This window comes from Bradyrhizobium sp. JYMT SZCCT0428 (assembly GCF_018131075.1).
Classification (GTDB): domain Bacteria; phylum Pseudomonadota; class Alphaproteobacteria; order Rhizobiales; family Xanthobacteraceae; genus Bradyrhizobium.
On the sequence record NZ_JAFCLS010000020.1, the window covers coordinates 1 to 56,497 of the forward strand.

General features: G+C 60.0%; 49 protein-coding genes and 5 pseudogenes (1 of these 54 cut by a window edge). 24 read left to right on the forward strand and 30 right to left on the reverse strand.

The features are described from left to right. The first annotated feature begins 499 nt into the window (after positions 1-499). The 4 genes from JQ575_RS21150 to JQ575_RS21165 all read left to right on the forward strand — a co-directional run bounded on the left by JQ575_RS21150 (position 500) and on the right by JQ575_RS21165 (position 2,987). Positions 500-652 (forward strand): hypothetical protein, encoded by a 153-nt coding sequence (locus JQ575_RS21150; RefSeq protein ID WP_212035127.1) that lies wholly within the window; start codon positions 500-502, stop codon positions 650-652. 790 nt (positions 653-1,442) lie between these two features. Further along, positions 1,443-1,667, forward strand: a complete 225-nt coding sequence (locus JQ575_RS21155) for a hypothetical protein (RefSeq protein WP_212035128.1) — start codon at positions 1,443-1,445, stop codon at positions 1,665-1,667. Between the two features lie 305 nt (positions 1,668-1,972). Further along, a complete protein-coding gene (locus JQ575_RS21160; protein WP_212035226.1) occupies positions 1,973-2,446 on the forward strand; it encodes a low affinity iron permease family protein in 474 nt (157 codons plus the stop codon). Position 2,447: 1 nt separating this feature from the next. After that, positions 2,448-2,987 carry a DUF1003 domain-containing protein gene (locus tag JQ575_RS21165; RefSeq protein WP_212035129.1) on the forward strand — a complete coding sequence of 180 codons (540 nt, stop codon included), beginning with the start codon at positions 2,448-2,450 and terminating at the stop codon, positions 2,985-2,987. A gap of 421 nt (positions 2,988-3,408) precedes the next feature. On the opposite strand, the pseudogene JQ575_RS21170 reads toward JQ575_RS21165, so the two are convergent. Beyond that, positions 3,409-4,182, reverse strand: a pseudogene (locus tag JQ575_RS21170) (transglutaminase-like domain-containing protein). A gap of 207 nt (positions 4,183-4,389) precedes the next feature. On the opposite strand from JQ575_RS21170, the pseudogene JQ575_RS46490 reads away from it, so the two are divergent. Further along, a pseudogene (locus JQ575_RS46490) lies at positions 4,390-5,770 on the forward strand (carbohydrate porin). Positions 5,771-6,374: 604 nt separating this feature from the next. Here JQ575_RS46490 and JQ575_RS21180 read toward each other — a convergent pair. Next, positions 6,375-6,881 (reverse strand): ferritin-like domain-containing protein, encoded by a 507-nt coding sequence (locus JQ575_RS21180; protein ID WP_212035130.1) that lies wholly within the window; start codon positions 6,879-6,881, stop codon positions 6,375-6,377. A gap of 860 nt (positions 6,882-7,741) precedes the next feature. Between JQ575_RS21180 and JQ575_RS21185 the strand changes: the two genes are divergently transcribed. Next, positions 7,742-8,755 carry a YihY/virulence factor BrkB family protein gene (locus JQ575_RS21185; protein WP_212035131.1) on the forward strand — a complete coding sequence of 338 codons (1,014 nt, stop codon included), beginning with the start codon at positions 7,742-7,744 and terminating at the stop codon, positions 8,753-8,755. A 435-nt stretch (positions 8,756-9,190) separates the two neighbouring features. Here JQ575_RS21185 and trhA read toward each other — a convergent pair whose 3' ends face one another. Both trhA and JQ575_RS21195 read right to left on the reverse strand, forming a co-directional pair. Further along, on the reverse strand, positions 9,191-9,913 hold the full coding sequence (gene trhA, locus JQ575_RS21190) for a PAQR family membrane homeostasis protein TrhA (protein WP_212035132.1): 723 nt from the start codon (positions 9,911-9,913) through the stop codon (positions 9,191-9,193). 443 nt (positions 9,914-10,356) lie between these two features. Beyond that, complete coding sequence (locus JQ575_RS21195) at positions 10,357-11,529, reverse strand: sensor histidine kinase (RefSeq protein WP_212035133.1); 1,173 nt, start codon at positions 11,527-11,529, stop codon at positions 10,357-10,359. A 1,498-nt stretch (positions 11,530-13,027) separates the two neighbouring features. On the opposite strand from JQ575_RS21195, the gene JQ575_RS21200 reads away from it, so the two are divergent. Then, a complete protein-coding gene (locus JQ575_RS21200; RefSeq protein WP_212035134.1) occupies positions 13,028-13,273 on the forward strand; it encodes a DUF6894 family protein in 246 nt (81 codons plus the stop codon). 1,571 nt (positions 13,274-14,844) lie between these two features. On the opposite strand, the gene JQ575_RS21205 is transcribed toward JQ575_RS21200, so the two are convergent. After that, on the reverse strand, positions 14,845-15,702 hold the full coding sequence (locus JQ575_RS21205) for an SDR family oxidoreductase (RefSeq protein ID WP_212035135.1): 858 nt from the start codon (positions 15,700-15,702) through the stop codon (positions 14,845-14,847). 387 nt (positions 15,703-16,089) lie between these two features. Here JQ575_RS21205 and JQ575_RS21210 point away from each other — a divergent pair, with 387 nt between their 5' ends. The 4 genes from JQ575_RS21210 to JQ575_RS21225 are packed head-to-tail and all read left to right on the forward strand — an operon-like array spanning position 16,090 to position 18,877. Further along, the gene (locus JQ575_RS21210) at positions 16,090-17,226 is read left to right on the forward strand and encodes a hypothetical protein (RefSeq protein WP_212035136.1); all 1,137 of its coding nucleotides are present in this window, start codon (positions 16,090-16,092) and stop codon (positions 17,224-17,226) included. Then, positions 17,219-17,839 (forward strand): YtxH domain-containing protein, encoded by a 621-nt coding sequence (locus JQ575_RS21215; protein WP_212035137.1) that lies wholly within the window; start codon positions 17,219-17,221, stop codon positions 17,837-17,839. Before JQ575_RS21210 ends, JQ575_RS21215 begins: the two co-directional genes overlap by 8 nt. After that, positions 17,823-18,215, forward strand: a complete 393-nt coding sequence (locus JQ575_RS21220; protein ID WP_212035138.1) for a phage holin family protein — start codon at positions 17,823-17,825, stop codon at positions 18,213-18,215. Before JQ575_RS21215 ends, JQ575_RS21220 begins: the two co-directional genes overlap by 17 nt. After that, positions 18,212-18,877, forward strand: coding sequence for a hypothetical protein (locus JQ575_RS21225; protein WP_212035139.1), 666 nt, complete (start codon positions 18,212-18,214; stop codon positions 18,875-18,877). The genes JQ575_RS21220 and JQ575_RS21225 overlap by 4 nt, the downstream gene beginning before the upstream one ends. 132 nt (positions 18,878-19,009) lie before the next feature. On the opposite strand, the gene JQ575_RS21230 is transcribed toward JQ575_RS21225, so the two are convergent. Continuing rightward, complete coding sequence (locus JQ575_RS21230) at positions 19,010-19,396, reverse strand: hypothetical protein (RefSeq protein ID WP_249166797.1); 387 nt, start codon at positions 19,394-19,396, stop codon at positions 19,010-19,012. A 255-nt stretch (positions 19,397-19,651) separates the two neighbouring features. Between JQ575_RS21230 and JQ575_RS21235 the strand changes: the two genes are divergently transcribed. Then, complete coding sequence (locus JQ575_RS21235; protein WP_212035140.1) at positions 19,652-19,804, forward strand: hypothetical protein; 153 nt, start codon at positions 19,652-19,654, stop codon at positions 19,802-19,804. A gap of 748 nt (positions 19,805-20,552) precedes the next feature. Here JQ575_RS21235 and JQ575_RS21240 read toward each other — a convergent pair. Further along, positions 20,553-20,777, reverse strand: a complete 225-nt coding sequence (locus tag JQ575_RS21240) for a hypothetical protein (RefSeq protein WP_212035141.1) — start codon at positions 20,775-20,777, stop codon at positions 20,553-20,555. A gap of 1,888 nt (positions 20,778-22,665) precedes the next feature. Here JQ575_RS21240 and JQ575_RS44765 point away from each other — a divergent pair. From JQ575_RS44765 to JQ575_RS46500, 4 genes and pseudogenes are all read left to right on the forward strand, one after another. Then, complete coding sequence (locus JQ575_RS44765) at positions 22,666-22,809, forward strand: hypothetical protein (protein ID WP_249166798.1); 144 nt, start codon at positions 22,666-22,668, stop codon at positions 22,807-22,809. A gap of 191 nt (positions 22,810-23,000) precedes the next feature. Then, positions 23,001-23,580: pseudogene (locus tag JQ575_RS46495) on the forward strand (DNA ligase); the annotation flags it as partial. A 1,140-nt stretch (positions 23,581-24,720) separates the two neighbouring features. Continuing rightward, the gene (locus JQ575_RS21255) at positions 24,721-24,987 is read left to right on the forward strand and encodes a hypothetical protein (RefSeq protein ID WP_212035142.1); all 267 of its coding nucleotides are present in this window, start codon (positions 24,721-24,723) and stop codon (positions 24,985-24,987) included. 1,420 nt (positions 24,988-26,407) lie between these two features. Further along, positions 26,408-26,551, forward strand: a pseudogene (locus tag JQ575_RS46500) (ribonuclease BN); the annotation flags it as partial. Positions 26,552-27,022: 471 nt separating this feature from the next. Here JQ575_RS46500 and JQ575_RS21260 read toward each other — a convergent pair. From JQ575_RS21260 to JQ575_RS21275, 4 genes are all read right to left on the reverse strand, one after another. Next, entirely contained in the window at positions 27,023-27,469 is a 447-nt protein-coding gene (locus JQ575_RS21260) for a hypothetical protein (protein ID WP_212035143.1), read from the reverse strand. A 434-nt stretch (positions 27,470-27,903) separates the two neighbouring features. Next, positions 27,904-29,163: an AAA family ATPase gene (locus JQ575_RS21265; protein ID WP_212035144.1), complete on the reverse strand. Its 1,260-nt coding sequence runs from the start codon at positions 29,161-29,163 to the stop codon at positions 27,904-27,906. Then, positions 29,160-29,381 (reverse strand): hypothetical protein, encoded by a 222-nt coding sequence (locus tag JQ575_RS21270; RefSeq protein WP_212035145.1) that lies wholly within the window; start codon positions 29,379-29,381, stop codon positions 29,160-29,162. The genes JQ575_RS21265 and JQ575_RS21270 overlap by 4 nt, the downstream gene beginning before the upstream one ends. A 23-nt stretch (positions 29,382-29,404) precedes the next feature. After that, a complete protein-coding gene (locus tag JQ575_RS21275; RefSeq protein WP_212035146.1) occupies positions 29,405-30,322 on the reverse strand; it encodes a hypothetical protein in 918 nt (305 codons plus the stop codon). Positions 30,323-30,881: 559 nt separating this feature from the next. Here JQ575_RS21275 and JQ575_RS21280 point away from each other — a divergent pair. The 3 genes from JQ575_RS21280 to JQ575_RS21290 all read left to right on the forward strand — a co-directional run bounded on the left by JQ575_RS21280 (position 30,882) and on the right by JQ575_RS21290 (position 33,019). Beyond that, positions 30,882-31,352 (forward strand): hypothetical protein, encoded by a 471-nt coding sequence (locus JQ575_RS21280; protein WP_212035147.1) that lies wholly within the window; start codon positions 30,882-30,884, stop codon positions 31,350-31,352. After that, positions 31,345-32,463, forward strand: coding sequence for a site-specific integrase (locus JQ575_RS21285; RefSeq protein WP_212035148.1), 1,119 nt, complete (start codon positions 31,345-31,347; stop codon positions 32,461-32,463). The genes JQ575_RS21280 and JQ575_RS21285 overlap by 8 nt, the downstream gene beginning before the upstream one ends. Positions 32,464-32,629: 166 nt before the next feature. Then, complete coding sequence (locus JQ575_RS21290) at positions 32,630-33,019, forward strand: hypothetical protein (protein ID WP_409364808.1); 390 nt, start codon at positions 32,630-32,632, stop codon at positions 33,017-33,019. A 55-nt stretch (positions 33,020-33,074) separates the two neighbouring features. Here the strand turns inward: JQ575_RS21290 and JQ575_RS21295 are convergent, their stop codons facing one another. Both JQ575_RS21295 and JQ575_RS21300 read right to left on the reverse strand, forming a co-directional pair. Then, entirely contained in the window at positions 33,075-33,512 is a 438-nt protein-coding gene (locus JQ575_RS21295) for a hypothetical protein (protein WP_212035150.1), read from the reverse strand. A gap of 129 nt (positions 33,513-33,641) precedes the next feature. Continuing rightward, positions 33,642-34,043, reverse strand: a complete 402-nt coding sequence (locus JQ575_RS21300) for a hypothetical protein (RefSeq protein WP_212035151.1) — start codon at positions 34,041-34,043, stop codon at positions 33,642-33,644. A gap of 437 nt (positions 34,044-34,480) precedes the next feature. On the opposite strand from JQ575_RS21300, the gene JQ575_RS21305 reads away from it, so the two are divergent. Then, a complete protein-coding gene (locus JQ575_RS21305) occupies positions 34,481-34,864 on the forward strand; it encodes a VOC family protein (RefSeq protein WP_212035152.1) in 384 nt (127 codons plus the stop codon). A 9-nt stretch (positions 34,865-34,873) separates the two neighbouring features. On the opposite strand, the gene JQ575_RS46125 is transcribed toward JQ575_RS21305, so the two are convergent. Further along, on the reverse strand, positions 34,874-35,317 hold the full coding sequence (locus tag JQ575_RS46125; RefSeq protein WP_212035153.1) for a hypothetical protein: 444 nt from the start codon (positions 35,315-35,317) through the stop codon (positions 34,874-34,876). 215 nt (positions 35,318-35,532) lie between these two features. Here JQ575_RS46125 and JQ575_RS21315 point away from each other — a divergent pair, with 215 nt between their 5' ends. Further along, entirely contained in the window at positions 35,533-35,880 is a 348-nt protein-coding gene (locus JQ575_RS21315) for a GrlR family regulatory protein (RefSeq protein ID WP_192733799.1), read from the forward strand. A 26-nt stretch (positions 35,881-35,906) separates the two neighbouring features. On the opposite strand, the pseudogene JQ575_RS21320 reads toward JQ575_RS21315, so the two are convergent. The 3 genes and pseudogenes from JQ575_RS21320 to JQ575_RS21330 form a co-directional block, all read right to left on the reverse strand. Then, positions 35,907-36,258 (reverse strand): annotated as a pseudogene (locus JQ575_RS21320) (cupin domain-containing protein). A 16-nt stretch (positions 36,259-36,274) separates the two neighbouring features. Further along, the gene (locus JQ575_RS21325) at positions 36,275-38,956 is read right to left on the reverse strand and encodes a PAS domain S-box protein (protein ID WP_212035154.1); all 2,682 of its coding nucleotides are present in this window, start codon (positions 38,954-38,956) and stop codon (positions 36,275-36,277) included. 291 nt (positions 38,957-39,247) lie between these two features. Further along, positions 39,248-40,018: an AraC family transcriptional regulator gene (locus tag JQ575_RS21330; RefSeq protein ID WP_212035155.1), complete on the reverse strand. Its 771-nt coding sequence runs from the start codon at positions 40,016-40,018 to the stop codon at positions 39,248-39,250. A 69-nt stretch (positions 40,019-40,087) separates the two neighbouring features. Here JQ575_RS21330 and JQ575_RS21335 point away from each other — a divergent pair, with 69 nt between their 5' ends. Beyond that, positions 40,088-40,510, forward strand: coding sequence for a nuclear transport factor 2 family protein (locus tag JQ575_RS21335; RefSeq protein WP_212035156.1), 423 nt, complete (start codon positions 40,088-40,090; stop codon positions 40,508-40,510). A 1-nt stretch (position 40,511) separates the two neighbouring features. Here the strand turns inward: JQ575_RS21335 and JQ575_RS21340 are convergent, their stop codons facing one another. The 11 genes from JQ575_RS21340 to JQ575_RS21390 form a co-directional block, all read right to left on the reverse strand. Then, a complete protein-coding gene (locus JQ575_RS21340; protein WP_212035157.1) occupies positions 40,512-41,429 on the reverse strand; it encodes a DMT family transporter in 918 nt (305 codons plus the stop codon). Positions 41,430-41,524: 95 nt separating this feature from the next. After that, positions 41,525-42,328, reverse strand: coding sequence for an NUDIX hydrolase (locus tag JQ575_RS21345; RefSeq protein WP_212035158.1), 804 nt, complete (start codon positions 42,326-42,328; stop codon positions 41,525-41,527). 4 nt (positions 42,329-42,332) lie between these two features. Further along, positions 42,333-43,286: a dihydrodipicolinate synthase family protein gene (locus tag JQ575_RS21350; RefSeq protein WP_212035159.1), complete on the reverse strand. Its 954-nt coding sequence runs from the start codon at positions 43,284-43,286 to the stop codon at positions 42,333-42,335. A 71-nt stretch (positions 43,287-43,357) separates the two neighbouring features. Next, a complete protein-coding gene (locus JQ575_RS21355) occupies positions 43,358-43,810 on the reverse strand; it encodes a GNAT family N-acetyltransferase (RefSeq protein WP_212035160.1) in 453 nt (150 codons plus the stop codon). A gap of 28 nt (positions 43,811-43,838) precedes the next feature. Next, positions 43,839-44,717 (reverse strand): SDR family oxidoreductase, encoded by an 879-nt coding sequence (locus JQ575_RS21360; RefSeq protein WP_212035161.1) that lies wholly within the window; start codon positions 44,715-44,717, stop codon positions 43,839-43,841. Between the two features lie 187 nt (positions 44,718-44,904). Beyond that, positions 44,905-45,765: a MaoC/PaaZ C-terminal domain-containing protein gene (locus JQ575_RS21365; protein WP_212035162.1), complete on the reverse strand. Its 861-nt coding sequence runs from the start codon at positions 45,763-45,765 to the stop codon at positions 44,905-44,907. A 209-nt stretch (positions 45,766-45,974) separates the two neighbouring features. Then, complete coding sequence (locus JQ575_RS21370; protein WP_212035163.1) at positions 45,975-46,364, reverse strand: Zn-ribbon domain-containing OB-fold protein; 390 nt, start codon at positions 46,362-46,364, stop codon at positions 45,975-45,977. Next, on the reverse strand, positions 46,364-47,512 hold the full coding sequence (locus tag JQ575_RS21375) for a thiolase domain-containing protein (protein ID WP_192733811.1): 1,149 nt from the start codon (positions 47,510-47,512) through the stop codon (positions 46,364-46,366). Before JQ575_RS21375 ends, JQ575_RS21370 begins: the two co-directional genes overlap by 1 nt. A gap of 851 nt (positions 47,513-48,363) precedes the next feature. Next, the gene (locus tag JQ575_RS21380) at positions 48,364-48,879 is read right to left on the reverse strand and encodes a DUF4262 domain-containing protein (protein WP_249166799.1); all 516 of its coding nucleotides are present in this window, start codon (positions 48,877-48,879) and stop codon (positions 48,364-48,366) included. Between the two features lie 471 nt (positions 48,880-49,350). Beyond that, entirely contained in the window at positions 49,351-52,842 is a 3,492-nt protein-coding gene (locus tag JQ575_RS21385; RefSeq protein ID WP_212035164.1) for an indolepyruvate ferredoxin oxidoreductase family protein, read from the reverse strand. 326 nt (positions 52,843-53,168) lie between these two features. Continuing rightward, a complete protein-coding gene (locus tag JQ575_RS21390; RefSeq protein ID WP_212035165.1) occupies positions 53,169-53,810 on the reverse strand; it encodes a trimeric intracellular cation channel family protein in 642 nt (213 codons plus the stop codon). 161 nt (positions 53,811-53,971) lie between these two features. On the opposite strand from JQ575_RS21390, the gene JQ575_RS21395 reads away from it, so the two are divergent. Then, positions 53,972-54,379 carry a hypothetical protein gene (locus JQ575_RS21395; protein ID WP_212035166.1) on the forward strand — a complete coding sequence of 136 codons (408 nt, stop codon included), beginning with the start codon at positions 53,972-53,974 and terminating at the stop codon, positions 54,377-54,379. An 86-nt stretch (positions 54,380-54,465) separates the two neighbouring features. Here JQ575_RS21395 and JQ575_RS21400 read toward each other — a convergent pair whose 3' ends face one another. Both JQ575_RS21400 and JQ575_RS21405 read right to left on the reverse strand, forming a co-directional pair. Further along, positions 54,466-55,278, reverse strand: a complete 813-nt coding sequence (locus tag JQ575_RS21400) for an oxaloacetate decarboxylase (protein ID WP_212035167.1) — start codon at positions 55,276-55,278, stop codon at positions 54,466-54,468. A 66-nt stretch (positions 55,279-55,344) separates the two neighbouring features. Next, the gene (locus JQ575_RS21405) at positions 55,345-55,653 is read right to left on the reverse strand and encodes an NIPSNAP family protein (protein WP_212035168.1); all 309 of its coding nucleotides are present in this window, start codon (positions 55,651-55,653) and stop codon (positions 55,345-55,347) included. A gap of 149 nt (positions 55,654-55,802) precedes the next feature. On the opposite strand from JQ575_RS21405, the gene JQ575_RS21410 reads away from it, so the two are divergent. Next, positions 55,803-56,497: the 5' portion of a helix-turn-helix transcriptional regulator gene (locus JQ575_RS21410; protein WP_212035169.1), read on the forward strand. 4 nt of this gene lie beyond the right edge of the window; the window shows 695 of its 699 coding nt (coding positions 1-695); the start codon lies at positions 55,803-55,805; the stop codon falls past the right edge of the window.

The window sequence follows — 56,497 nt, forward strand, 5'->3', positions numbered from 1 at the left end:
AGTTCTGTTTGACGGCTCGCCTTCCGCCATTGAACCGCATACGTTGGCCGATGTGCCCCCGTAGCGGGCGAAAAAAAACGGCCCCAACGCCTAAGGGGATAGCGCGCTTAGGACGATGAAGGGACGATTGTCTAAACGGGGGTATAACTCGGATCGGTTGGCACTTAATTCCCGGTACAGTTTTCCCGAATCCGCTTTCCGCATTGAAATCGGCTGTTAGCTTTTCCTTTGGCGCTCGCACGACCGCGGCCGGCAGCGCCTTTCGTTGGAGATTAGATTCTCTGACACGCCCCGGTCCGGGGTGGCCGCCACGGACGGCTTTTCTAAAAAAAGCAACGGCCTTCGTTCTCCAGTTTTGTTTTCATTGCACCGAAACTGTCCAAGTGTTGAAATAGCCCCTGGTGCCGCTCGCAGGCCATGGTAGCGGTCCCCGACGCCATATTGAGAGGCCCTCTGAATACCCCCTCCGATTTCCGAACAGCAAAGGGCGCCCCACGCGATGACCCCTCTCGAAATCCACAATGCCGCGGTTGGCGAGATCGTCGAGCAGATCGTAAGGCCGACCCTCCAGGCGGGCGGTCAGATGAGCGACGTCATGGTGCTGCTCGAGTCTGTCGTGGTTGGCGTCGTCCTAGCCGCAATTCGGCACTGACGAGATCGTGCTCGACCAGCTGCTCGCCTGCGCTTAAAGCCCGAATTGCCGCGCAGCTCCTGGCGCCGATTAAGCCGGCAACGCCTGAATAACCCAACATTTTTCCCGGCTCGGTGAGATGGCTTCGAGACAAGCTCTGAGTGATCGAGAGCCCCTCCTTCACCTGATCCGGTGAAGCGTCGCAACGCGCGAAGTCTTAAAAAAGCTGACAGCGGTGTATCCTAAGGCGCCCTGAACGGTCATGACCCGAACCTCGCAGTCGTTCGGAAGAGGTCCTCATTAAGCCAGCACCACTGCTCCGGTACCGTCGGTATTTTGCCAGCGTCGCTGCAACCTCCCGTGTCTTCCTCTGCATCACGGCGGGCGGAAATGGTCTCGCCTAGCCTCGCCCCGTTAACGATGACGATCATTCATGTCAGCGAAATCTTTAGTCGTAATTGAAGCTCGCAGTTCTCCGACAAGAACGGCTTACCGCGTCAGCGGGAGTACGGCCGACGGCGCTTGGGTAGAGTGTGGAAACCACCAGGGCAGCATGGTGGGAGCGCTTTTTTCTACCTCAATTCTTCAAGCAAGATACGGCAGACCTGTTGCTGGCCCCCGGGAACAAGTGGCAATGGCTAACGTTAGGTTCGGCAACCGAGGAGATTCAAAATGCCCGTAGTCGTTCTCCGGGCCGTGCCTGCCGTAGTCGTCTTGGGCGGCGCTAGCTATTTCTTCCCCGCGCGGTGCACTGACGACGACAGCTGGACCGTTTCGGGAATCCGGCGCGCAACACTGGAGGAACCCGATCATGAAGAAGCTTCTGCTTTCGGCCGCTGTCGCCGCATTCGCGACCACGTCTGCTTTCGCTCAGACTAACGAATATTATGTCGTCAGGAATTCGACGACAAAGAAGTGCACGATCGTCGACACGAAGCCGACGACAACCACGACAACCGTCGTTGACAACGGTATCTTTAAAACGCGGACCGAGGCCGAGACGGGCATGAAGACAATGAAGGTCTGCTCGGACTGATACGCGCAGACCCTCGAGGGGCCACCAAGCTCCCCGCTACCGCTCTTCTATTTGGTACTCCCGGAACATCGCATCACTATGCCCGTTTTAAGTTGAGTAATTCGAACGAGGCGCAACGCACAAATCAAAACTATCAGTCCAAACTTTACACACTCGAACACGGGACTATCTCATAGGCTTACTAATGGCCGTCGGTACGCCGATCCTTACGACACCCTCGGACGCAGTAAAACTCCGCCCTGTTCTCGCTCCATTAGTTACGACCGGAGGCCACGATGCCTCCGGCAGCAAAGGAAGGCAACGCGATGGTCGGTGAGAAAACCAAGCCTAAGAAAACTGCACAGAATGGCGGTAGTTTTAGCCGGGTCTTCGGTGATGTCGCCAATAAAACGTCGCAAACCGCAGGCCGGGCCTTAACCTTCGTTCTTGCTGCCGGTGTTGTTTTCGTCTGGGCGATAACTGGGCCGCTGTTTGGTTTTTCCGATACTTGGCAGTTGGTCATCAACACCGGCACAACCATCGTGACGTTTTTGATGGTCTTCCTCATTCAGAACTCGCAAAATAGAGATAGCGCAGCCATACAGGTGAAACTCGACGAACTCATTCGCGTGGGCGCCGCGCACAATTCCCTCGTCGGTATCGAGCATCTTACCGATGACGAACTCGAAGATCTGCGCACCAAGTGCGAGGCGCGCGCCGAGGCAGAGAAGGTTGGTGAGGAAACTGTGAAGGAAACCGGAAAAAAAGCGCGGAAGGCGGCCGTGCAGGCGGCCAGCTGAGATGACCGCGCGCGATTTGCAAGGGACGTCCACACCTTCACAAGCCCGCAACAATATCGAAGCCATTCTGCGCCTCGAAAAGGAGGACGAAGGGGAACTCGCCCTCCATCATCGCATTTTTCATACAGTCGGGTGGTTCTTTGGGACCGCCTACTTTGTGTCCGCACAATGCCTTGCGGTGAGCGCCTGGGTCGCGCTGAACATTATGCACGGCTCCCATCAGGCCGTCGATCCATATCCATTTCCGCTGCTCGCGATGTTTCTATCGCTAGAGGCCGTGCTGTTGACCTCCTGCGTCCTGATCCGACAGAACGCTATCGACCGCACTTCCGCAAGGCGGGATCATCTTGAGCTGCAGATCAATCTTTTAGCGGAGCAGGAAGCAACGCGGTCGCTAGATGCGCTGCAGCGCATTGCCGATCATCTAAACGTGCCCAATGTTAAGGATACGCACGTTGAGGAACTCGCCCAAGATACGGCGGTTGATGAAATTGCCCGAGATCTAAAAGCCCGAGAAAGAAACGAATCAAAGGCAGACTAAGTGCACGGTTGCTGGCCGCCTGATCGTCTCCGACGGCAGGCCGCCCGACCAAAAGTATCGTCGAAGGGTGCAAGGGGCAGCAGAGCCTCAATTGCTCTGCGCGGCTCCTTTCGGTAAAGATCGGAATGTCGCTCACCGCGTGGCTCCGTTGCTATCGTGGCCGCTGGGCGGCAGCTTCCTTGCTGATGGCGGAAAGAGAGTTGCCGATTTTGTGGACGATGCTGACCAGCTCAGGTGCTCAGAGCTTAAAGTCGCCGGCGCAATTCCCGCACCTGAAGCTTACCGAATCGAGAGCTGCGAAACATCGTGGGCTTGGGAATCTGCAGGTCAACCTTCACAGAGAGGCATGGCCCTCCCGTAGAACCGAAGTCTCGCTTGGGGTTTCGCGGCTACTGAATTTATAATGCGCGCAGTGCGGGCCTCAGGCCGCCCGACTGAGCGCGCCCGGGCCCACTTCCTCGGTGACGACATCGAACCGGGCAAGCGCCGCATCGCCAAACTGGGTCGAGATCGCCACATCCGCCTCGTCGCGCCCTCGGGCGATGACGATACGCCCGATACGGGGGAAGTCGTTGTGCCGGACATCGAAGGTAAACCATCGTACGTCGAGAAACACCTCCAGCCATGCGCTGAAATCCATAGGCGCGGGGTCCTTTGGTACGCCGATATCGCCCAGATAGCCCGACGCGCTGGAATGTTCATGCAGCGGCAGAGCGTAACAGCCAGGTGGGCGAAGTCACGGCAAACTCCGACGCGCTCTTCGTAGCCCTCAGAGGCCGTGCGATCTGAGCGTGCATGGTGAAAGCCGAATTGAGTACGTTCATTCACATAATCGCAAATAGCCTGCACGCGCTGCCATCCGCCAGCGATCGGCCCGAACTGCGACCAGGCGAGATTGGTCAGCTTCTGGGTGTCGCAATAACGACGTCCATAAAGGAACGGCAGAACCTCGTCGGGGCAGGTCATTGACATCCCATGCCGAGTGTCGGGCGCCGCTTGATCCGGCAAACCGCCATCTTCAATCAGGAAGTCATGCGGATTTCGACACGGCCAGCGGGTGCCACAAACCGGGTCCAGGTATTGCCAAACGGATCGAGGCCGTGGCGGGTGATGACCCGATGGCGATACCTCGAAGCTTGTGTTCACTGAGTAGGTCTTTCTGAAGTGATGGATGCACCGATAGAAGCACCACCATCGGCACGTCTTGAGAACAGTCAAATGCGATATCGTAGCCGGCCCGGATGATGGTAGCTTGGTTCCGGTAGCGCGAACGCAAAAATCAGCCAAAGTGGGTCCGCTGCTTGTGTTCACTTTGGTACTTAGGCGCGGGTGAAACTGTGTTGTTGTCAGTGCCTTCGAAAGCTGCAAGCGTGGCAGCGAAGCGGCAATCACCGTGAGACCGATGCGCCTTTGGGTACCCCTCCTCGTGGTCAGCCTCCTGTCTGCCGGCGCCGCGGCCGCGCAGGAAGACAAGAAGACTGACGACCTGAAGCCGGCCGATCCGGACACCGGGGAAAGCACCGTCGAGGAGACGACACTGGGCTTGCTGCCGAACCCGCTGGAGCGGTGGGGCATCAAGTTAGCTGCGACCTATATTGGCGAGGTCCTTGGCAATCCTTCCGGTGGATTGAAACAGGGTAGCGTTTATGAGGGCCGGCTTAACCTCGCTGTCGACGTCGATCTCGAAAAGCTTGCCGGCATGCGGCAGCTCACCTTCCACGCCAATCTTTTCCAGATTCACGGCGGGGGTCTTTCACGGGGCGCCTTGTTCAATTTCCTGGATGTCAGCGGCATCGAGGCCTTGCCGTCCACGCGCCTTTACGAAATGTGGTTCGAGCAAAAGTGGGGCACCAAGCTCGCCTTCCGCGCGGGGCAGCTTGCCGCTGACACCGAGTTCATGACTGCGAAATACACCGACGTGTTCACCAACGCTTCGTTGGGATGGCCGGTTGGCCTGTCGCTGAACATGCCGAGTGGTGGCCCTTCGCCGCCGCTTGCCGCGGTCGGAGCGCGCCTGCGCGCCGATGTCTCCGACGACCTCTCCTTGCTGGGCGCGGTCTTCAACGGCGATGCCGCCGGACCGGGGCCACAAGACCCACAGCTTCGCAATCGCTACGGGGTCAATTTCCGCGTCAACGATCCTCCGCTAGTGCTTGGCGAGATGCAATTGCTATGGAATGCCAAGAAGGGTGATCCGGGCCTTGAGGGAAACTCAAATTCGGCGCCTGGCGCCACTTCGGCGATTTTACCGATCAGCGCCTGAGTGCCTCCGGCGTGACGTTGGCCGATCCGACATTAGGCGGCACGCCTGCGATGTTGCGAGGTGATTTCGGTCTCTACTCGGTCTTTGAGCAGAAGCTTTATCGGGTGGGTGTTCATGACGACCGCGGCATCGGCATTTTGCAAGGGCTTCCTACAGCCCGCCCGACCGCAATCTCATCGACTATTATGCCGACGCTGGGCTTGAATTCATCGGGCTCGGCGACCGTAGGCCCAAGGACAAGTTCGGGATTGCCGCCGCCTACGCACATGTGTCGCCGTGGGCCCGCGCGCTTGACACGGACTTTCAAACTCTATCCGGGCCAGGCTGGCCGATTCGTCGTTTCGAAGGCTTGTTCACCGCTGTCTACCAGTATGAGATCCGCGCCGGATGGACGGTTCAGCCGGATTTCCAATATATCGTGCATCCCGGCGGGGGCGCGACCAATCCTCTGGGGAACAATCCCGGCAAACCGCTGAAAAATGCCTCGGTATTCGGTTTGAGAACGGTGATGAAGTTCTAGCGCGCGCCCCGTTATCGCGACGTACTGATATTCTGCGATTGCGAAGTCTACTGGGTCGTCAAGCGCTCCCGTCGCAGTCCCCGTGGCGCTGGTTAGCGCGGCGGGCTTGACCCTGGAAACACGATGGGACCTCTTTGCGAGCTTGGTCAGGGATCGCACCTGGAACAAAACATGCCGATTGAGGGGGAAGGATAATCCTCAGCTAACTTCCTCACCGCGCCACGCGACGCGTCAATTTAGGGCGACTTCGCCCGACCCTCAGGTGGAGGCGGAGGTGGGGAGTTAATCGATGATCCCGGTGCTAACGGTCGCGGCGAGCCGCCGACGGGCACGCCGGCAGCATCCCGCTCCACAAACCTCGGATTCCATGTTCCCGAAATCAACATGAGTGCTATCACGGCTATTACAACGACGGCCGCCACCACCGCCCAGCTCATCCTACTCATCAGGACCAGCCTCCACGCACCTGCATTCCAACCGGCGGCGGCCGGCAAGGTTCCTTTTCTTGCTTACGGAAGGCCAGCTACCCGCATGGTCTCAGTGCGGCATTAAAAAGGCCCCGCTTCAGCGGGGCCTTTCGCAAAAAGAGGTACATCCGCCCTTTTTACGCGGCTTGCGCCGATTCAGCATGCTGGTTGACTTCCGCTTCCGCGAGACTGCTCAGAGCGCTGTCCGTCGCCTTCTCTTCCTTGAGCGTCGCATCAAGCAGCTTAACCGCGTCCTTGTAACCGAGTTCGTTGGCCCACGTTCGGAGCGTGCCATACCGGGAGATTTCGTAGTGCTCGACGGCCTGCGCCGCAGCTAGGAGGCCGGCATCTAGGGCTGGCATGCCCTTGTATTCGTCCATGACTTCTTTGCCTTCATCGAGAATTCCCATGATGGCATCGCAGGTCTTACCCTTGGGCGTTTCGTCGATCGAGGCAAACACCTGATCTAGCCGCTCGACCTGACCTTCGGTCTCGCCGAGATGCTTTTCGAAGGCTGCCTTGAGCTTGGGAGACTGCGCCGCCTTGGCCATTTTCGGCAGCGCCGACATGATCTTCCGTTCGGCGAAGTAGATGTCTTTCAGAGTGTCCAGAAACAGGTCCGCAAGCAATTTCTCTTTAGCCATGACGTCCACCACCATCCGATGTTGAAAAAGGCCCAATCCCCGATGGGTGCTAAAGTTCCTTTGACGCCGGTCCACTTGAATCCCGGTTCTGTTATCGAAAGAATGAACTAATCGGCTGCCGGCAGAATGGCGATAGCCATAGCTCGGCACAGGTGCGGGCTATTTTCCGTAATAGGAGCGTTCCTAATCTGATGTTTGATCGCGAGAAGTATTTCCACGACAGAGCCGACGGCGGACGACCAATCGATTAAAAAATAGGAACACGAGCAGCGCCGGTGTATTCTCGTATCAGCGGTTTCGTTTAGCCACGGACGGTCCTCCGCCGGGCGGTCCGTTTGACACCATGCAAGCGGGCCGTCCGGTTTCAATCGCTAGTGGTAGGCGCATGGCTCGCTCTTTTGATCGCGGGGTGGGCTCAAGCTTAGCGAGACACTCTCGCGCTCTCGGATGCGGCCGCCCCAGACGCCACCCCGCACAACCTTCAATGCAGCGAAGGAAGCGGGCGCCGACGTAACGCCGACCATTCCCGAACCCGCCATCAAGCCAACGCCGGCGGGCCCGAAGCCGGTGCAACCGGCCATACCCACCGAAAAATAACTGTCCACGCTCGCTTCCATTCGCAATCAGAAGCTCCGCACGCCGTTCCATCAGTAGGAGATGCCCGCAAGAAGGCCGGCAGCACCGCACCTCAGAAAGCTGCGCTGCATCCAGAGGTAGACGCGGCCAGGCTGCACAGGTGTTTCGCGGACTGCGCTTATGCCAAGTGACCCCTCAAAACGAGGAACCTTTGTCCAAGTCACCCCGTTGCTTTCTAAAGCTCAGCCAAGTGCTTTGCTATTTCCCATCCCCGGAGCTGATCAATGGCAGTGATTTCCGACCGTACCAGTTACCGGGCCAAACCTGCTCTGGCTGTACACACGTCAGATCGATCAGGCGGCTCACGAGGGGGCAACGCTCAAACACCGGCTCAGATACCGCCGAGCGGCTGGCGGGACGTTGCAACGCGAGTCTTCAAAGGCATTTCAGAGGACAGGATCACGACCATATCAGGCGGTGTGACTTTCTTCGTGCTGCTGGCGCTGTTTCCTGGGCTTGCAGGCCTGATCTCCCTTTACGGGCTCGTTGCTGACAGCAGCACCATCGGCCAGCACCTGGGTAGCCTGGAGGGCGTTCTGCCGGAGGGGGGGATGCAAATTGTACGGGATCAAATTCAGCAACTCACATCCCAGCCAGCGCAGAAGCTTGGTTTTGCGACACTGGGCAGTCTTGCGATTTCATTGTGGAGCGCTAACGGCGGCATAAAGGCGATTTTTGAAGGCCTGAACTCGGTGTATGAAGAGAAAGAGAAGCGTAGCTTCATAAAACTGAACTCTATCTCGATCGTCCTAACCCTGGCGGCCCTCGCCTTCGTGATAGTCTCAATGTTGACGATCACGGTTGTTCCGACCCTTCTGTCTTTTCTTAACCTCCCTTGGGTCAGCGAAATCGTCAACTACGCGCGCTGGCCGGTGCTTTTGGTGGTCGCAAGCCTGATGATCGCGGTGTTATATCGTTTCGGCCCGAGCCGGAAGCAGCCGCAATGGCGATGGATCTCACCAGGCTGCATTTTTGCCGCAGTGGCATGGATTGCGGCTTCCCTGCTCTTTTCCTGGTACACGTCACACTTCGGCAGCTACAACAAGACCTATGGATCACTCGGCGCGGCGGTTGGCTTCATGACCTGGATCTGGATCTCGACGATAGTCATCTTGATCGGTGCCAAGATTAATGCCGAACTCGAACATCAGACTTCTTCCGACACAACGGTCGGTGCCCCCGCCCCAGCCGGTGAGCGAGGTGCCAAGATGGCTGATACAGTCGGTCGCAGAACCTAACTTCCGCGGTGTGGGTTAACCTGAATCGACTGGGACATTCACCGGTTTCTACGCCGTAGGCACCGGGTCGATAGGGTCTTCGATAGAGCTCGTTACCGTGGACCCCTAAGGAGGGCGTGTGCGGGCACGCTCGATCCCGTTGTTGATTCCGGCAGCCCTCCATCATCGCATTTTCATGCACTCCGGTGGCTCTTTGGGACCGCCTACTTTGTGTTCGTACAATGCCGGGCGGTGTGCGCCTGGGTCGCGCTTCACATTATGCACGGCCCCCATCAGGCCGTCGATCCTTATCCCATTTCCGCTGCTCGCGATGTTTTTGTCGCTAGAGGCCGTTCTGTTGACCTCCTATGTCCTGATCCAACAGACCGCTATCGACTACACTTCCGCAAAGCGGGACCATATTGAACTGCAGATCAACAAGTTATCGCGCTCGCGTTAAAGCCGAATCACAAGATCCAACACCGCAGTGAAGTGACAACCGGCGCCCATTAAAACAAAACCATGCCAGATGGCATTTTGAAATCGCAAGTTCTCCCACAGATGAAAGATTATTCCGATCGTGTATAACAATCCCCCCACCGCGATGAACGCCAGAATTGATACCGGGAGCGATGCTCTAGCGTTGTCGTATGCAATAATGCCGCTCCACCCCATTGCAACGTACAATACGACGGAGAACGTATCGAAGCGACCCGGAAAAACCAGCCTAACAGCGATACCGACGACAGCTGACGACCATAGTGCGACCAACAAGCACGTCGACAGCTTGCTGTCGTTAAGTTGAGAGAGGAACGGCGTGTAGGTTGCCGCTATAAGTAGATATATGGCTGACTGGTCAAATCGCCTAAACAACCACTTCTGCGGAGAGAGCGGCCAAAGATTATAAGCCGCAGACATCCCTAACATTGTTAGTAAGCAAAGTGCGTAAACTGCAATAATTCCAGGTCGGATAGGTGTGGTCGAATAGGTTGCTAGGACGATCAGCGTAGATGCCGCACCTAATCCCAAACTGATTCCGAGAGAGTGGATAACTCCATCGGCGATTATCTCGGCGCGATCATAATTCCATGGGATCGCACCAGTCGGATGCCGGGCCACTGGAGCTTGATTATCGCTAACCGGCTTATTCGGTTCTCCGGTTTCGATTTGTTGCTGCATACTGGGCGCCGTCCCATTGACCGTTGACCGAGTAATCAACAGGGCTAACCTTGGAGCGTTCCCGTGCGAGAAAACAGTTTATGCCTGTCTAGCTCTTTGGACCGATCTGAATTCAAGCACACCCTTTCAGTGCCGGACCGATGCGTTACGCTAGCCGCAGCCGCAAAATTCTTCCGCCATGATTAGCTGTGAGTCTCAGGCGCAGAGCCCCCCTTGAAATGCCAATCTCTCGCTGAACGCGGCATGGTGGCCTGGATTGGCGCACGGCCACCTTATCGACGATTTGAAGAGCCAAGCCAATGGCTGACCGAATAAAGAACCGCCGCTAGCGCATTCTGAGCGGCACAGAGAGGAGAGCAAGGCGCTCCTAGCTCGCCCCTGCCCGGCCTCATTGAAACGTTGAGTGCACCGAGGTTTTCCTACGTAAAAGCTCTCCCGACGTCTTAAGATGTCATCAATGGAAACGTAAGCGCGGTTGTCGTCCCACTATCGCTGGTCTCTTGATCAACCGCGCCACCGATTTGTCTTGCAAGCGAGGCGATCAATTTGATGCCAGATCCGTGTTCGTTGTACTTCTGGATTCCCCGGCCGTTGTCGGATATCGTCAAACGGGCCTCACCATAGCCCACACCTCCTACCAAGCGCACCCTTATCTTCCCGCCCTCGGGGCCGAATGCATGTTTAATACTATTCATCGCGGCCTCATTTAAAATGAGGCCAACCGGCAAGGCGCGATCCATACTTAATTCGAGTTCGTCGCATTCGACCTCAATCTCAACACCGTCGACCTGCTGACGGATCGCTCCGCATAGAGCGCGCAAATAATTGGAGAGCCGGACGCTTTGGCCTTCGTCCCGAAACGAAAGCTGATCATGGGCGAGAGAGATCGCATGGATGCGGCTCGCAACGTGATCCAGCGCGCGGTGGGCCCCCTCCTCTGCGTATCGACGTTTCTGAATGGAAATGGAGGACAGAACGAGTTGAAAGTTATTCTTTACTCGATGCTGCATTTCCCTAAGTAAGACCTCTCGCTTTTGGGCCTCGGCGGCGGCAACCATGAGGCGTGCTTCTTCATTCGGCCGTTCTCTGCCGCGAATCTTCGTCGCTATAAGGGCTGCAGCAGCAGTCAGAAAATCTGTCGTATCCTCAGTGAAGTTCCTTGGCGTGGTACTGTCGACCTCCAACACACCCCAGGCCGCGCCATCTATCAGTACCGGCACGTTCGTCACTGAGACGATTCCATGCTCCTTTAGGAAGTCCGACGCAATGTACTCGTCTTGCTCGCGGAAATCCCTGATGCTGACTGGCTCGGCCGTCTGAAATGCCCGTCCGGGCGCAGAACGTAGATCGATGGTGAAGGTGGAAGAGCGTACCGCGCCTTCCTTCCATCCGACACCGGCGGCTAGGAGGAGATCGGAGGTGTTCGGACGATATTGCAGAACCTTTATATGGTGGATCTCCACCGCCCGGGCAATCTGGACGACGGTCTGATCCAGGAAGCGATTTAAATCGGCGTTCTCACCCGCCAGTCGCCCAATATCGACCAGAATGCGAACATGCCGCCGGAGCTTATCCAGCACGCCATCTTCGCTTGCCTCGCTCGGACGTTCTTCCATCAGCTTCTAACATCCTGTTGCACAAAAAGTGCCAAGGATCGTTGATCGCGTCGTTATGCCGAAAAAGAGAATACAGACGCGTGCCACCTTGGAGGTCGACCCGCCACCCAATCAAAGGCAAGGGCCAATTCGGTATTCTTCCTAACAGCGGGATCTTGGAGGCTCCACGATGGCATCGGTGACTGAAGGGTCACGCTCCCGAAAGAGCGCATTATATTGAACGCCCGTTCAGGTCCAGGTAGGGGTTTGGGCCGAACGTCCGCACCCCATTGGTCCTTCTGGCTTGGGGTCTGGTTATCTTTCAGCTGCGGGTGCGGGTTTCCGGTCGATTTTACTAGGTCGTAGGCTCCTCCGCGCTTGTCTACGTAATCAGTCATTGCTTTCTCCCTTGCACAATCACGGTATTATCCAAACAGCGGAAGCGACGATTGACACTCCAATGAATACGCTTCCCCCGATGACCCACCATGCGGCCCCTAGACCGGAAGTCCGTTGTCGCTTCTTAGGGGGCCGGATCTCGTGCGCAGCCGCCAAGCGGACCTGTGCATAGCTGTTAGGAGTGCCGCCCGCTTCGTCGTCGGTTCCAAGCGGAGCGGCAGCGGGGTCAGTCGCATCGACCTTTCCGTTGCCCTGGTCGATTGCGATCCTCAGCTGCTCGGTGGTCTCTATCGGCTTGCTAGTATCGACCTTGTGACCAGCTTCCGGGGAAGAGCTCGATGCTCGCTTGTCTTGTGTGGTGTCTGTCATGCGGGGCAACGGGCGGGTGGTTTAAAGGTTGCTCCTCACGCCGCCGTAGCCTCGTCAATGAAGCGATTTTACGGGTTATTGCGCCTACGTCGTCGGCGACGCCGGGCCATACCGCAATCGCATCGTGATTCTTTGCGAACAATGACGTGGAAGCCCGGCTACGAACGGAGCGTTGGTTGATGGCCAGTGCTCGAGCAATGCAATCGGCGCGTCGGGATTGCGACCTTCGAACCCAAAGAATAGCGCAATTCTGGCGCGAGCAACAAGTCAGTACAAAAGTGCACATAACCGGCCAATGGACCACCAGCGGCGCCAGTCGGCCGCGCACTTAGCAACCATTGAGTTTCCAGACTGTTGGCAGTTGCAGCACTTTCGCTGTGAGGAGACAAGCGAGATGCTATTTTTTCCCTTCTATCCGGCTCTCATGTTAGCGGTCGAATCTCGGAACGTCATCGACATGCGCCTATGGAAGATCGCCACTGGCGGCGTGCATGCTGGTGAAGAGAGCACCTGATGGTCTCCGAAGAGATCAGCGCCGCAATGGAAGCTAGCAAGAGCGGTAGCTAGGGGGTCGGTTGGGTACTGGCCTGTTTCGACCCCAAATTACTTAGTTTGAAAATGGCAGCGACCTGATTTGTTTGGAACGATGGCTTGGCCGTCGTATTGATCCGGCATCGCTGCAACTCGACCCTTTGGCCAATACCGGTGACTGAGAGACGCTACCGGGCTCCCGCCCAACGGGAGCACAACCTTGCGACGATACTTTTTCGACTTTCGCGACGGTTCCGGCCTTATTCCCGACGAGGAGGGAATTGAGTTTCCAAACCTGGAGGCGGTGCAAGCTGAAGCGGCACGCGCACTTGCTGACTTGGCACGGGATGGACTGAGAAAGGCCGATGGGAACGGATCCCCTTACTATATGATGGTCGGAGTCCGTGACGATGACGGACCGGTGATGCACGCCAAGTTCTCATTCGAGTTTAAGCGCTTGCAGTAAGGACCTACTGTCCGGTCCGTACAGTAACCCCATCTGCGTCATCGCGTTCAACACCGCCGAGCGCTGGTCGGAAGACGTGTTTGAAGACGTCGCCCATGAGCTGCGCTGGCGCTGCGATCTACAGGTGCGCGACATCCCGCTCACGCTACAAGATTTCATCGACCGCTACGAAAGCCGCTACCGCGACTCCAGCTGCCGCTGCCGATGCGGTTGGCCTGAGACCATGCTAACCGATCGCAATTTGCGGTTCTGCGCGATATCGCGTCAGTAACAAAGCGAAGAAAGCACCTAGACCTGCTCGCACGGGGATCATCGAAAGGGACGGTGACGTATTCAAGCTAACGGCAATGGGTTTCTGCTCGATCGGGCTTGGCCGGATTGAAATGGCCCGCAAAAGCCGGCGGCGATGGGCACCAAGGCGCCCTTCCCCGCATTCATTGAGCCCGCTCTTGCTATCGCAGCGTTGGAACGGTCGGGATCGTTGAGTGTTAGCGGGCATGAAGAAGGAAACCCCGGGTCCAATTCCCCCTGAACTAATGCTGGCCTGCTTTTTTGTCGTGGCGGGCTTCATCGTCACCCTCTTTTACAGCCTGCTCTAACGCAAGGAGAACTGGCCGGGTGGCATGCCGCGGCGGCGCCTGTACTCACTCGACGCCGGCGTACTTGTATAATGTATTGTGCGGGCGAATAGGCGGAGTCCGTGGGCGACGTGAGTCACTGCGGACATCGACTATCGCGATGCCACTCCTGAAGGGCCTGTTATGCGAAAGCCTAGGGCTGGCCCGAATTTAGAATAGGCTGCACGCCGCTGAGGAGGGAAGTTCGCCATCTAACCAATCCTTCTCATCCGCAAGGGCATGCCAACCAGCAGCCATTCGTTGGAAGCGCTTGAAAGAAGGATCGTCAGATTTGCCTTCAGCCAGACGGAGGCAGTTCTCGGCATTTTCTCTGTAGATCTCTGAATGTTTGCATTTCATCTCCCCTATCTGGGGAGTTGGTGCCTCCATTCAAATCTGTCTCTGTGACTGGTGGCAGCCGCACAAGATACTCAAAAGCTTGCGACGAGGGCAAAGAGCCGACGCCCCTGTTCCTTAACGTCGTCGTATAGACGTGCCAGCCAATCGGAGCGTTCGGGGTGTGGGCTGCGGTGAGTTCGGGCATGCGCTATTGAAGCGCGGCGCGTCGCTGGGTGCAAACTGGGGCGGAAATGTCATTGACCCACAGCTTGTCGTTGGTCGGGGGTCAGCCGCCAAAAGCGGTACGTATAGCAAGCGTGATTATCCAGGCTAACAAGCCGGCTATCGTCGCGATCATGATGTCGTTGTTAACGAAAGGGGCCCTCATGTACGATCCTACCCTTGGTCACCGACAGTCGTTGTCCAATGAGCGAGAGACACAGACTTCTTTCAGGAACGGACGACTTCAATAACTTAGCTTCACAGCAAGTGCGTCAGCTTGCTTATTTACCGCCGCAGCCATTGGATTAGGCTGGCCACGTACCAGCCTAAGATGCTGGCGATCAGAAAAAGAAGCGCAATAGATGGGAGCGCCTTGATGCTTGTGACCCGCCATTAGATGAACGGCTTGCCGCCGGTGACCGCCACGGTGGTGCCGGAAGTGTAGCTCGACAAGGGATCCGCAAGCATAACGTAGGCGCTTGCAAGTTCGGCGGGTTGACCGGGGCGCTTCATGGGCGTCTGCTTGCCAAAATTTTTCACCGTCTCATCGGGCATGGTCGATGGGATAAGGGGGGTCCAAATCGGCCCTGGGGCGACGGCGTTGGCGCGAATGCCCTTTTCCGCGAGCATTTGTGCCAGACCGCCGGTGAAATTTTGGATCGCTCCCTTGGTGGTCGCGTAGGCCAGAAGCATCGGGTTCGGCATGTCGGAATTCACCGACGCCGTGTTGATGATGGCACTGCCGGGCTTCATGTGTGGCACCGCCGCCTTCGTCAGATAAAACATGGCATGGATGTTGGTTCGGAACGTCATCTCCCATTCCTCGTCCGATATGTCGCCGATGTCGTTGAACGTCGCCTGGTGCGCGGCGTTGTTCACGAGGATATCGATGCCACCGAGGTCGTCGACCGCTTTTTTTATGACCTCGCGGCAATGGCGTGCATCCTGAAGGTCGCCCGGTACGAGCACGGCCTTGCGGCCTTCCTGCTCTATGAGCTTCTTCACCTCATTCGCCTCGTCGGTCTCATTAAGATACGAGATCAAGACATCCGCCCCTTCTCGCGCGTAGGCGATTGCTACGGCGCGCCCAATACCGCTATCCCCTCCGGTAATGACCGCCTTCATTCCCGTCAGGCGACCAAAGCCCTTGTAGGAAGTTTCGCCATGATCCGGGCGGGGCTGCATCGCGTCCGTTGAACCTGGCATCGGTTGTTTCTGCCCGGCGAATGGCGGCTTGGGATAATCGAGCATGAGGAAATTCTCCGTTGATTTCTACAAATGACCAGCGGGCCTGTCGTTCCAAACTGGTTAAAAATCTTCAACAAGTCGACCGCCTGGCAGAGTTTGAACCTTCGAAAATGATCCTTCGGGCCGCAGGTTCTTTGAGGTCGGCCTGGCTCGGAAACAGGAGCGTTGTCCCAATCCTGAAATTTTACTGGGCCCTGCGCGCAACGATGGCTGATCGACGGCGATGCCAGCAGAGCTTGTCGCCTGGCGCTCGGAGCGCCGCCGCCGCTGGGCGCTGGCTGGGCGCTGGGCGCTAAAGGAGTGGTCCCAAAGCACCAAACCAAAATTGAGCATTGGAACAATGGCCATGTCTAACAGTTCAGGCCCTGCACCAGCATAGGAAATCAAATCATGCCGCAGTCCACTGAGCAAACGCTCCCAGAGCTACAGCGCGAAGCCGGGCAAACTCGAGAAGGTCTGAACGAGACGGTGGAACTGCTCAAGAATAGCGTGAGCGATACAGCAAGCGAGATCAAACAACGGATAAAGCCAGCGAACATCAAGGCGGAAGTCTCCGACTACGTGCGCTCCAGGGGAGAGCGGATGCTGGTAGACGTAACGGAGGCTGCCCGCCGTAATCCGATGCAGGCGGTTGCTGTGGGCGCAAGTGTCGCTTACCCGCTACTTCGATTGGTTAGGTCAATTCCGCTGCCCGTTCTGATGGTAGGTGCTGGACTATTTTTCGCCGGCTCGAAGTCGGGTCAATCGATTACTCAAAAAGCCTCTGATATGGCATCCGACCTTTCGGACGAACTCCGCCGGCGGAGCCACGATCTTCAGGATCGGGTTGAAACGAGCCTCAACTCAGCAAGGGAGGCCGTTTCCGACGCCGCTGACAAAGCAGGGGAAGTACTGTCCACGGGTGCGGGCCACGCTCACCAGGCGGCTGGATCCACAGACAAGCATTTTGGCGATCGGTCGAAGGGCTCGGCCGCCAACATAGCAGCGGAAGCGACGGGTTTGACGGGGTCCGCGATAGCCTCATCGCGCAATATTGCGGCGTCCACCGTCACTGCCGCGCGAAACGCTGCTTCATCCGCATCGGACGTCGGCCTGGAAGCAGCCCGGGGTGTCCGCGACAAGGCTTTGGACTATTCAAACCGGGCCGGGAACACTCTTTCAAACACCATTCAAGAGAATCCACTTTTGATTGCTGGCGTGGGTCTGCTGCTGGGAGGATTACTTGCGAGTGCGCTTCCCAAAAGTGACCTGGAGGAGGATCTCGTCGGTGATGCGGCTGCAGCAACAAAAGATCGGGTGAGCCAAGCTGTTTCAAAGGGCTTCGACGCGGCAAAGGGGGCAGCCGGCGAACTGCTCCAGAACGCTGCGCGGCAGGTAGGCGCGGACGGTCTCAGCCCGGACAAACTGGACGAGGCCACCCGGGATATCGGAGCCGTGCGCAACGTAGCCGAAAGTGCCGTTACAACGGCGTTCGATCCCGAAAAGACATCGCAATCACACATTCGCGAAGGAAACGAGCATGGCTAAAACTACTGGAAAAGAGCAACAGGGTGCGCCGATCCCCGGACGTTCTTCTGCAAAAGCAACATTTGATACGGAGGCGTCGACGAAAAGTCTTGCCGAACAGGCCGTCTCTACCGGCCCGAACTCGGACAAGGCAAAGAGTACCCCGGAAAGCTCGACCGACGCCATCAAGGGCCAGGCCTCCGATCTCGTCGATGCGGCCAAGGATGTTGCATCTCAGGCTACTGACAAGATCAAGGACGCGGTCAACAGTCAAAAGTCGTCCGGCGCGGAATACGTCGGCAACCTGGCGGAAACAATGCGGCGCGCGGCGCGGGAGTTCGATACGGATCTCCCGCTCGCGGGCAGCTACATCCGGAAGGCGGCCTCCCAGATTGAGGGCGTTTCCGATCACATCCGCAACGGCAACTTGAACGACGTGGTCCGGAACGCGCAATCCTTTGCGCGCCGTCAACCTACGGCCTTCCTTGGGTTGGCGGTCCTGGCGGGTTTTGGTGCCGTTCGGTTCCTCAAGAGCTCCTCCACTGACGACGGCCCGAGTTCGCAAGCCCTGAGATCGGACAGCCGCTCCTCCGCAGCAGACAACCGAGGGTATCGCGATGACTTCTCGAACTGATCGTTCGATCCCGGAACTGTTCAGCGATGCGGTCGGTCAGCTCGCAAAGCTGATCGGCAACGAATTTGCGCTGGCTCGCGCCGAACTGGCCGAAAAGGCCGGACAGGCCGGGAGAGCTGCCGCAATGATGGGTGCTGGGGCAGTCATCATGATTCCAGCGCTTGTCCTGCTGTTGTTCGCCGCGGCGGCTGCCCTCATACAGGGCGGCTTCTCCGAGCCCATCGCATATCTCGTCGCCGGTGGCGGCGCAGCGGCCCTATCGGTCGCCCTCATCGTGGTGGGCCTTAACCGCCTCTCGGGCGATGCGCTTGCGCCCACTGTAATGATTGAAGAAGTCGAACGAGACAAAGCGGCAGCGAGAGAGATGGTTCGATGACCGACATGACTGAAAAAGGCTCGGACTTTATCAAGGACCTCGGCAACGCGGCGCGCCGTAATCCGGTCTCCGCGGCACTCATCGGAATGGGACTGGTCTGGTTGTTCGCCGGCAAAGCGGGCGCACCTGGCGATATTCTTCAGAAGACCGGCCTGGATCGCCTGCCGGACGCGGCAAGGAACGCTATGAGCGCCACACAGGACCGCGTTGCATCTGCTGCCGAAGCCGTCCGTGAGACGGGCAGCGACGGTATTGAAACCGCGACCCGCATGGCCTCCGAATACGCAAAGGCCCTGCCGGATTCTGCCGATGTTCTTGGCACGGTGCGGGGCAATCTGACCGATCTGTTCAAGGCACAGCCCCTGGCATTGGGCGCCATTGGATTGGCCATCGGCGCCGGCATCGCCGCGGCCTTGCCGAACACCGAGATCGAAAAATCATACCTTGGCGAAACCAGCGAGACCCTGAAAAGCAAGGCTGCCGAAATCGCAGGCCAGCAGATCGACAAGGCGGCCACGGTTGCAGCCACCGTCGTCGAAACCGCGGCGGACGAAGCGCGCAGGCAGGGCCTCACGATCGATGACGCAAAGGCGGCGATGGACGCCCTTTCAGGCAAGGTCAGCCGCATGGTCGATGCGGCGGGAAACGAACGCAAGAGTTGAGGGTTTGATGAACGGTCCCGCGGTTACCGCACTGTCAGTCCCCGACCGTGGCCGGATGTAGGCTGGCCCGGCCCCTACAGGCTGCCTAACGGTTCGCTGGGTTGGGAATGTTGGGCTTCCCGGGCGACGGCTTCACTGCCGAGTTGCTCTCTGGCATTTTATCCCTACCGCCGTCGCCGTTGTCATCCTTGCCGCCGGATATGGACGTGCCCTGCGGCGGATTTTGAGCAATTCCTTCGTCAGGGCACGAAATTCCAAGCTGATCTGCGATTGATCGATGGAAGGCCAATCAAGCTTGGAAGCAAAGAACGTCCGCTCATCGCAAGGATCCGGGATTTTCTCCTGCAGGTCGGCTGTGGAGAACGCCTTGAAGTGCGCAAATTCCGTGCGCCGGCCTTTACGCGTTAGTTCGGCAGCTTCGCCTGACCAATCGGCAAAGAAAAGAGAGGGAGTATCGGCGGCGGCCTCCTCCCCCATAAACAGCAACGGAATATGCGGGCTGAGAATTACCAAAGCCATCGCCTGCTTCAATTTGTGGAGATTGACCAACTTCGACAGCCGTTCTCGGCGGGAATGGTCAGCATTTGAGTAAGACAACAGCGGCAAGAAAGTTGATGAGGTTGGACAGATGACGGCGCACCAGGTCAGCCGCCGAAATGCGCAGTTCCGCGCACAAGCGGTCGGCAAATAATGCGCTTCAGAACACCGGCGTCGGGAAGTGTGTAGCTAGGAACCTTTGCCGCGGAACCATCTTAAATTCGAAAGGAAACTGCCATGGACCAAAAGAAAGACGGCGTGATTGTTGAAACGGCCACAGAAGCGCGTCAAGCTGAACCCGGCCCGTCGATCCTGATGCTCTTGATTACTAGCATCAGCTTGGCCGTGTTGGTAATGGCCATAGTATGGTTTGTGTTTTTCCGCACCTGATTAGTCGAAGCTTGCTCATGACCGCCCGATCGTCGGCAGCGCACCGAACGGTGCATTCCGACTGCTTACTCGACCGCTCCGTTGAGCTGCAAAAGAGACTGAGCCCCGGGACAATGTACCGAAGTGCACAGAAGCTTGGAATGGGCGTAGTAAGCTGCACTCAGATGTTCGTTGTCCAGGCTTATGCAAATCCTGAGGATGCGGCGATGACCTTGACGGAGGATCGCGGCAGTACCGTCATTAGAATTATTGGCGAAGGTCGAATTTATTCGGCCGGTGAATTTGCTCTCACCATGGGCCAACCTGATAACAAACCAAGTATAAGTAGATTCTTGTCTTTTCCCGCAGGCTACCTGCGCCGGGCTGGGCGATCTATCGGTCAGTCGCATGAAAGGGCTGTGTTAGAATGAGCTTTAAGGATGGGTCTGCATTCATAAGCTGATAATGGTGCTTTCGGAGCTATCCAGATATTCGACACCACAGCAAAAACCCATTATAGCGGTGCCGATAACCAGCAAGTTCCGCTGCATTTGCGTTCACTTCCGCTGCTGGTCAAGGCCTCACGAAAAATCCAAGGTAAGGCGTTCAGTTCCGATACATCCTTTCATCCACGCATGGGGCCAGCATGCACCACCATTCGCGGGGTAGAGTTCAAAGCAAAGACATTCGCAAAATCCAGGACCCCGCCTGCGAATGTAACGCAGCACTCAAGCGCACTACGAGCATTTTCGACAGCTGAATAACGCCTTTATTCGACCTTCATTACCAGGTCGCCTATCAGAAGACGGAGGGCTTGATATTCCGGCCCCGCTCTGCCTTTGGCGAGAAAATCGCTGATCTCAATTTTGCTAGAGTTGCCGCCCGAAGGAAGGTTTGCTTGATGGAGCACGAACAGATTCCCTCCATCGCCGTCGCATAGCCACCACTCGTCGCCATTTTCGCTTTGGTAGATCTTGCGCTGATGTGTAGACATGTTCGTCAACCGTAGCCGCTCTTAGTCGTTCCTACCGCATCGCTCCGGCGGCATGACGGAGGAGCGCCCGAGCCGCGGAGTCAGCAATCTCAAGCGAGATCAAGGTCAGCGCTCAGACCTCATGTATGATGTTCGCTGCGAGATGAGCCGAATGTCTAAACTATCCCGCACTTCAGCCTGCGGCACCCTTGGAGGGATTTATCGTGGGCTGTGTCCGCGTTGACTATTGCCCAGCAGCTAGGGCGAAGCAAAATGCCACCAAAAGGCAAGGACTAGAATCTTCTTGTCCATGAGGCTCTCCATAGCCCCGGGATCCAACGCAGCGAACGCCGGCAGCGTTCCTCATGACGGTGAAGCCTTGTTCGGAGGCTGCATCAGTCCCTTTACGGTCCACCGGCGCTCGATCGCGCGGATCTGAAGGTAACCCGCGGCTGCGGTTTAGTTTCGCATCCCCCGCATATCCGCAAGGTTTCGACCCGACCGGTGGCGTACCGATCCATCATTTCGAAAATGTTCGCTCGAGTTGCCGGGCCGACTAAGAAGGCGGCTCGAATCGCTTCTGATACGTCGGCCGCCTGCGGAAGCTGGCAGATCTACTGCATATTCATTTCGTCCAGAGAACGGCCGCGTATGCTACTTGTTACTGACGAAGCCGCTCCTATCGGCAGTCACGAAAATCCGCTGCGGTATGACGTCTAGCCACCTCTAAGGATGCGTCCGCGGCTGACCCCCCTTACGGGAAATAGGAACAACCCATCCCTGAAATGATTGCCCTGCGGAGAAGGAGATCGATTATGTCGATACGCATCCCCGTCAAATTGCTCATCATAACTCTTGTGCTTTCGCCCATTGCCTCATTTGCTCAAGGTGGTGGAGGCGGAGGCGGTGGTGGAAGCTCGGGCGGAGGGTCCGCTGGGGGCAGTGCGTCCAGCGGCGCGTCTGCCGGAGGCGCTTCGGGAGGGTCTGTGGGGACCAGTGCCGGAACTGCAGTCCCTAGCGCAGGCTCCGCTGGAGCTGGCAGCTCGGCCATCAGTGGTGCGGCGAACGGCCCCGCCAATCCTGCCGGTCTCAACAATTCGTTGAACGACCCCAGTGGGGCAGCCAATGCTGCTGCAGCTCCGAATGCACCGGGTACGAATACGGTTGGGACCGCAAATTCTAGTGGTTCGCCTGGAAATGCTAGCGGAAACTCTGCACCTCGTGGCTCTGTTACAACAGGGACGGCAGGTAACAGAGCCGGCGGCACAAGCACTGGCCGCATCGATGGTACGGTAACACCGGGTGGCCCAACGACTCCCGCTGACGCGGTAATTAGCCAAGAGAACGCCAGGGTCGATGCGAAGGTGAAAAGTATCTGCAAGGGCTGCTAAAAAGCGCTGCCTGTTGGCCCGTCAAGAGGCGAACCAAACCGCCCCTCGGAAAGCAAGGCCGCTGGTTAGCGGCCTCCCTCCTTTTCACGCTGTGAGAGTACCGCTACGCGCTGTGTCTAGCCGCCTTCCGATCCCCGAAAGATTGACAATTTGCGGCACGACGCGGGCCGCGCTCCAACGGTGCCATGCCCGAACTTACCCGCCGCCCTCATGGTTCCTCCTCGTAATTTGGCTTAGCCGCATCCCGTTCCAGTGTGGGAAACGAATCATTCGCTTAAATCCCGGTTCTGCAGCGTAGGAGTTGCTTTGATGCGTAGTTCCAATTGGACGCCCTCCATTGTGCCCAAGTAACGATCAAACGCTAGTGGCGGACATGCGGGAAAATGGCAGCGCTTGGCGCGAGACAGATTGCGAGCCGCCGTTCTCGAGACCGTCATTCAGGACCTGTCGTCCGGTGAGTACAGCAGCCCCATCCGCGTCGTCGCGTTCCACACTGCGCGGAACGCTGGTCGGAAGACGTGTCCGAGGACGTCGCACACGAACTGCGCCGCCGCTGCGATCTGCAGATGCGTGACATTCCCTTACCGCTGCCGGATTTTACGGACCGCTACGAGGGCCGATATCACGACGTGCAGTTGCCGCTGCCGATGCGTTTGGTGTGATACTAAGGATGAAGGCTTGATGTTAACCAATCGCGGTTCTGCGCAATATTGGGCCAGCTTGGTCATTTAATCAGGCGAAAAAAGCGGAGGTCATGGACCTACTCGCACGCGGATATATCGAAAGAGATGGGGATCTCTTTAAGCTCACAGCAATGCGTTGACGGAATTGCTCGATCGGCGGCGGGATTGAAATGGCCCCGCGCAAAAAGCCGGGGGCAATAGGCACTAAGGCGCCCTTCCCCGGATTCATTGAGCCCGCTCTTGCCACCGCCATCGGCAGCGTCCCGAATGGCGAACGGTGGATTCATGAGATCAAGTTCGACGGCTACCGTGTTCAGGTCCACCTCGCCAACGAACAATAAAGGTCTACACCCGGCGCGGCAATGACTGGACCAACCGTTTCAGGAAGATCGCCGACGACGCCTGGCACATCAGCGCCGCATCCGCGATCGTCGACGGCGAGGTCGTGGTGCCGGCCGCTGACGGCACCACAGATTTTTCCGTTCTGCAAAACGAATTGAAGGGCAAATCGAGCCGTATCGTGCTGGTCGCTTTCGACCTGCTCTATCTCAACGGTTACGACTTGCGAAAACTGCCGCTGATGGAGCACAAGGCCCACCTCAAAAAGCTGATCGCCGCGACCGACATCCAGTTCAGCGAAAGCTTCGAGACCGACGGCCGCGAGATATACAAGCACGCCTGCAAGGTCGGGCCGGAAGGCCTGGTTTCGCAATGCGCGATAGCACCTATGCGTCCGGCCGCGGTAACAACGAATGAGGGCATCGTATGTGCGAAGCGCACCGTAGATCGGAGTACGGTGCCATCCATATTTCCTCGGCTGATAGGCCGGGCCCGCGCGCTGCTCATGGAGAGAACTTCGCAGGACCCGGTTGTCGCAGAGCAAGTCCACCTTAACTCCGCGGCAAGTATCAATCGCGAATTTGTTCGATCGTTCCTAACCTGCCCGTTCGAAATGAGGGTGATCTTCCAATCATAGATGCCGGTGCGTTTGGACCGCCAGTTCGCGCGTTTACTGCGAGCCAGCGAAGCGCCTAACCTATTGGCCATGGCTGACGAATGGACCGAGCGGCCTCCGGTGTTCGATTTGTCGCAAGACCGGCATGGCGAGTCTGTGCCAGGAGGAAGATGCCGATACGCCAATTGTCGTCACTCGAAAAGGTCGTTAAACGTAAACGTCAGGCCGATCGCCAAAGTCGATTCGCAAAATTGCACGCGATCGGGGATTGCTCTTAAGTCCAACGACGGACGCGATCGTAGGTCGTAGCCAGCGCTTAAGGCTAAGAAATGATTCACCATAGACCACCCGTTGCCGCCAACATGAGCCAACGGGCTGTCCTGCAGTGCCTCGTGGCGGGGGAGTGGAAGCGCGTGCTCCATCTCCCCGTACCGGTCGGTCCGGTAATGCTCGATCGTTTAAATCGCCTAGGGTGGATCGAACTTCGCGGCAAGACGCCACGAACAGAGATGAGGCTCACTCAGTCGGGTCTCGAAGCAATGCGAGCCCCTGTTCTGCGGCCTGCGCAGAAACGCTCGGAGTGATGTGCCTGTCGAGCGCGAGCTGCGCGGCCGCCAAGAGAGAGCCCAGGCCGGCGCCGGGGCCGGCAGAATAAAAACCCTAAGTGCGTTCTCACCGAGCGCGCCGTAATCAAAGCGGTGCCGGCCTGGTGCGAGGCCCGCCTCGAGCCTGCGTAACGCGTGACTTCCGGCTCAGAACTGTTCACTTTATAACTTAGTGATCCGCCATCGCGCGAGATCGACATCTTTTAGGAAGCGGTCCTTAATTCGTTTGACCGCATCTTGCCGCGAATGCGGGCACTCGACCCGATCACAACGGAACGAACATTCTCATCGAACATTGGTTGGATTGGAAACCAATCAAGGAGCTTTACAATGAAGAAGATTATTGCCGTAACAGCTTTCACCCTCATGTGTGGCTCGGCGTTCGCTCAGAGCACTGGAGCGCCAGCGGCCGCTCAGTCCGACATGAACAAGCCGGGGATGACCAATTCCGGCGCGATCAACAATAGCCCGGGTGCCACGACCGGTAATTCGATGGGGTCAGATGCCAGCAAGCAAGGTGCGCCAACAGGTGCCCCCGTCGACGCGAAGGGCACCGGAACTCAGCCCGGCAACGTAAGGGACGGCCAGAAGCGTTAAATAAGAAGCCCCGCAAACGGCGGGGCTTTTTTAACAATAGAATAAGCCTCCAGCGCCGAGGCACACGGCGCCAGTAACCTGTTCACTTGGCGGACGGTTCAGAATAAGACAGACCCGTGAGCTGGGCACGGAACTTAGGCCGTCCGCGGCCCGTTGGGTCGAACGGCACATGTCACTAAACTCACTTGGGCTCAGGTGGGGCGCGTTACCGAACCGGTCGCTGCATGTTTAAAGTTGGCTGGCTGTCCATCTCTGCCGACGATCTATGGGTCTGGAGAAATTACCCAACCGTTGCATTCACCCTCATTCGGATCTCAGGCGCTTCGCCCGAAAACGATGAGTTTTTCGCTTGGGGACATTCGAGCTGCGAACCGACTCCAATTATGCGCACAGCGAGAAGTAGTTTTGCTTTGCACTTGGGAAATAAACGGTGCTTTTGAGAAAAGCGCCCTACCCTTTTCCGTGGTGTCTGAGCGACGTCGTTAAAACGTGACGCAGCTGCGGCCCCACCATCGCACAGTCAGACCTCAAGCGTGGGGCCACGCTCAGCTGAAGCCGCGCCTGCGCAGTCGAACACCGTGAGACACGTTCTTCCCTCACTTCACAAATCGGTGTGCGAAACGAACCTTCCTGGGTGGCGGGGATTTGAGTGCAGTCGCAAAAACTCCTGATCAAAGAAAGTTTGACATGATAGCAGTCCGTCGAATTTTGCTGAGCGTTGCCCTAGCCGGGGTGTCCGGCATCCCCCTTCAAAGTACCGCGTTTTCCCAAGAGTATCGCGGCACCTGGGAACAACAAAGAGCCTGCACCCCCGACGTCTGGCGGCTATGCAGCTCGCAAGTCCCCGATGCCGGCAGGATAGTGGCTTGCCTGCGGCAAAATACTCCGCAACTCAGCGATCGATGCCGGGCCGTTTTTGCACAAGGCCAAGCGCCCTCGCGTGGTGAGGATCGCGACCATGGGCAAAAGCGCTACGATCGAGATTATGTGCCAAGGCCCTACGACAGGGAATACGCTCCGAGGCCTTACTACGGTCCTCGACGTTATGACTATGACGACGAATGACGGGCAAGATACGGTCGCAATTAGATGAATTTTTCCTCGGAAGGTAGGCCCACGCGCCGGAAGATTCGGCTTCGACTTCGCGATCGGGCTTGTCGTAGCAGCCCCGTTGGCGAATTTCGGCAATTACGATGCGACTTATGGCTCGCTCGGGGCAGCGATAGCGTTGATGGTTTGGATGTGTAGCTGCTTTACACAATCCCAAGCGCCGCGTGCGCGTGGACCGAGATCGTGCCGCAAAGCGCGTTTCGCTTAATTTCTTGCGCCCTGCGGTCCCAAATGAACTGAACGTGTGGGTTCATTCTCGCCATATCGATCGTGGCGCCGCAACAGCGTGCTCGGGCGCGAAGGCCAGCTAATGTCGACCATCGTTGTCTTGTTCGGAGCCGAACTCAACTCGGAAATAGAGCATCAGACAGCTGTCGATAGCACGGCCGGCGTCGAAAACCCGTTGGGAAGCCGAGGTGCCAAAATGGCCGATACATTGGGAATAAGCCGGTGAATGCGGCAGCCTGCCGTTCCGCTATTCAGCCGCAACACCCGTGGGATCCTTGACGAACCCCACTACGGGAAATTCCCCTTCTGCACTGTCTTGATTTTGAGCCGGGCTTCGTCCGTTCCGATCGGTAAGGCGCTTGAGCTTCGAGACAATCCCTTCCCGTCGTCGCCGTCGCAGGAATAGGCTTGTCTGCCGTTGCACGCTGCGGGACCGGGGCCCGCCGTTGGGTTCGGCGGCGGCAACATCCATATCGTGGACGCTGGGCGCGGTTCGTCGCCATAAGGGCGAAGATGTCGCTGCCTGCCCATCGGGCACTTTCCGCTGAACTAAGTAGCGGGCGCGCCACCGTTTCATGCTGGAGGGCCATGCTTCGGACGTCGGTTTAAGGCCGCCGAACTTTCGGCGACCTTTTCATTATCCGGACTTCAGCGACGTGACAACCTGACCCCGGTTGCCCAGCCCCACCCATCGCGATTACTTAATCCTCCGCACGTTTGCTGCGGCATGCCCTGCTGTAAGCTCTTTTCCGAATTCTGCTTTCAAGGCCGGCAGCCCTATTCCTAAGACCTCAGCAATGTCGACCTCCCGGGCGCCAAGGGCGGCCATTGCCGAAACAAACCGCGGAGCGCGATTTGCCACCCCTTGGACTGAGTACATCTCCATTGCCAGTGCGCTGGCCAGGCTCCCCAAGTCGTCCGGATGCGGTTTTGACGGTCGCTGAAGCAGCCAGTGGCTCCGGGTCGCATGGGCGAGCAAATCGCCATAGTTCACGCCAAAGGAGGCAAGGATCTCGTCGAGGGGCTGGTTCGTCCCTGTATAGTAAGCATTGCCAATCTCATCCCAATTGACACTGGCGGCCCGCGGCTTGCGGCCCGCACCCTGCCTAAAACCACCGCGACCCGTGCCCTTTGATTTGGTCACCGTTTTTCGACCTTTCCGTCTGATTTTAAACTAAGAGAAGTGCCGGTAGATTGAGGGTTTCTTGTGCTTTTTACCCTTTGATTAGGCGTTTGAAGAATCCCCCGGGGGCAAAAAAATCTCCGGGTGCCGGCCCTGTCGGTGGAAACCCCATTGCCATCTCCATAAAAATGTCCCCCCCCCCGGGTACTCGGAGTTTCGTCCTCCGCCTGTTCGGTCCGCCGGGCCGACCTCTTCATTCTGTGGCCCAGCTTCAGTTTAGCCTGCTGCGGTGTGAATGAAACCAATCGGCCCAGAGGGCTCCACGTCTTCGAGAAAATGTTCATTCCGCCTCCCCCTCGTCGAAGCCGATTAGCCGAAGATGTCCGGGAGAAAACACCTTCGGCGTTCAAGGGGCTTCTTCGGAGCGACCAACACCGCTAACACCCCTCACAGCGCTAACAGTCCTCATCTTCGGTCTCCGTCCAAGTGTGAGGGGTGTTAGCGGTGTTGGGAGGGGTGTAGAGACCATACCCCTTCTTCTGGATTTCTCCGGCCGCAACCATCTGTCCAAGCAGGAACCGGACATTGCCGTCCTTCATTCCGGTGGCCGCGGCGATGTCTTTCGGACCCAGCGGCGAAGCCTTCGCCAGCGCGCCAAGGATGGCCTTTCGCTCGTCGGAGCGACGCACGGCAGCGGCGTCGCCGAGCACGGTCCAGAGGCCGCCCGTAAACTGCACAGCCGCTTCCTTCTCTTCCACATCGCGGCCTCTCACATACAAGGTGCGGCCGTTCTGGTCCTGGTCAAGCACTATGGTGGTGTCAGCGCAGGCGGACAGGCCGTTAGAGCCGGACAGCGCCTCCAAAGGATCGTCAGCGCCGCCCTTTTTGGTGTGATGCAGCCCGAGCACGGCCACATTGTTCTCGGTGGCCCATTGCTGCAGAGGTGCCCACGCGCTGTAGTCATTCTCATAGGCGTTGCGCGCCATGCTGCCGGCAGGCTTGATACGCTGCAGCACGTCGATGACGACCATGGTGGGAACCGAAACGGAGGTTCTCCACCGCTCCAACTCGGGAATGAGTCCTTGATCAAGTTGGGGCGCCTCTGTGACCCACTCAAGACGGGAAAGATCTGGAACATTTTTCTCGTCGGGAAACAACGTCTTTATGCGTCCTTGAATGCGACGAGGTCCGTTCTCCATATCAATGTAGAGGACGTTGCCAGCCGCACAATCGATCGATCCCATCGCTACGCCGCCGATGGCAACCGCCACGGCCCAGTCAATAGCCAGCCACGTTTTCCCGAGCTTCTGTCGACCGGCCAGAGCTGTGAAGCCTTCATAGAGATAGCCGGGTACGATCGCCCGTAATGGCGGAAACTTGGTAGCCATAATTACATTGGTGCCGGTGCGCTGAAACATGACGCGGCGCACGGCTGCCGGTTGGCTAGGCGCGTCATCGCCGAAAGGTCCGAGGGCCTTCTGCACAGCATCGCGGCCAAATTCTTCCACATAGCCCGCCGTCTCCGCGATCCCCGAAATTTTGGCAACAACTGCGTGTTTGGCCATCAGTCCGTAGTGAACGATTTGCGCGGCTTCGGCGGCCTGGTTCTGAAGCACCAAGAGGCGATCATCCTTCGCAAGCGCAATCGTCGATATTATCGTCGTCAACCACTGCTTCCCGTTGTCCTTTTGTCCGATGGCGAAGTTCACGTTCATGCAGAGAACCTCGCTCCGCTGAAGTCAGAAATGGCGATACCGGCGATATTGGCCTGGGCAGGATCCTGAAATCGGCAGGTCGAAATCCAGCGCACATTCCCGGCAATGTAGCGGATAGCGTGCTCGCGGCTGCCATCCGAAGGATTCCTGATCTCGACAATGTCGACGACGGCACCCAATGCGCGGCTGATGATTTGAATGGCTGTGTCCTCGGTCATGGGGACACCTCCGCGCCGTCCGCTCATGATGCGCCCCCACGTCGTTTCAATTCGGCGCGGAGGGATGACCACGCCGTTATCACTCGATTACAAAGCTGAAATATTTCCTTATCGATCTCAGAGCCGCGAGCATCCCGAAGGCCAGCACCTTGCTCGGCTCTGCGGATCGCGTAGTCGGCAGACTTCACAAAAATGCGGCGGCGTATGGCGGCATTGGCGCCATCGACCACTTCCATGGTTACGCCTTCTTCCTCATCGACATCGTCTGCAGTGTAGAGTTGAGCGGATGGCGAGAGAGGATATGCATCGCTGGTTTCTACAGCCGCTGCTGTGTTAGGTTTTACCGGGCGTTTGGCCTGTTGCCTGCGGCCCTTGGTGTCGATCGACGTGGAAACGGTTTCCACGTCGCCAGCGGATTCCATTTCCGTCCTGATCTTTCCGACATGTGGGTGACTTGCACCGACAGCTTTCGCGATTTGCCGGTTTGACTTCTGCGGTATTGCCTTCAACACTTTGGCAATCAGGTCGCGCTTCTGTTCGGCGGTAAGGTGACGGCGATGGACGTTGAGGGATACGACCAGCGCGAAAGGGTCTGCCCCGTGGTCACCGCGCAGATAGCTGTTATCGATCTTCACCCAGCCAAGCACGTCTGAGTATTTGACCAACAAACGAACGTGGGGATCGGCATCGGTGCCGATATCCTCGGCCTTGATCTCAATCCCCACCGCCTCCATCGCCGCCAAGCGATTGCGGCCGTCGAGCAACATGGGGCGAAAGTGTTTCTGTTCCTTCCAGATAACCATTGTGGCATGCAGGCCGTTCTTCTTGATGTCGTTGCCGAGCACGAGCGTTTCGTCGGCGGTCATCATCGGGAACAGATCGGCGGCCGGGTGCACCGGAAGCACGTCGCGCCAAGACAACGCTTTCGTGACTTCCTTCATCGAGCGACCCCCCAACAAAGGGCTGCGATGGCAACGCAGGTTTCAAAAGCAAAACCGAACTGCCGGTTGAGCCGTTGCGCCTGCATGTCGACCAATGATATGTTGTTGTCGATCTCGCTTCCTGGCGTCTGATCGTTGTTCCGAAACGCTGCACCGCTAGACCCGGTGTGGCGTTTCGCCGTCTCTGGTGAGGCCATTGATCACGCGGCCTCGAGATTGGAACAGTACTTCCGCAATGTGGACTTACGACCGGTCCACCGAACCCCGACCTTAAAGAGCGGGAGCAACTTTTTCTCAGCCAAGTAGTAAACCCGGCGCTCCGAATAACCAGTGAACGCGGCTATCTCTGGCACCCCGTCAAGAAGATCATCGGCCAAATCAGGCTGGCTATTGTCCATAGTCTTCGTTCCTTTGCCCCTCTGTTGATCCACCTACCGCGAACGTTTCCTAGGAGGGGTCTGGAAAACGTTCTCACTGTAGTTACGACCGCTCGCTGCCGTTGACAAGGGGTCTGGAAAACGTTCTACTGTTATCGACAGGTGACGGGGGTTAGCGCGTGATGGCAGGTCTTACGGTTCGTGAACTGGCCGAACGGATCGCGTCTAAGGACGACAGCCTCTCGACTATTACCGAGCGGATCCGTCACTGGACCGATGAAGACATGCTCACTGTAATAGGCGACAAGAATCCCGGCACCGGGAAGAAGCGTCTCTACGACCCCAAAAAAGCATTGGTCGAAGCGCTAATTCTCACGATTATGTCTGAAGCGGTTGGACACGCTGTAACGACCCCCGCCTTCATCAAAGTTTTCGGGACTGCCCGCAAAGATGAGGATTTTGCGCTCCATTCCGCAAAGGGTCCGGGAGAGCGATTTCTTGTAGTTGCACACGACCGGCAACGGGGCGCGTCGATCGGTCCCGAATGGGGGGAAAACCTTCTCCCCAGCCTCGCGGTCTCAAAGTTCGAAGCGCACGTCGTCTTGGACCTATGGAAAGTACACCAGCGCGCCGGAGTACTGAAAGATGGCTAACATCCGCAAACGCTCCCTGCCCTCTGGGCTTATACGCTGGGAAGTCGCCTACATGGACGGTGGTGGCCAACGGCGCGCGAAACTGTTCGGCACGAAGGGTGCCGCTCAGGCTTGGCTTGTCGAAGCGCAGCATGACATTAAGCGCGGCCTTCACACAGCCGCCAGCGTGTCGCCGACGGTCAAGGAGGCCGCGGCTCTGTGGATCAAGCGATGTCAGGAGAAGGAACTCGAGCGATCCACCGTTCGCAGTTATGAAGAGCACGTCGACCTGCACTTGGTGCCGTTGATCGGGTTAAAAAAGTTGGCCGACTTAACGATGCCAGGGGTGAGCGAATTCGCCGATCGCCTTCGCGAAGTTGGTCGCTCGCCCGAGATGGTGCGCCGGGTGGTGCGGTCGCTTGGTGCGATCTTTCGCGAGGCCCGCCGGCGCGGTCTGGCTGCTACCGATCCGACCGCCGGGCTCGACCTCAATCTGTCCACACGCGAAGACCCCCGGGTGGTGATCCCGGCCAAAGCCGAACTGCAGGCAATCATCGCTACTGCGGCAGGACGCTGGCGCCCTCTAATCCTAACCGCCATTTTCTGCGGCCTCCGTGGCAGCGAACTCCGCGGCCTCCGCTGGTCCGACGTTGGCTTCAATAGCGCTCAGATACACGTCAACCAGCGCGCAGACGCCTTCCATAAGATCGGTCGACTAAAGTCGAGGGCCGCCTACCGGTCGATCCCATGCAACCCGATGGTGCTCAATGCCCTCCGGGAATGGAAGCTGGTCTGCCCCAAGGGTGATCAGGACCTTGTCTTCCCCACCGGTGCGGGGAAGGTCGAAAGCCATTCCAACATCGTCCAGCGCGGCTTTGAGCCCGTCCAGATCGCCGCCGGGGTCGTTGAGATCCGGGATGGGGTTCCAGTCGCGAAATACGGCCTTCACACCCTCCGCCACGCCTGCGCCAGCCTATGGATTGAGCAGGGCCACAACCCCAAGCAGATCCAGAATCTCATGGGCCACAGCACCATCCAGATGGTTTTCGATACCTACGGCCATCTTTTCGCCGACCTCGCCGCTGATCAGAAGGCAGCCGAAGAAATCATGGTACGGTTGCTGGAGAAATAGTTCCAACGGCACGGTGACAGCACTGAACCGCTAAGCTATTGATATACCTAAGGGCGCCTAGGATTTCGATTCCGAGGGTCGGGAGTTCGAATCTCTCCGAGTGCGCCATTTCGGCGCAAGACCGGGTCGGCAAACCACGCATTCGAGAGCGATTGATATGAGAAAGATGATCCTGGCGCTGGCGATCCTGTATCCGGCCGCAGCCTTTGCTCAGGGAACGGCCACGCCCGCCCCCGCGACGCCGGCCCCTCCTCCGACCGTTGGCGGCAAACCGCTGGTGCAGGTCGGGTCGAAAAAACCTCCAGCCGAGAAGAAGTCGGCAAAGGCGGCGCCCGCCAAGCCCCTGTCCATCGCGCAGAAGCTGCAAGCCTGTCAGGATATCGACGACGCGACGAAGGAACGCCTGACCTGCTACGACGCCGTCTATGCGCCGCAGCCGAAACCCAAGCCGGCGGCCGCCAAGAGCGCCAGTGAATGCCGGTTCGTGAAGGAGGAAGACGAGCGGCTGACCTGCTTCAACCGTTTTGTCGACAAAATCCCGCAGTTGCCGCGGTAACCGTCAAAACCGCCCGGCTGCGGGCGGCGCATGACGGAAGCGGCGGATGGGACCCTTACCAAGTGTTGTTCCCGAAGAAGCCAAAGCCAAAGTGCTGCTGCTGGGCGACGCGCATCGGCGACGGGTGAACCGAGCGAGCCTTGGCGACCTTGCGCTTGCGCGGAGCCTGCGGCTCAACCTTCTTGGCTTCAGCCGGTACGAACTGGGCAAAGGTGTCACGCACCCGGGCCTGGGCGTTGAGGTCGGCAATCGGCGCAGCCGGAGCCGCCGCAACCTGGGTCGTCGCAGCCGGCGGAACAATGGTGGGAAGGCTCATGTCATAAACCACGCGTTCCGGCGGTTTCTGGTCGGAACGGATCCGCACCACGGTCTTGTCGATCGAGCCTGTCGAATTGCTGGCCACGGCGACCTGTTGCGGGGCAAAGGCATCAAGCGCGAACAACAGCGCGAGCAGCGCTGCGCCGACAATCAGGAAATAACGCGCTACGGGCATTGACGTCGCTCCCCCCGCACCATTCGCGCGGTTCATTTCGGCTAACTGGAGATATGATGATTAGTTCCTGGGGCATCCCCAAGGTTCAACGGCGGCGATCACATTTTCGGGTTCGCAACTGGGTTCGGGCTAAGTTCGACTTGCCGTCACCAGCGAACATTTCGCCTTGTTTGCGTTAACATTGACGAAGCCGACCAGCACACCTGAATAGTGCTTCCGGCTCCTGGTGTTCACGGTGTCCGGGATCACCCGCCGTCGGTCGGTCAAATGGCTGCCGTCCCTGCGGGTAAAGGCACAGGCAATTTCGACATCCTTCACCGGATAATCATTGGCGTTGCGCAGCGTGAAGGTAACGAGTGCCTTCGAACCGAGGCCGCCCCTTCGCCATGATTGCGAGGAAATCCTCAGACCCACGATCGGCAACTTCGATTCCGGCGCAATCGACAACGGCGCGGTCACCGCGGCGGGCGTCGCCATCTGGTCCGGATTTGCCAGGGAAGCCGCGGCGGGAACCGCTCCATCTTCAACCAAGGATGCATTCTGCGCGTAAATGGTCTGGAAAGGTTCTGCTCCGGCATAGCCCTCGGCGTCGCCTGGTCCCGGAAGCATCATCCATATCGTGCATCCCGCGATTGCGATGGCCGGCAAAACAAGCAGTCGTGCTTGAGGGGCTCCGAGCGACCGTCCAGCGATCATCATGGCCATGCCCTCACCCGGCGGCGATATCGGTCGCCGCACCCGCACATGAAAAAGGCCCCACGGGCGTTACACCGTACGGCCTTTCACACGACTGCCGCTGTACGGTTCCGCCGCTAGCTTATTAATCACCCACGGCCGGAATGGTTGCACGCAAGCTCGACAATTTTGCAGCGCCAGAGGCGCACGACAGGGGATGGAATTGCGGACGGCCGGCCGCTAGATTGGCGGCGCTGCAATACGTGCCGCGAAGACGCTTGGGGGAGACGAATATGCCGACAGTAACCTGGGACCATGTCCACTTACGCAGCCCCGATCCGGAAGCGACCGCGGCCTGGCTTGCCGACATTCTGGGCGGCCAGATCGTCCGCGGCCCGGGCAGGATCGACGTCAAGCCCGGCGGCGCCAACGTGTTCATCGCCCCTGTTGCGGCCGGAGACGGCGTGAACACCCCGCCGGTGACGCCGTATCAAGGCCTCGATCATTTCGGGCTCACGGTAAAGGACATCGACGCCGTCGCCGCCGAGATCAAGGCCAAGGGCGTCGAGTTTACCAAACCACCGACCACGATCCGGCCCGGCGTACGCATCTGCTTCATCCGCGGACCGCAGGGCATTTCCATCGAGCTCCTGGAGCGCGACCAGAAATACGCGTGATCCACCGCGCTACGTCATTGGTCCCGGCATGAAGCAGCGGATGGTCAATCCGGCGTAGCCCCGAATCGGCCAAACCATGGTTCGTCCGACGCGGTTGGGTTCCGTAATCACCGCGTCTTCGGGCACATCGAACCATTCGCCCTCGATGCGCACGCGGTAACGGCCGTTGCTCGATTCCCAATCAACATCGCTGACTGCGCTTCCGTCGGCATCGGAGCAACACGGCCCCTTGCCGCTTCTCAGGGAGTCGAACCATTCCTTGAGCGGCGAATGGGCGTAACGGCCGTCCAGATCGCGCGTATGCCCGACCTGCGCAATCGCCCACAGCGCCACGACACCCAATCTCAGCAGTGTCGTTCGCCAGCCCCCATGGCGGTTGCCCGAAGTTCCGCGGTTGTCATTCTCGGTGTTAAGACGCGGCACATGGCCGCCGGAATTGATCCAGTTGCTCACCTGTCTGTTGCTCCAACACCCACCGGCCGGTGCGCAACAGGCGATGCATTTCGCGGGCCAACATGATTCGGAACCCGCCGCCAGTCATCCTCGTGTCATGGCGGTGTTGGGCTCGCGCGCGCATATTTACGGCCTGCCACGTTGACGCCGCGGGTTCCGCTTTGGCATAAAAGATAACCGGGCTCCGTGGGCGCGGAGGCCGGGATTGGGACGTCATGAAGAACGGTCTGTATTCGATCCACGTCAGCCTGCTGGATGGGCGATCCGGCAAGGGCAGCGGTGTGATTCTGTTCCGGGATGGCCAGATCCTCGGCGGCGACGCCTATCTGTTTTACACCGGCAGCTACACCGTGAAGGGCGACACCTTCAAGGGCGAGGTGCTGGTGCAGCGTCACACGTCGAGCCCCGATGCCAATCCGCTGTTCGGCGGGCCGGCCCCCGTCGGCATCGGCGTATCCGGCACCTTCACCGATACGCGGGGAACCATGAACGGGACGGCGCTGGTCGGCAAAGCCAGCCAGATTTTCGGCGCCACGCTGCGCAAGCTGGCCGATACCAACTAGGCTAGCCGCCGCTCATCGGTAGAATATCACACCTTCCTGCGCGGTGCGGCTGTTGCAGCATCGCCGGTGTTGGGCGTGCCGGTGGGCTCGATCAACAGTAGATGAACCTCTTCCCTCGCAACGGGCCGATGCTCGACGCCCTTGGGCACCACATACATCTGCCCCGACCCGAGCGTGATCGTTCGATCGCGCAGCTGAATATCCAGCACGCCCTTCAGCACGAGAAAGAAATCATCCGTGTCATCATGCTTGTGCCAGACGAATTCACCTTTCACTTTCACAACCATGACGTCGCAATTGTTGAACTGCGTAACCGTGCGTGGCGACCAGTGCTCGGAATGTGGACAGCTTCTCCGACAAATCAATTCCATTGCTCATCGATGGTACCTGATTGCTATTCAGCCGCCATTTCGAGCGGCGCGATGCGCGGCAGGATCATTTGGATCCGCGTGCCGCCTCCCGGCTCCGAATCAAGATCGAGCCGCCCGCCTAACCGGTTGGTCACGATGCTGTAGACGATGTGCAGGCCAAGCCCGGTGCCGCCCTGGTCGCGCCGTGTCGTGAAGAACGGGTCGAACGCGCGGCGGCGAACGTCGAGGGTCATGCCGCATCCATTGTCGGAAAACAGAACCTCGACATTGTCCTTGCCGGACTCGCGCACCCGGATATCGACCGTGCCGGGCTTGCCGTCAGGGAACGCGTGCGCCACCGAATTGAGAAACAGATTGGTCAGCACCTGTCCGTAAGGCCCGGGATAGCTGTTCATCGTCAGGTTGGGCTGGCAATCGACGTTGAGCGTCAGATTGTGTTTGCGAAGGCCCGGCCGCAAGCTCATCACCACCTGCTCGGTGAGATCGCCAAGGTCGAAGCTGCGCTGGTCGGAATAGTTGCGGTCGGCGGCGACCTGCTTGAACGACTGGATCAGTTCGGCGGCGCGATTCAGATTGGCGACGAGCTGCGATGACGCGTCGCGACTGGTTTCGAGAAAATCAGTCAAACTGGAACGCCGCAGCTCGCCACGCGCCACCTCGGCGGTGAAATTCGCCGCCTTGCGCTCCAGCGCGGAGGCGACCGTGAGACTGATGCCAACGGGATTGTTGACCTCGTGCGCGACGCCCGCCACCAGCCGTCCGAGGGCTGCGAGTTTTTCGGCTTCGATCAGCGAATTCTGCGTTTCCCGCAAATTTCGCAGTGCGCCTTCCGCCGCGTCCTTGGCCTTGCGCATTTCGAATTCGACGCGCTTGCGCTCGCCGATGTCGAGCGCGACCGTGACGATGTTCTCGATCTCGCCCGACGCGTCCAGCAGCGGCAGCTTGTTGACCAGCCATTGCCGCATATTGCCGGTGGAATCCTTGTACTCTTCCTCATAGAACCCGAGTTCGCTGCCGCCGGCCAGCACCCTCTTGTCCGGCTCATCGGTCTTCGCCGCGCCATAGCGCGACATCAGGTCGGCCGTGGTGCGACCGATGGCTTCCCCAGGCTCGATGCCAAAAATACCCGCCATGTAGCGGTTCATCAGGAGATAGCGGAGCTGCTTGTCCTTGACGTTGATCACCGCGGGCACGGTATCGATCACCTGCTGCAGCAAGCGGCGGCCTTCGGCGATCGCGTCCTCGGCCCGTTTTTGGTCGGTGATGTCGCGGACCGTTCCCTCGTAACGGATCAGTTCGCCATCCTCGTTGCGCACGGCGCTGGCGCTGTCCGAGAGCCAGAGCACCGTCCCGTCGCGGGCGCGGACCTGGTACTCGTACTCGCGTACCATGCCGTCGCGTTCCATCAGCCGCTCATATTCCACCCGCGCCTGCGGATCGACATAGACGGATTCGGAGACGTCGCCGAGGCCGTTGATCAGGTCCTGCGGCGTGGCGTAACCCATCATCCGCGCCAGCGCCGGGTTGGCGTTGAGCAGCGCGCCTCCGGGCGTGGTGACGTAGATTCCGTCGACCGACGCCTCGAACAATTTTCGATAGCTTTCCTCGGCGAGACGCTGTTCGGCCAGCGCACGTACCGCCGCCTCGCGCGCGGCGTCGGCATCGACCAGCGTCTGGCGAAACACTTCGGCGGCTCGCGCGATATCGCCGATTTCGTTGTCGACATCGGTCTGCGGGATCGAGGTGTTCTTTTCGCCGCCGGCCACCTTGCGGATCGAGGTTGCGATCGTCGCCAGCGGACGCACGGTGCGCCTGACCACCAGCAGCGAGGCGAACAGCCCGATCAGCACACCGGCGGTGCCGAGCACGATGCTCTGCCATTTTGCTTCCGTCAGCGTCCGAGCGAAATCGCGGGACAACACATGGCCGCGACGCGCGCTGACCTCGCGCAACAATTCGGTGACGCGCTGGATCAGGCGGCCCTCCGAGCCCAGGACCTCCTTGTCGATGTCGGATATCTGCCGTTCGCGGGTCGAAATGTTGATAATCGCGAGGGCATAATCATCGACGGCCGCGCGAAGCTTCGGCTCCGCCATGGTCATCGAGCGCATGCTTTGCGCCGCCAGTTCGGCGGCGGACGGATTCCGCGCCAGCAAAGCCGAGGCAATCTGGCTTTGGGTCTGAAACAGCGCCGACGCGATCAGAGGATCGGGGGTGTCGGCGATCGCGGCATCGAATTTCTCGCGCAGCGGCGGTAGCCCGACGATCAGCTCGGCGCGGCGGTTGATCAGGGCGGAAATACGTTCGATGCCGCTGCGGTAGGTCGACAGGCGCTCGGTGACGCCGTCGATCATGTCCTGCTGTTCGGGAGCAAGCTCCAGCCGGGTTTTCTTCAGGACCTCGCTGAGCGAGGTCGCCGCCTCGCCGACCTGGACCGATTGGGTGCCGGGGTCGGTGACGAAATCCCGTGCCGCCAGACGCAGCTCGTTCATGCGCCGGTCGATATCCTCGGCGAGGTCGCCGACGCTTTGCAGCCGCTGCAACTCGCCGAAGGTCGCATCGATGTGGCGGATGGCGATGACGCTGGCGGTGGAGGTGATGATGATCACCGCCAGCACCAGCATGAAACTGCCGAATGTCAGCTGGCCGATCGACAACGAAAACGATCGCGTCATTGGCGAATTCGGCGGCAATTCAGAGGTCATGTTATCGAGGCCGGGCTCCTATCGGCCGCAATATACGACGTTATTCGGGTCGGGGGGAACATGCTGAAATAGCTCGCGAAGCCGGCCAGACCGGCCGGGCGGGGCGCCGGTCCAACCCCCTGGGTCACGCTGGCGTCACACTGCCGGTCGGGGCTGCCCCAATCCGGGATTTCGGCCGCGGCGGGGGCTTCGCCGTGCGGCGAAATGGCCATATCTGGCCTCCGGCCCCAGTCGGCGTGATGCCGGCCACTTTGGCCCGCACCGCGACATCGGACCTGATCGCGCCTCACCCTAGCCCTCCACAGGCCGCAAGGCTTTCAGCAGGTCGGACGGCATCATGCCGAACATGTCGCGGAATGCGCTGCTGAAATGCGCCGAACTGGCGAAGCCCGCGGCGTGGGCGGCTTCCGTCAATGACGATCCTTCGCCGCAGGCGCGCACCGCCGCCCCCATCCGGTTCCAGATCCGGTAGCGCCGTAACGGCACGCCGGTCTCCGCCTTGAACAGATGCAGGAATCGCGACGCCGATAGCCCCGCCTGCTCTGCCAATTCTGTGAGCCGGTGTGCCCGGTGCGGCTCGTCCCGCATCAGCCGCACTGCCGCCGATACCCGCGCACTGGCTTTTGTACCCGTGCCCACGCCCAGCAATTCGCCGAGCGACGCGCGTCCGTCCAGTGGCGCGATGCGGCCCTCCGCAAGGCCGGTCATGATCTCGATCGCAGCCGCCTCCTCGCGCAGATCGAACGCGGCACGCGCGGTCATTTCCGTCATTCGCGCCAGCAATGCCTTGAGGTCGCGCCCCAGCGGATCGACATAGAGGAACGCCATGCGCCCGCGCGCGATCCGCAGATGATGGAGGCTGTTCGGCAATATCAACACGCTACGGGTGGAACGATAGTCGGTCGCGGGGTCAGCTGGATCGTCGGCCACTTCCAGCGCCGCATCGAGGCCGATGGCAAGCACGCCAGTCGCATTGCGGTGCGGCGTCAGTCCGAAGGCCGGGCCGAGATAGAGCACGCGCGCGCCCCACCCCAACAATTTCGCCCCACCGATTGCGCGCATAGCCAGTTTCTGAAAGCCCGGATGGTTCAGGCGAATTTAGGGTGCCGGACCGCAACAGGACCCAGCACGATGACAGATAAGCCTGATGAGACCGACAGCCAAGCCGCGATTGAGCGCAACCGAGAGGCCGTGACGCGCTACGCGCGCGCCTGGCTTGCCGGCGACCGCGCCGCGCTCGCGGCTTGCTACCATGACGATTTCACGCTGCACTATTTCGGCGGCAACCCGCTCGCCGGCGACCACAGGGGCAAGATGGCGGCGCTTTCGATACTGGCCGAGGTGACCCGCCGCACCAACCGGAAACTGCTCGGCATCCTCGACATCATGGCCGGCCCCGAGCGATGCGCGCTGCTGGTGCGTGAGCGCTTCGAGCGCGAGGGCAAGGCTAAGGAATTCGAGCGGCTGCTGGTCTATGCCGTGCGGGACGACCTGCTGTGGGAATGCTGGGTCTGGGACCAGGATCAGGCGGCGGTCGACGCCTATCTCGCGTAAGCTACGCCGGCACCGGTTTCGCCCTCCGCGCCGGTATCGTCATCGCGGCGACGCCGACAACCACGCAAGCTAACCCGATCCATACCGTCGAGCTCAATTGCTCGCCGAGGAAGGTCACGCCGAACGCCACACCAATCGGCACACGCAGATAGGCCTGCGCGGTGGCGCCGACTGACTCGAGCGTCTGGATCAGGCGGAAATAGATGACGAACGCGAGCGCGGTCGAGAATACGGCGATGGCGAGCAGCGCCAGCAGCGAATTCATCGACGGCGTCAGCGTCCAGGGACGGTCGACAACGAGACTGAGCGGAATCAGGATCGCGGCGCCTGACAGCAGCGATCCCGCCGCCGGCGCCATCGGATCGAGCCCCCCAAAATTGCGGCCGAAGATCGCCGCGCCGGCGTAGCAGACCGCGGCAAGGACACAGGCGATCTGTGCGATCAGTTGCTCACCAAGGCCGCCCAGCGCCTGCACGCCGACGATCAGGCAGATGCCGGCCATGCCGGCGATGACGCCGATCAGCTTTCGTGAGGTTACCGCTTCGTGACGGGTGATCGCGAATGTCAGGAAAAACGTGAATATCGGCGCGGTCGAATTGAGGATGGTGGCGACGCCGGCGTCCAGCGCCTGTGCACCCCAGGCGACCATGACCCACGGGATGACACTGTTCAGGCAGGCCTGGAACAGGAAGCGGCGCCAGTTCGCAGCATCCGTCGGCATTCTCACGCCGCGGCCGTGCATGACGGCCACCAGCAGCAGCCCCGCAATCAGCGTACGGCCCGCGATCAGGGTGACCGGCGGGATCGTCTCCACGGCGACTTTCAGGAACGTGTACGACGCGCCCCATAGCGTCGCGAGCAGGAGCAGCAGCCCCAGTTCGCTCACGATACTCCGGTGCTGCGGTTGGCTTTCGCCCATGTCGGTGATTCCGGTCCTGATTCATGCCAGGGCCGGACATTACAGACTGCAAACCCTATGATACTTCGTTCATCACCGAAGTGTGCATGCGTGCCTCAGCCGACCGAGCCGACCTCGAACACGTCGCCGTCATAGCCGGCCTCGAGCGGAATCCGCAGCTGACGGCCGCCATTGTTCCTGGTCATGATCGGCGTCACAGTGACGACGGACTTGCCTCTGGAATCCTCGAGCGCGGCCTTCACGCTTTCCTGCTTGCCTAGCTTGATCAGGTTGCGCGTGGTCGGGAACGGCAGCTTGAAGCGGCCGGTCTCACCACCTTCCAGCGCCTCGCGCGGCGACACCCAGATCGAGTCGGTGGATTCCTTGCCGTCATGGGCTCCGACCTGTTCGGGCGGCGCGGCGGCGAGGAAGAACCAGGTGTCAAAACGCTTCGGCATGCCTTCCGGCGTGATCCAGTGCGCATAGGGCACGAGTTCATCGAGCGCCAGCACCATGCCGTTGTCGGTCAGAACTTCTCGGAAGCTGATCTTGCTGTCGCAGAGATCGGCGCGATGTGCGGTCTCGATCTCGCTCGCTCGTTTGGCGTCGACCAGCGTCTTCGATCCCTTGGGGCGCGCCAGCAGGATGCCGCTCTCCTCAAAGGTCTCGCGGATCGCCGCGATGCGGAAGCTGAGCGTGGCCTCGTCGAGCCCCTCGCCGCCGGAATAAAGTTCAGGCGCCGCGATGATCTCCTTGTCGCCCTTGTCGACGCTGCCGCCGGGAAACACCAGCGCGCCGGAATTGAAGTCGATCTCATAATGGCGAACCATCATGAAGACCTCGATTTCCTTCTTTGCCGAGGCGTCGCGCAGCAACAGGATGGTGGACGCAGGGCGCGGTGCTTTGGCGGGTTCGGTCATCGGATCAACCCGCCGCGCTGGATTGCGGTTGCAGATTGGCGCGGCGGTCGACCCGCGCTACCCGCGACAGCAGATATTCGACTTCGGCCTTTGCCGTCGCCGTGATGGTCGCACCCGGCTTGCGCTGCGCGCTGGAGGCGATCACGCCGCGCTTCTGCAGCACGTATTTGCGCACCGCGAGACCGGCGCCCGGCTGCTGCTCGTAGCGGATCAGCGGCAGATGCGCATCGAACAGATCATGCGCGGCGTCGCGCTTGCCGGCCTTCTGCAGTTTTACGACATCGATCAGCAATTCCGGGAAAGCGTAGCCGGTCATCGCGCCATCGGCGCCGCGCTCCATCTCGAAATCGAGGAACATGCCGCCATTGCCGACCAGAATCGACATCGGCTTCAGCGAGCCGTCCTTCTGGAAGCCGCGCAGCGTGGAGATCTTCTCCAGCCCCGGCCAGTCCTCATGCTTGAGCATCACGCAGGACGGCGAATCCATCACGATCTTGCGGATCACGGCGGGCGTGAACACGACGTTGAGCGTCAGCGGATAATCCTGCAGCACCCAGGGGATGTCGTCGCCGATGGCTTCCTGCGCCTGCTTGAAATAGCCAATGATCTGGTCGTCGGTGCGCAAGTGCGGCGGCGGCGCGATCATCACGCCGGCAGCGCCCGCATCCATAGAGGCTTTCGCCAGCGAACGCATGGTGGCAAATCCCGGCGCCGAGACACCGACGATGATCTGCATGTTCTTGGCGCGCTTGACGAAGCGGATCGCTACCTGTTCGGCTTCCGCTGCATCGAGCTTCGGCGCCTCGCCCAAAATGCCGAGCACGGTGACGCCGTCGCAGCCGACTTCGGCATAGAAATCGGTCAGCCGGTCGATCGATTTCTCGTCGATACGGCCGTCATCGTGAAACGGGGTCGGCGCAATCGCGAAGGTGCCTGCGGCCTGGGCGGTGAGCTTCATGGTCAATTTCCGTAAATGAGGGTGAGAGGACGAAATCCCTGAACTAGTGATACCACCGACTGACTGGCGCCTCAAAGCGAGAGATTGAGCCTGGGAATGAACCTGCCGGGGATCGAGCCGGATGGAACAACGCCATCGTCGACCGCCCCCATGCGACGGTAGAACGGGGCCGCGTCCGGATCGGCCTCGATCAGCATCGTCGTGGCCCCGGCGGCGCGCGCCGTGGCCTTGGCCCAATCGAACAGCTGTCGGCCGGTGCCGGCGCGAAGCATGCCCGGCTCGACAAACAGCCTTTCGAGCTGCGCGACATCGCCTTCGGATTTCACCTCGGCAACGCCGGCGAGACGGCCATCGATTTCGGCGACCTGCACGCGGGATGACGTGATCGCCGCAGGCGTCATTGTCAGCTCTCTTCGGCACGCCTGCATGAAGGCCGCGTCATAGCCCCAGACGGCCTTCGAACGCAGGCACAATTCGGTAAGTGCCGGCGCTTCCTCGGGACGAGCGGGCCGCAGTGCGAGCATAGCGCCTCCTTCGGCGACGGGACCAGCGTCAGAAGCGACGCGCGCCCATCTTGATCTGCTCCTCGGAGAAGAAGATCTCCTTGGCATGCTCGACGATATCCTGCGCCTTCCAGGCCTCGCCGGGCGGCTTCCAGCCTTCCATCTCCATCATCCGCATCTCACGGACGCCGCGGGGCCCGGAAACGCCGAGCGTCTTGCCGGTCTGGTCGCCCGACAAATCGCTGACCATGTATAGCACGGCCGGGGCGATGCCATCGGGCCCAAGGGCCGCCTTCGGGTTCTCGATATAGCGCGGCAGGTCCGCGGTCATGCGGGTCAGCGCACCCGGAGCGAGCGTCCAGATCCGGATGTTGTATTTGCGGCCCTCGATCGCCAGCACATTCGACAGTCCCCAGATACCGCCCTTTGCGGCGCCGTAATTGGTCTGGCCGAAATTACCGATCAGGCCCGAGGTCGAGGACGTGTTGACGATGACGCCGCCGCCATTCTCGCGCATCCATTTGAACACCGGCTGGGTGCAGCAGAAGGTGCCTTTGAGGTGCACCCTCAGCACCTTGTCCCAGTTGGCTTCCTTCGCCTTGGCAAAGGTCTCGTCGAGCAGGATGCCGGCGTTGTTCACGAGGATGTCGGCGCGGCCGAAATGCTTGATGGCGTCGTCGAACACCGACTGGCCACCGGCCATGGTCGAGATGTCAGCACCGTTGGCGACCGCGCGGCCACCCTCGGCCTTGATCGCCTCGACCACCTTCTGCGCCATGGTCTGGTCGCCGCCGGAGCCGTCACGCGGGCCGCCGAGATCGTTGACCACGACCGCCGCGCCCTCGCGCGCGAACAATTTGGCGTAGGCCTCACCCAGCCCGCCGCCTGCACCGGTGATGAGCGCAACCTTGCCGTCGAGTAATCCCATGGTGGTTTCTCCTTTTTGGCTGCTCTTCTTGTTTACCTCTCCCCGCTTGTGGGGAGAGGTCGGATCGCTCTTGCGATCCGGGTGAGGGGGTACAGGTCTCACTACTGTCGCAGTTCGCGGATGGAGCCCCTCACCCCAACCCTCTCCCCGCAAAAGCGGGGCGAGGGAGCGCACCGCCCTCGCCGCTTTAACCCAGCACCGTCTTGCCGCTCTTGATCACCGTGACGTTCCGCGCCTTCACCTTGGCTTCAAACGACACCACGTTGCCGTCCTTCCACAATTCCATCGTCACGGTCTCGCCGGGATAGACCGGCGAGGAGAACCGCGCCACATGCTGCTTGAAGGCGGACGAGTCATAATCGGCATAGGTCTGCAGCACGCCGCGGCAGGTGATGCCGTAGGTGCACATGCCGTGCAGGATCGGTTTTGGGAAACCGGCCTTCTTGGCAAATTCCGGATCGGAGTGCAGCGGGTTGCGATCGCCGCACAGGCGATAGACCAGCGCCTGGTCCGGGCGCGTGGAAATGTCGACGATCTTGTCGGGCGCGCGGCTCGGCACCTTGTGCGGCTCGGGCTGGCCTTCGGACGGTCCGCCAAAGCCGCCATCGCCGCGCGCGAAACGCGAGGCGACCAGTGTCGCGAGCTTCTCGCCCTTCTCGTCCCTGAGCACGGTCTGGTGCCGGATCACCGCGCCCTTGTCCTTGCCCTTGTCGAACACGTCGAGCACGGTCGAGTCGGCCGTGATATGCGCCGCGCCGGGCAGCGGCTTGTGGAAGGTGATGTCGCGCTCGCCGTCGACCACCATCACGCGATTGAGATTCATCTCGCCGGGCCCTGCCCCCCAGGCCGCCACCGAAGCGAACGTCGGCACCACCTTCAGCGGCCGCGGCGTCAGCGTGCCTTCGTTGACGAAGGCCAGCTCCTTCTCGTCCATCGGATCGGCGCCCATCCCGATGCCGTAGGCGTAGAGCATCACCTCGCGGTCGGTATAGGCGTATTTCTGGCCGAGATTTTTCAGGGCCATCAGTTGCTCGTAATTGATCGGCATTTCCGCGCGTCCTCCCCGAATTCTTTTTCTTCACCGGCGCTGCCTGTGAATGCGCCCTCTCCCCTTGTGGGAGAGGGCTACACCGGCAGCGCAGCAAACTCTTTGGGAGAGGGGTTGCCTCCGCAGATACATCTCGTGCGTGGAGAGACACCCCTCTTCCGGCGCTACGCGCCACCTTCCCCCGCAAGGGGGGAAGGTACTTCTTAGGCCTACGCCGGCGTGAAGAACGGCAGCGGCGCGCCGTCGGTCGGCTTCCACACCACTTTGACCTTCTGGCCGATCTTGAGCTTGTCCATGTCGCAATCGACGATGTTGGTCTGCAGCGACGGGCCTTCCTTCAGCGTGACATAGGCGATCGCGTACGGCCCGGTCGGGGATTTGCGCATCAGGCTGAAGGTGTAGATCGTGGCTTCGCCGGAGCTCTCCTCCCACTCGGTCTTGTCGGAGAAGCAGAACGGGCAGATCGAGCGCGGGAAAAAATGCGGCTCGCCGCAGGCGGTGCAGCGCTTGATCATGAACTTGCCCTGCGAGGCTGCTTCCCAGAACGGCGCGGTTTCGGGATTGCCTTGCGGCACGGGGAGTTTCTTTGCTTCGGCCATCACGCACGCTCCAGAATGCAGGTTGAGGCGGCATGGCGCACGCCGAGAAGTCCGCCGGTGCCATGGGCGACCGCGAGATCGCAGTTTGGCACCTGCACCTTGGGATGCGCTTCGCCGCGCAATTGCCTGACGGCTTCGATGATCTTGGTCATGCCGCCGCGGTTGACAGGATGGTTGCTGCAGAGGCCGCCGCCATCGGTGTTGAACGGCAGCTTGCCGACACCGGAAATCAGATTGCCGTCGGCGACGAACTTGCCGCCCTCGCCCTTCTTGCAGAAGCCGAGGTCCTCGAGCTGCATCAAGACCGTGATGGTGAAGCTGTCATAGATCGAGGCGTATTTGATATCCTTCGGCGTCACGCCCGCCTCTTCAAAGGCGCGCGGGCCGGACCAGACGCCGGCGGAATAAGTCAGATCGAGATCCTTGCCGCCGCGCGGGCCTTTCATCGCCTCGCCATGGCCGATCAGGCGCACCAGCGGCTTCTTCAGGCTTTTCGCGATCTCCGGCGTGGTGACGATCAGCGCGCCGCCGCCATCGGTGACGACGCAGCAATCCATGCGATGCAGGGGATCTGATATCATCGGCGAGTTCAGGACGTCCTCGACGGTGACGACTTCCTTCAGCATCGCATGCGGGTTGTACTGGGCGTGATGCGAGGCCGCGACCTTGATCCAGGCCAGCTGTTCGCTTGTGGTGCCGTAGTCGTGCATATGGCGCATGGCACACATGCCGTAGGCATTGTGGGTGGTCGCGCCATAGGCCGCCTCGAAATCGGCCTCGGCGCCGGCCGCGCGCGGCGGCATCGGGCCGGTGCGCGGCTTGCCGGCGAGCGTGATCAGCGCGATCGAGCACTTGCCGGCGGCGATCGCCTCGGCGGCGTGGCCGAGATGGATCAGGTAGGAACAGCCACCGGTGTCGGTGGAATCCATGTGGCGGACTTTGAGGCCGAGATAGTCGACCATCGGCCAGAGGCCGCCGGGGGCATCGCCGGCGCAGAAATAGCCGTCGATATCGGCCTTGGTGAGCCCGGCGTCCTCGATCGCGCCCTTGGCGACCTCGGCGTGCAGCTGCGCGGTGGATTTATCGGGTGCGTGCCGGGTGGGATGCTCATAGATCCCGGCAATGTAGGCTTTGCCCTTGATGGTCAAATCATTCTCCGCTGGCGTTTCTTATTTCCAACGTTTTTCTGGCCTGTCGGGAGAGCCTTGGCAAGCGAGGAAATATTCCGTCAGGCGAGACGGCCGCGACCGGACTCAAGTCGGGATGATTATGGGCGAACATCGTATCAGGTCGGCAGGTCCCCTATCCCGTCATCCCCGGACGAACGCACTAGCGTTCGCTCGGGAGGAGCGCGCACTTGCGCGCCTCGAAGGACGACGGCCCGTCTGTGGCCGATTCATCCTTCGAGGCTCGCTACGCTCGCACCTCAGGATGACGGAAAACACAGTTTCGCATTCTCGCGGCGCTGATCGCCCGAAGTTTTACAAATCGTTTCGCCCTTCAAAACAGAGGGCGCAGGGAATGCCGGATGCGCGCTGCACCCGCGGTCTCGTGTGCGATTGTGCTAAGAAAGCTGCACACGAGCATACAGGGCAGCGGAGAACATCCGACATTCCCTGCGCAATGGCTTTACGGCTTATAACGCGCTCTCCCCGGCGAGACGGCCTCTATTGCCACCGTCGCCCCTCGGAAGCGTTGGCTCCCGAAAGACTTGACGCCGTTACGGGCGCCAGGACCACACGCTTTCGCCGTACGCCTTCGCTGCGACCGTCAATCGCAACATCAGCGTCCACTGCATCCCCGCCCCTCGTCATGACGACGGCCGACGCCCCTCTGAGTGGGACGGGATGGCGATAGATGCGCACTGATTTGGGGCGGACGACAACAGAAATATTTTTGATTTACGGAAATTTTTGGCTTGACACGATTTCCGTAAATCGGAAGTGATTTGCCCGTCGGGTTGCTTTGTCGCACCCACTCCCTCCACGCCGTAAGGCAATCAGTTGGAGCGATCGCGCAAGCCGAACCAATTGCCGGCGGTCAGATCGGGCTGAGCCGCCCGGAAATCCGCTGACGATCCCGGCGTCCACGGAAACTCCCCGCCTCGATCCGGGAATACCAGCTGAAGACACTCGAAATTGTCGTTTCCATAAAACCATCCGCTCCAACCGAGGTGGGCTTGATAGTGTTCAAGCGACACGGGAAGAAGCACGGCCGCGGCATTTTCAAATATCTCACCGGTTGTTTCGCCAACGGGAAAACGCCGTCCCGCTTCGAGTTCGCGATAAATGGTCCAGAACGTATCCTGAGCGTTCTCTTTTGACATTGAGAACAGGATCACCTCCGGAAAGCCAAACTTCAGCCAGAAGCGGGTCGTGTAGGAAAAGCCGGGTCCTTCATCGTCTGGCATGACATGCGTACCGCACCAGCCATGCTCGCGAATTCGTTGAACGAATTTTTGTTCGTGTTGGTCCAGTCGTTCGGGGTCGGCATCAAGGGCTGTGAGCATGAACATACATTGGATCGTGGCGAACGGATGATAGCGGGTTAACGCCGGCGTATCCCACCATGCCACGATTCATGGAAAAAATGGTGGGTTAGCGCAGCGTAACCCACCCCGCGACCATTCAGCGTCATAAAACGTTGACGGTCATGGATTATGACTATCAACCATAGCGCAGCAATGCGCGCCAGTAGTGTCGCGAAGGGCGGATGTACCCCTCGTGACAGTGAAGGCCTCCAGCTTCGGCTCGGAGGTCTTTTGCGTTTTACAAGCCGGTGGTCCGGCTTTCGAAAAGTAAGCGCACTTTTGATCCGCGCTGTGCAGTCGTTCCGGGCTCGTGCCAGGAGGCGCGCCCTCAGATGTGCAATCCCGCATCGGGGAATGCGGCGTCATGCAAGCTGGAACTCCAGCTTTCGCAAAGCCAGCATCGGTGGTTATGGGTCCCGGCTCAAGGCCGGGACGACGAAGGTGTGTGAGCTCGCCCTACTCCGCCGCGATCTGCCGCGGCGCGGGCGGCGGGTTGACGAGGTCGGCGGCGAGCTGCGTGTAGCGTGCCTTGGCGTCGTGCACGGCCTTTTCCTTGACCGGTCCGTAGCCGCGGATGCGGTCGGGCAGCGAGAGGATTTCGATTGCGGTGTCGAGCGTGAGCGGCGACAGCAGGCCGAGCACGGTTGCGACGTCCTTCTCATAGCCGACGATCAGATCGCGCTCAATCTTGCGGTCGGCGCTGTGGCCGAAGATGTCGAGCGCGGTGCCGCGCAGGCCCTTCATCTTCGCGAGCATCCTGAACACCGGCATCATCCACGCCCCGAACGCGCGCTTCTTCGGCCGGCCCAGCGCGTCGACGCCGCCACCGAGGATCGGCGGCGCGAGGTTGAAGCTGAATTTGAAATCGCCCTCGAACTGGTCGCGGAGCTGCTTTTCGAAGCGCCCGTCGGTGTAGAGCCGCGCGACTTCGTACTCGTCCTTGTAGGCGAGCAGTTTTGCGTAGTTGATCGCGACGGCACGCGGCAAGGCCTCGTCGTAACCGCCATCGATGGCGGCGTCGCGGACCTTCTTGACCAGCGCCTGATAGCGGGCGGCGAGCTTTGCGTCCTGATACTCGGTCAGGAGGTTACTGCGATGGGCGATGATCTCGTCGAGCGACATCGCATCCAGCGCCTTGGGTGCGACGCTCCCGTCCTGATCTTTCATCATCGCGATCAGCTTTGCCGGGTCGTGTGCGGCGAGACGTCCGAGCTGGAATGCCTGGATGTTCAGCTTGATCGCAACGCCGTTGACCTCGATCGCCTGCTCGATGGCCTTGGCCGAGAGCGGCAGCAGGCCCTTCTGGTAGGCAAAGCCCATCATCATCATGTTGGTGGCGATGGAATCGCCGAGCAGCATTTCGGCGGGTTTTGTGAAATCGAAGAACGACGAATCCTTGCGCAGCGCGGTCTCCAGCACATGGTTGACCTTGCGGGCCTGGAAATTGAAATCGCGGTTGAGGATGAAATCGGCGATCGGAATGAGGTGGGTGTTGATGATGCCGGTGGTGCGGCTGGATTCGCAGAGCGTGATGGTTTCCTTGGAGACGGCCACCACCTCGTCGGCCGCAAGCACGAGATCGGCGGTGCCGGTGACGATGCGCGAACAGGTGACGTCGGCGGTGTGTTCTGACAGCCGGACATGGCTCAGCACCGCGCCGCCCTTCTGGGCGAGGCCGGACATGTCGAGGATCATGCTGGCCTTGCCCTCGATATGCGCGGCCATGCCGAGCAATGCACCGATCGTCAGCACGCCGGTGCCGCCGACGCCGCCAACCGCGACGTTATAGGGCCGCTCCAGCGTCGGGCGCGACGCAGGCTCCGGCAGTTCGCCGATATCGCCAACGCCGGCCGGCGCGCGCTTGCGCATCTTGCCGCCGTCGATGGTGACAAAGGATGGGCAAAAGCCCTTCAGGCAGGAATAATCCTTGTTGCAGGTCGACTGGTTGATGGCGCGCTTGCGCCCGAGCTCCGTCTCCAGCGGCTCGACCGAGATGCAGTTCGACTGCACCGAGCAATCACCGCAGCCTTCGCAGACGGCGGGATTGATCATGACGCGACGCGCCGGATCTTCCAGCGTTCCCCTTTTACGGCGGCGGCGCTTTTCGGCGGCGCAGGTCTGCACGAACACGATCGCCGAGGCGCCCTTCACCTTGCGCAGCGTCTTCTGCACGGTGTCGAGTTCGTCGCGATGCGCGGTCTTGACGCCGGGCGCGATTTCGCTGGCCGGATAGGCGTCGGGATTTTCCGAGACCAGGTAGATTTCGCGGATGCCCTCGGCGTGGAGCTGGAAGGTGATCTGCTGCGGCGACAATTCGCCGTCGACATGCTGGCCGCCGGTCATCGCGGTCGCATCGTTATAGAGGATCTTGTAGGTGATGTTGGCGCCGGAGGCGACCGCCTGGCGGATCGCGAGGCTGCCGGAATGGAAATAGGTGCCGTCGCCGAGATTGGCGAACACGTGCTCTTCCTTGGTGAAGGGCGCGACACCGACCCAGGGCACGCCCTCGCCGCCCATATGGGTGAACGTCTCGGTCGAGCGGTCCATCCACAGCGCCATGAAGTGGCAACCGATGCCGGCAAAGGCGCGGCTGCCTTCCGGCACTTTTGTCGACGTGTTGTGCGGGCAGCCTGAACAGAAATAGGGCGTGCGGGTGATCGGCGCGACTGCCTGCATCTGTGTGGCCTGCCGGCCGTTGAACCAGTCGGCCTTGGCGCGCAGCTGTGCTGCGATTTCGGGATTGAGATTAAGTCGAAGCAGCCGCTCGGTCAGTGAGCTCGCCAGCGAGGCGACGCTGAGCTCTTCGGCAAAGGGGAGGAAGCGCTTGTCGTGGTCGTCCATCTTGCCGATGATGCGGGGACGGACATCATCGCGCCAGTTGAACAGCTCCTGCTTCACTTGATTTTCGACGATCTCGCGGCGCTCTTCGATGATGAAGATTTCTTCAAGCCCGACCGCGAATTGCCTGACGCCTTCCGGCTCCAGCGGCCAGGGCATGCCGATCTTGTAGAGCCGCAGACCGATCTTGGCGGCGACTTCCGGCGTGATGCCGAGTTCGCGCAGCGCCTGGCGGATATCCTCGTAGCTCTTGCCGGACGCCATGATGCCGTAGCGGGCGTTCGGCGAATCCATCGTGACGCGGTTGACCTTGTTGGCGCGGGCAAAGGCGATCGCGGCAAAGCCCTTGTAGTCCTGCAAACGGCGGTCCTGCGCAAAGCGGTCATCGGGCCAGCGCAGATTGAGGCCGCCCTCGGGCAGTTCGAAATCGGTCGGGATCACGAACGGCGTCATCTCGTCGGTGAGGTCGATCTCGGCGGTGGTTTCCACCGTCTCGGTGATCACCTTCATGCCGACCCAGCAGCCGCTGTAGCGCGACATCGCGATACCCAGCAAACCCATCTCGATCATTTCATGGATGCTGGAGGGATAGAGATAGGGCATCAGCGCCGACATGAAGGCGTGGTCGGACTGATGCGGCACGGTGGAGGATTTGGCGCCATGGTCGTCGCCCGCAAGAACCAGCACGCCGCCGTTCTTGGCCGAGCCTGCCGCGTTGCCGTGACGGAACACGTCGCCGCAGCGATCGACGCCGGGGCCCTTGCCGTACCAGATACCGACCACGCCATCATAGTTGGCGCCGGGCGACAGATTGAGCTGCTGCGAGCCCCAGACCGCCGTGGCCGCAAGGTCCTCGTTCACACCGGGCTGGAATTTGATGTTGTACTGCTCGAGATGCTTGCGGGCGGCGAACAGCTGCTGGTCGTAACCGCCAAGGGGCGAGCCGCGATAGCCTGAAATGAAGCCAGCGGTGTTGAGCCCCGCGGCGCGGTCGCGGCGGATCTGCGCCATCGGCAGCCGCACCAGCGCCTGGATGCCGGTCAGGAAGACATGGCCGCTTCCCTGGGTGTACTTCTGATCGAGACTGATCGGACCCTGGTTGATTCCCATTTAAGCCCTCTTTGCCAGCCGCTTTGATCGCCAAGACGATTTCTGAGCAAGGCTGTGTTTTATGTAGGCATCAGAACTTCTTAGAACCAGTCTATGTCGGATTTTCCGCTTCCCGCACCACAAATCTGGGCAAGGCAGCCGCGCGATCAAAGATCGCAATTTCGTGCCGGGAAGAACGCCGGCCGGTTTCGCTTTGTGTCGCCGGACCGCCCCGGCACGAAACGGCATGACGTGGCCGGCTGCCCTGCGTTTGGGGATAACACCCGAGACGGCCTTTGGCTGCAGGCGATTCTGGCTGACACGTTATGGTGCGCTGCGTTCGCCGGTCAGCGCTGATCGCCGCCGAAGACGAATTTCGGCATTTCCCATTTGTAGCGGATCGCGAGCAGCCGCAGCGTCAACCCGAGCGCGAAGGTCAATCCGGTCCAGAGTTCGTGATTCAACTGCAACCCGAAGGCGGTGACGTAGAACAGCCCGGTGACGACGGAAACGCTGGCGTAGAGTTCGGAGCGAAACAGCAGCGGCACGTCGTTGCAGAGGATATCGCGCAGCACGCCGCCGGCGCAGCCCGTGATCATGCCGGCGACGATCACGATCGGCAGCGGCGCGCCGACTTGCCGGGCGACGTCGCAACCGGCCATCGTGAACACCACAAGACCGATCGCGTCTAACACCAGGAATGCGAGGTTGAGCCGGTGCACATGGCGCGCGATCAGGATGGTCGCGAAAGCCGCAATCGCGGTCAGCGCCAGGTAGGACGGGTTCTTCACCCAGACCAGCGGATAGTGCCCAAGCAACACGTCACGGATGGTTCCGCCGCCCAGCGCGGTAATGCAACCCAGCATGCATACGCCAGCCCAATCCATGCTGCGGCGCCCGGCGGCCAGGGCGGCCGTCATCGCCTGCGCAGTCAGCGCCACATAAGACAACAGATGCAGCACAGTATCGCTGGGCGGCAGGGCCCACATGGCAACCTCTTATGCAGCCTCGTCGCACCCTCGTGGTTCGATGGAACCCGCGAATCACGGTTCCATCATTAACCGGTTGCAAGATTGACGCGGAACATCCGGCCGCGCCAGCCATTGTATCTCCGCTAAACACTTTGGGGTTCTAACGGAGGAACTGCTTCATGACCTACAATCCGAACGACCCGTATCGCGCCAATCTGAGTGATGACGAAATCCGCCGTCAGGCACGTATCAACAGTCTCGACAACGAGATACAGGCCGACCCGCAGCTCGCCGACGGTCCGGCCAGCGGCGCCAAGATCGCGATGTTCGCGATTGCCATCGCCGTCGTGATGGGTGCGTTGTTCTATGGTCTGAACAATACCAGCGTCAACGAGGCCGGCACCACGCCGTCCAGCCAGACCGCGCAGACACAGCCGGCTACCCCCGCGGCGCCTCCGGGCATGCGTGACGTAACGCCGAAGTCCAACAACCAGCCCGGCATGACGACCGGTGCCGCGCCGCCGCGTCCGGCAGCGCCCTCGCCGGCGGCTCCGCCCGCTCCGGCTGACGCACCGGCCAAGCAGTAACGGCTGAGGCAAGCGATATCTGAAATGACAGCGCAGCGGGCATTACGCCCGCTGCGTTTTTCTTTGTGCGTTATTGTTTGAAGGTGTCAGTTGAACATCTTGTTGAGTTCGCCGCCGGGATAGCCGTTTGAAAACTCCGTGAACGTGCCCTGCTCCGCCATCTCCTTCGATGCCTTCATGAAGCCGGCCCACGCCATCCGCGCCAGCGCACCGCCGACGCTGATACGGCGTACGCCGAGATCGCCGGCGATTTTCAGCGACGGGCCGGCCGCGCCAACCAAGAGATTGACCGGTCTTGGCGCGACCGCCTTCACGACCGCCGAGATTTCTTCCGGCGTCGAGATGCCGGGCGCATAGAGAACGTCGGCGCCGGCCTCGGCATAAGCGGTGAGCCGGTCGATCACGAGCTTCATATCCTTCACCCCGCGCAGGAACGCCTCGCAGCGGCCGGTGAGCAGGACGCCGCTATTGTCGGCGTCGATCGCCTGGCGCGCCGCCCTGATGCGATCGATGGCAAGCTCGCGCTCGAACAGCGGCTTGGCATTGTCGCCGGTGAAATCCTCGATCGAAAGGCCGGCGATGCCGGTCTTGACCGCGCGCGCGACGTTGACGCCGACCTTGTCGGCCTCATGCGCAAAGCCGTCTTCGAAATCGGCGTTGACGGGAATGTCGACCGCCGCAGAGATCGCGGCCAGATGATCGCAGACATCGTCGACGGTGACGCGGTTGTCGGCCTTGGCGATGGCCCAGGCAAAACCGGCGCTGGTGGACGCCAGCGCCTTGAAGCCGAGATGCTGCAACGCCTTCGCGCTGCCAACGTCGAACGGATTGGGGATGATGAAGCAGCCGCTCTCGTGCAACTTCTTGAAGGCGGCGCGTTTGTCAGCAGTTGTCAGCATGGTCACTCCCCGAATTGTTTGTTGGCGCGGCCAACATAGGTACGCGACGCAGGTTTCGCCAGACGTTCACGCCACGACCTTGCGCAGGAACGTGCGCTCTTCGGCGAGGATGAACTGGTTCGCCTCGGCGAAGCTGAAATTGGCCATGCCTTCCTTGTCGGCGCGCAGCCGTGCGCGATAGCTCTCGTAGGCCGCGAGGCTGTCGAACGAGATCAGCGCGAAGGCGATGTTGTTGGTGCCCTCATGCGGCATCCAGTAGCCGACCAGGTCGCCGCCGCATTTTGGAATGATGCTGAGCCAGTTTTTCGAATATTCCTCGAACATCGCACGCTTGAACGGATCGAGCTGGTAGCGGATGAAGACGGTGATGGTCATGTTGTTCTCCGGTCTTTGTTTTCGTCATTGCGAAGCGACGAAGAAATCCATTCCTCCGCGCGTGGCGCGATGGATTGCTTCGCTCGCAATGACGTTCGAGGCGACACTACCCGCTTGATCGACGTCAATGCTTCGGCTATCATCGAACTATGAAAGCAGGCCCCGACATCGCAATGGTCGCATCCCTGGTCGGCGATCCCGCGCGCGCGAACATGCTGACCGGGCTGATGACCGGCCGCGCGCTGACCGCGACCGAGCTGGCGCACGAAGCCGGGATCACGCCGCAAACCGCGAGTTCGCATCTGGCCAAACTGGAAGCCGGCGGACTGATCGAGCAGGAGAAGCAGGGCCGTCACCGCTATTACCGCCTTGCCGACCCCGATGTCGCCGGCGTGCTCGAGGGCCTGGCCGGGCTCGCCGCCCGCGCCGGCCACATGCGCGTGCGCACCGGGCCAAAGGATCCAGCGCTGCGCCGGGCGCGGATTTGCTACGACCACCTCGCCGGCGATCTCGGCGTGCAAATGCTCGACAGCATGAAGAAGCAGAAGCTGGTTCGGCAAAGCAAGGAGACGATCGAACTCACCGGTGAAGGCAAGCGCTTCATGGCAAAGGCGCTGCAGATCGACGCCGACACGCTGGCGCATCCGCGCCGGCCGGTTTGCAAGGCCTGCCTCGACTGGAGCGAACGGCGGCACCACCTCGCCGGCACGTTGGGCGCGGCGGTCATGAGCCGATTCACCGAACTGAACTGGGCCGCGCGCGATAGCGCGCCGGGCAGCCGCGTCGTCAATTTCACCCGCAATGGCGAGAAGCGATTCGCGGCGCTGTTCGGCCCGAGCGAAGC

What these genes read in the sequence shown, in the direction of transcription:
- JQ575_RS21340 (WP_212035157.1), bottom strand. Translation starts at nt 41,429, where the DNA reads ATGGGCGAAAGCCAACCGCAGCACCGGAGTATCGTGAGCGAACTGGGG.
- JQ575_RS21265 (WP_212035144.1), bottom strand. Translation starts at nt 29,163, where the DNA reads ATGAACGTGAACTTCGCCATCGGACAAAAGGACAACGGGAAGCAGTGG.
- JQ575_RS21275 (WP_212035146.1), bottom strand. Translation starts at nt 30,322, where the DNA reads ATGAAGGAAGTCACGAAAGCGTTGTCTTGGCGCGACGTGCTTCCGGTG.
- JQ575_RS21365 (WP_212035162.1), bottom strand. Translation starts at nt 45,765, where the DNA reads ATGCCGATCAATTACGAGCAACTGATGGCCCTGAAAAATCTCGGCCAG.
- JQ575_RS21290 (WP_409364808.1), top strand. Translation starts at nt 32,630, where the DNA reads ATGATCCTGGCGCTGGCGATCCTGTATCCGGCCGCAGCCTTTGCTCAG.
- trhA (WP_212035132.1), bottom strand. Translation starts at nt 9,913, where the DNA reads ATGCAGCAACAAATCGAAACCGGAGAACCGAATAAGCCGGTTAGCGAT.
- JQ575_RS21395 (WP_212035166.1), top strand. Translation starts at nt 53,972, where the DNA reads ATGACCTACAATCCGAACGACCCGTATCGCGCCAATCTGAGTGATGAC.
- JQ575_RS21355 (WP_212035160.1), bottom strand. Translation starts at nt 43,810, where the DNA reads ATGCTCGCACTGCGGCCCGCTCGTCCCGAGGAAGCGCCGGCACTTACC.
- JQ575_RS21325 (WP_212035154.1), bottom strand. Translation starts at nt 38,956, where the DNA reads ATGACCTCTGAATTGCCGCCGAATTCGCCAATGACGCGATCGTTTTCG.
- JQ575_RS21215 (WP_212035137.1), top strand. Translation starts at nt 17,219, where the DNA reads ATGGCTAAAACTACTGGAAAAGAGCAACAGGGTGCGCCGATCCCCGGA.
- JQ575_RS21180 (WP_212035130.1), bottom strand. Translation starts at nt 6,881, where the DNA reads ATGGCTAAAGAGAAATTGCTTGCGGACCTGTTTCTGGACACTCTGAAA.
- JQ575_RS21400 (WP_212035167.1), bottom strand. Translation starts at nt 55,278, where the DNA reads ATGCTGACAACTGCTGACAAACGCGCCGCCTTCAAGAAGTTGCACGAG.
- JQ575_RS21295 (WP_212035150.1), bottom strand. Translation starts at nt 33,512, where the DNA reads ATGCCCGTAGCGCGTTATTTCCTGATTGTCGGCGCAGCGCTGCTCGCG.
- JQ575_RS21150 (WP_212035127.1), top strand. Translation starts at nt 500, where the DNA reads ATGACCCCTCTCGAAATCCACAATGCCGCGGTTGGCGAGATCGTCGAG.
- JQ575_RS21185 (WP_212035131.1), top strand. Translation starts at nt 7,742, where the DNA reads ATGGCAGTGATTTCCGACCGTACCAGTTACCGGGCCAAACCTGCTCTG.
- JQ575_RS21160 (WP_212035226.1), top strand. Translation starts at nt 1,973, where the DNA reads ATGGTCGGTGAGAAAACCAAGCCTAAGAAAACTGCACAGAATGGCGGT.
- JQ575_RS21390 (WP_212035165.1), bottom strand. Translation starts at nt 53,810, where the DNA reads ATGTGGGCCCTGCCGCCCAGCGATACTGTGCTGCATCTGTTGTCTTAT.
- JQ575_RS21330 (WP_212035155.1), bottom strand. Translation starts at nt 40,018, where the DNA reads ATGCGCGCAATCGGTGGGGCGAAATTGTTGGGGTGGGGCGCGCGCGTG.
- JQ575_RS21380 (WP_249166799.1), bottom strand. Translation starts at nt 48,879, where the DNA reads ATGTTCATGCTCACAGCCCTTGATGCCGACCCCGAACGACTGGACCAA.
- JQ575_RS21270 (WP_212035145.1), bottom strand. Translation starts at nt 29,381, where the DNA reads ATGACCGAGGACACAGCCATTCAAATCATCAGCCGCGCATTGGGTGCC.
- JQ575_RS21240 (WP_212035141.1), bottom strand. Translation starts at nt 20,777, where the DNA reads ATGTCTACACATCAGCGCAAGATCTACCAAAGCGAAAATGGCGACGAG.
- JQ575_RS21225 (WP_212035139.1), top strand. Translation starts at nt 18,212, where the DNA reads ATGACCGACATGACTGAAAAAGGCTCGGACTTTATCAAGGACCTCGGC.
- JQ575_RS21370 (WP_212035163.1), bottom strand. Translation starts at nt 46,364, where the DNA reads ATGGCCGAAGCAAAGAAACTCCCCGTGCCGCAAGGCAATCCCGAAACC.
- JQ575_RS21280 (WP_212035147.1), top strand. Translation starts at nt 30,882, where the DNA reads ATGGCAGGTCTTACGGTTCGTGAACTGGCCGAACGGATCGCGTCTAAG.
- JQ575_RS21195 (WP_212035133.1), bottom strand. Translation starts at nt 11,529, where the DNA reads ATGGAAGAACGTCCGAGCGAGGCAAGCGAAGATGGCGTGCTGGATAAG.
- JQ575_RS21305 (WP_212035152.1), top strand. Translation starts at nt 34,481, where the DNA reads ATGCCGACAGTAACCTGGGACCATGTCCACTTACGCAGCCCCGATCCG.
- JQ575_RS21235 (WP_212035140.1), top strand. Translation starts at nt 19,652, where the DNA reads ATGGACCAAAAGAAAGACGGCGTGATTGTTGAAACGGCCACAGAAGCG.
- JQ575_RS21165 (WP_212035129.1), top strand. Translation starts at nt 2,448, where the DNA reads ATGACCGCGCGCGATTTGCAAGGGACGTCCACACCTTCACAAGCCCGC.
- JQ575_RS21360 (WP_212035161.1), bottom strand. Translation starts at nt 44,717, where the DNA reads ATGGGATTACTCGACGGCAAGGTTGCGCTCATCACCGGTGCAGGCGGC.
- JQ575_RS21335 (WP_212035156.1), top strand. Translation starts at nt 40,088, where the DNA reads ATGACAGATAAGCCTGATGAGACCGACAGCCAAGCCGCGATTGAGCGC.
- JQ575_RS21285 (WP_212035148.1), top strand. Translation starts at nt 31,345, where the DNA reads ATGGCTAACATCCGCAAACGCTCCCTGCCCTCTGGGCTTATACGCTGG.
- JQ575_RS21315 (WP_192733799.1), top strand. Translation starts at nt 35,533, where the DNA reads ATGAAGAACGGTCTGTATTCGATCCACGTCAGCCTGCTGGATGGGCGA.
- JQ575_RS21220 (WP_212035138.1), top strand. Translation starts at nt 17,823, where the DNA reads ATGACTTCTCGAACTGATCGTTCGATCCCGGAACTGTTCAGCGATGCG.
- JQ575_RS21405 (WP_212035168.1), bottom strand. Translation starts at nt 55,653, where the DNA reads ATGACCATCACCGTCTTCATCCGCTACCAGCTCGATCCGTTCAAGCGT.
- JQ575_RS21255 (WP_212035142.1), top strand. Translation starts at nt 24,721, where the DNA reads ATGAAGAAGATTATTGCCGTAACAGCTTTCACCCTCATGTGTGGCTCG.
- JQ575_RS21210 (WP_212035136.1), top strand. Translation starts at nt 16,090, where the DNA reads ATGCCGCAGTCCACTGAGCAAACGCTCCCAGAGCTACAGCGCGAAGCC.
- JQ575_RS21345 (WP_212035158.1), bottom strand. Translation starts at nt 42,328, where the DNA reads ATGACCGAACCCGCCAAAGCACCGCGCCCTGCGTCCACCATCCTGTTG.
- JQ575_RS21350 (WP_212035159.1), bottom strand. Translation starts at nt 43,286, where the DNA reads ATGAAGCTCACCGCCCAGGCCGCAGGCACCTTCGCGATTGCGCCGACC.
- JQ575_RS21385 (WP_212035164.1), bottom strand. Translation starts at nt 52,842, where the DNA reads ATGGGAATCAACCAGGGTCCGATCAGTCTCGATCAGAAGTACACCCAG.
- JQ575_RS21155 (WP_212035128.1), top strand. Translation starts at nt 1,443, where the DNA reads ATGAAGAAGCTTCTGCTTTCGGCCGCTGTCGCCGCATTCGCGACCACG.
- JQ575_RS21230 (WP_249166797.1), bottom strand. Translation starts at nt 19,396, where the DNA reads ATGGCTTTGGTAATTCTCAGCCCGCATATTCCGTTGCTGTTTATGGGG.
- JQ575_RS21205 (WP_212035135.1), bottom strand. Translation starts at nt 15,702, where the DNA reads ATGCTCGATTATCCCAAGCCGCCATTCGCCGGGCAGAAACAACCGATG.